The sequence below is a fragment of the Agrococcus sp. TF02-05 genome, from assembly GCF_017565345.1.
Taxonomy (GTDB): Bacteria; Actinomycetota; Actinomycetes; order Actinomycetales; family Microbacteriaceae; genus Agrococcus; species Agrococcus pavilionensis.
On the sequence record NZ_JAGEKO010000008.1, the window covers coordinates 1 to 57454 of the forward strand.

Annotated in this window: 48 protein-coding genes, 2 tRNA genes, 1 other RNA gene and 1 pseudogene (1 of these 52 cut by a window edge); 16 read left to right on the forward strand and 36 right to left on the reverse strand. The window is 72.3% G+C overall.

What is annotated here, in order from left to right:
* Window positions 1–243: 243 nt before the first annotated feature.
* From JQT67_RS08935 to JQT67_RS08945, 3 genes are read right to left on the reverse strand one after another with little or no spacing between them, the layout of a single operon-like run.
* The gene (locus JQT67_RS08935) at window positions 244–852 is read right to left on the reverse strand and encodes a thymidine kinase (protein ID WP_208064374.1); all 609 of its coding nucleotides are present in this window, start codon (window positions 850–852) and stop codon (window positions 244–246) included.
* A gap of 2 nt (window positions 853–854) precedes the next feature.
* A complete protein-coding gene (locus JQT67_RS08940; protein WP_051222417.1) occupies window positions 855–1475 on the reverse strand; it encodes a helix-turn-helix transcriptional regulator in 621 nt (206 codons plus the stop codon).
* A gap of 10 nt (window positions 1476–1485) precedes the next feature.
* Window positions 1486–3006: a malate:quinone oxidoreductase gene (locus JQT67_RS08945; protein ID WP_208064375.1), complete on the reverse strand. Its 1521-nt coding sequence runs from the start codon at window positions 3004–3006 to the stop codon at window positions 1486–1488.
* A gap of 103 nt (window positions 3007–3109) precedes the next feature.
* On the opposite strand from JQT67_RS08945, the gene JQT67_RS08950 reads away from it, so the two are divergent.
* Complete coding sequence (locus JQT67_RS08950; RefSeq protein ID WP_026372605.1) at window positions 3110–3478, forward strand: hypothetical protein; 369 nt, start codon at window positions 3110–3112, stop codon at window positions 3476–3478.
* A gap of 32 nt (window positions 3479–3510) precedes the next feature.
* Here the strand turns inward: JQT67_RS08950 and JQT67_RS08955 are convergent, their stop codons facing one another.
* From JQT67_RS08955 to ffs, 5 genes are all read right to left on the reverse strand, one after another.
* Complete coding sequence (locus tag JQT67_RS08955; RefSeq protein WP_208064376.1) at window positions 3511–4587, reverse strand: aspartate-semialdehyde dehydrogenase; 1077 nt, start codon at window positions 4585–4587, stop codon at window positions 3511–3513.
* The gene (locus JQT67_RS08960; RefSeq protein ID WP_021009820.1) at window positions 4584–5858 is read right to left on the reverse strand and encodes an aspartate kinase; all 1275 of its coding nucleotides are present in this window, start codon (window positions 5856–5858) and stop codon (window positions 4584–4586) included. Before JQT67_RS08960 ends, JQT67_RS08955 begins: the two co-directional genes overlap by 4 nt.
* A gap of 67 nt (window positions 5859–5925) precedes the next feature.
* Complete coding sequence (recR, locus tag JQT67_RS08965; protein WP_021009819.1) at window positions 5926–6525, reverse strand: recombination mediator RecR; 600 nt, start codon at window positions 6523–6525, stop codon at window positions 5926–5928.
* 3 nt (window positions 6526–6528) lie between these two features.
* The gene (locus JQT67_RS08970; protein ID WP_208064377.1) at window positions 6529–8769 is read right to left on the reverse strand and encodes a DNA polymerase III subunit gamma and tau; all 2241 of its coding nucleotides are present in this window, start codon (window positions 8767–8769) and stop codon (window positions 6529–6531) included.
* 63 nt (window positions 8770–8832) lie between these two features.
* An RNA gene (gene ffs, locus JQT67_RS08975) (signal recognition particle sRNA small type) lies at window positions 8833–8929 on the reverse strand.
* A gap of 71 nt (window positions 8930–9000) precedes the next feature.
* Between ffs and JQT67_RS08980 the strand changes: the two genes are divergently transcribed.
* Complete coding sequence (locus tag JQT67_RS08980; RefSeq protein ID WP_208064378.1) at window positions 9001–9783, forward strand: cytochrome b5-like heme/steroid binding domain-containing protein; 783 nt, start codon at window positions 9001–9003, stop codon at window positions 9781–9783.
* A 162-nt stretch (window positions 9784–9945) separates the two neighbouring features.
* Here the strand turns inward: JQT67_RS08980 and JQT67_RS08985 are convergent, their stop codons facing one another.
* Complete coding sequence (locus JQT67_RS08985; protein WP_208064379.1) at window positions 9946–11136, reverse strand: acetate/propionate family kinase; 1191 nt, start codon at window positions 11134–11136, stop codon at window positions 9946–9948.
* Window positions 11133–13253, reverse strand: a complete 2121-nt coding sequence (pta, locus tag JQT67_RS08990) for a phosphate acetyltransferase (RefSeq protein WP_208064380.1) — start codon at window positions 13251–13253, stop codon at window positions 11133–11135. The genes JQT67_RS08985 and pta overlap by 4 nt, the downstream gene beginning before the upstream one ends.
* Window positions 13254–13420: 167 nt before the next feature.
* On the opposite strand from pta, the gene JQT67_RS08995 reads away from it, so the two are divergent.
* The 5 genes from JQT67_RS08995 (at window position 13421) to JQT67_RS09015 (ending at window position 20476) form a co-directional block, all read left to right on the forward strand.
* Window positions 13421–17350, forward strand: coding sequence for a cell wall-binding repeat-containing protein (locus tag JQT67_RS08995; protein ID WP_374222127.1), 3930 nt, complete (start codon window positions 13421–13423; stop codon window positions 17348–17350).
* A 91-nt stretch (window positions 17351–17441) separates the two neighbouring features.
* Window positions 17442–17526 (forward strand) — tRNA-Ser (locus JQT67_RS09000).
* Between the two features lie 156 nt (window positions 17527–17682).
* Complete coding sequence (locus tag JQT67_RS09005; RefSeq protein ID WP_307864283.1) at window positions 17683–18042, forward strand: response regulator; 360 nt, start codon at window positions 17683–17685, stop codon at window positions 18040–18042.
* Window positions 18039–19004 (forward strand): HEAT repeat domain-containing protein, encoded by a 966-nt coding sequence (locus JQT67_RS09010; protein WP_208064383.1) that lies wholly within the window; start codon window positions 18039–18041, stop codon window positions 19002–19004. The genes JQT67_RS09005 and JQT67_RS09010 overlap by 4 nt, the downstream gene beginning before the upstream one ends.
* Window positions 19001–20476, forward strand: a complete 1476-nt coding sequence (locus JQT67_RS09015; protein ID WP_208064384.1) for a glycosyltransferase — start codon at window positions 19001–19003, stop codon at window positions 20474–20476. Before JQT67_RS09010 ends, JQT67_RS09015 begins: the two co-directional genes overlap by 4 nt.
* Here the strand turns inward: JQT67_RS09015 and JQT67_RS13765 are convergent.
* The 5 genes from JQT67_RS13765 to JQT67_RS09040 form a co-directional block, all read right to left on the reverse strand.
* Complete coding sequence (locus JQT67_RS13765) at window positions 20441–22078, reverse strand: ATP-binding protein (protein ID WP_208064385.1); 1638 nt, start codon at window positions 22076–22078, stop codon at window positions 20441–20443. The genes JQT67_RS09015 and JQT67_RS13765 overlap by 36 nt on opposite strands.
* Entirely contained in the window at window positions 22075–23754 is a 1680-nt protein-coding gene (locus JQT67_RS09025; protein ID WP_243755867.1) for a helicase HerA-like domain-containing protein, read from the reverse strand. Before JQT67_RS09025 ends, JQT67_RS13765 begins: the two co-directional genes overlap by 4 nt.
* A gap of 55 nt (window positions 23755–23809) precedes the next feature.
* Entirely contained in the window at window positions 23810–25006 is a 1197-nt protein-coding gene (locus JQT67_RS09030) for a multidrug effflux MFS transporter (protein ID WP_031223327.1), read from the reverse strand.
* A 20-nt stretch (window positions 25007–25026) separates the two neighbouring features.
* A complete protein-coding gene (locus tag JQT67_RS09035) occupies window positions 25027–26244 on the reverse strand; it encodes an amidohydrolase (RefSeq protein ID WP_208064387.1) in 1218 nt (405 codons plus the stop codon).
* Between the two features lie 173 nt (window positions 26245–26417).
* Entirely contained in the window at window positions 26418–26861 is a 444-nt protein-coding gene (locus JQT67_RS09040; RefSeq protein WP_208064388.1) for an SRPBCC domain-containing protein, read from the reverse strand.
* An 85-nt stretch (window positions 26862–26946) separates the two neighbouring features.
* Between JQT67_RS09040 and JQT67_RS09045 the strand changes: the two genes are divergently transcribed.
* A complete protein-coding gene (locus JQT67_RS09045) occupies window positions 26947–28314 on the forward strand; it encodes an MFS transporter (protein WP_307864284.1) in 1368 nt (455 codons plus the stop codon).
* Window positions 28315–28416: 102 nt separating this feature from the next.
* Here the strand turns inward: JQT67_RS09045 and JQT67_RS09050 are convergent, their stop codons facing one another.
* From JQT67_RS09050 to JQT67_RS09075, 6 genes are all read right to left on the reverse strand, one after another.
* Window positions 28417–29583, reverse strand: a complete 1167-nt coding sequence (locus JQT67_RS09050; protein WP_208064389.1) for a cystathionine gamma-synthase — start codon at window positions 29581–29583, stop codon at window positions 28417–28419.
* Between the two features lies 1 nt (window position 29584).
* Window positions 29585–30955: a cystathionine beta-synthase gene (locus JQT67_RS09055; RefSeq protein ID WP_208064390.1), complete on the reverse strand. Its 1371-nt coding sequence runs from the start codon at window positions 30953–30955 to the stop codon at window positions 29585–29587.
* Between the two features lie 113 nt (window positions 30956–31068).
* Window positions 31069–32178, reverse strand: a complete 1110-nt coding sequence (locus tag JQT67_RS09060; RefSeq protein ID WP_031223326.1) for a sugar-binding protein — start codon at window positions 32176–32178, stop codon at window positions 31069–31071.
* Window positions 32179–32211: 33 nt separating this feature from the next.
* On the reverse strand, window positions 32212–33447 hold the full coding sequence (gene mmsB / locus JQT67_RS09065) for a multiple monosaccharide ABC transporter permease (protein ID WP_374222128.1): 1236 nt from the start codon (window positions 33445–33447) through the stop codon (window positions 32212–32214).
* Between the two features lie 36 nt (window positions 33448–33483).
* Window positions 33484–34995 carry a multiple monosaccharide ABC transporter ATP-binding protein gene (gene mmsA, locus JQT67_RS09070; protein ID WP_208064526.1) on the reverse strand — a complete coding sequence of 504 codons (1512 nt, stop codon included), beginning with the start codon at window positions 34993–34995 and terminating at the stop codon, window positions 33484–33486.
* A 75-nt stretch (window positions 34996–35070) separates the two neighbouring features.
* The gene (locus JQT67_RS09075) at window positions 35071–36297 is read right to left on the reverse strand and encodes an ROK family transcriptional regulator (RefSeq protein ID WP_208064391.1); all 1227 of its coding nucleotides are present in this window, start codon (window positions 36295–36297) and stop codon (window positions 35071–35073) included.
* An 81-nt stretch (window positions 36298–36378) separates the two neighbouring features.
* Here JQT67_RS09075 and JQT67_RS09080 point away from each other — a divergent pair, with 81 nt between their 5' ends.
* Complete coding sequence (locus tag JQT67_RS09080) at window positions 36379–36756, forward strand: MGMT family protein (RefSeq protein ID WP_208064392.1); 378 nt, start codon at window positions 36379–36381, stop codon at window positions 36754–36756.
* Between the two features lie 120 nt (window positions 36757–36876).
* Here JQT67_RS09080 and JQT67_RS09085 read toward each other — a convergent pair whose 3' ends face one another.
* The 6 genes from JQT67_RS09085 to JQT67_RS09110 form a co-directional block, all read right to left on the reverse strand.
* Complete coding sequence (locus JQT67_RS09085) at window positions 36877–38721, reverse strand: ABC transporter ATP-binding protein (protein ID WP_374222129.1); 1845 nt, start codon at window positions 38719–38721, stop codon at window positions 36877–36879.
* Between the two features lie 157 nt (window positions 38722–38878).
* The gene (gene rplL / locus JQT67_RS09090; protein ID WP_021009794.1) at window positions 38879–39268 is read right to left on the reverse strand and encodes a 50S ribosomal protein L7/L12; all 390 of its coding nucleotides are present in this window, start codon (window positions 39266–39268) and stop codon (window positions 38879–38881) included.
* Window positions 39269–39301: 33 nt separating this feature from the next.
* Window positions 39302–39820, reverse strand: a complete 519-nt coding sequence (rplJ, locus tag JQT67_RS09095) for a 50S ribosomal protein L10 (protein WP_021009793.1) — start codon at window positions 39818–39820, stop codon at window positions 39302–39304.
* 190 nt (window positions 39821–40010) lie between these two features.
* Complete coding sequence (locus JQT67_RS09100) at window positions 40011–41498, reverse strand: cell wall metabolism sensor histidine kinase WalK (protein ID WP_208064394.1); 1488 nt, start codon at window positions 41496–41498, stop codon at window positions 40011–40013.
* Window positions 41499–41538: 40 nt separating this feature from the next.
* On the reverse strand, window positions 41539–42282 hold the full coding sequence (locus JQT67_RS09105) for a response regulator transcription factor (protein WP_026372621.1): 744 nt from the start codon (window positions 42280–42282) through the stop codon (window positions 41539–41541).
* Window positions 42283–42374: 92 nt separating this feature from the next.
* Window positions 42375–43049 carry a phosphotransferase enzyme family protein gene (locus JQT67_RS09110; protein ID WP_208064395.1) on the reverse strand — a complete coding sequence of 225 codons (675 nt, stop codon included), beginning with the start codon at window positions 43047–43049 and terminating at the stop codon, window positions 42375–42377.
* Window positions 43050–43105: 56 nt separating this feature from the next.
* Between JQT67_RS09110 and JQT67_RS09115 the strand changes: the two genes are divergently transcribed.
* Both JQT67_RS09115 and JQT67_RS09120 read left to right on the forward strand, forming a co-directional pair.
* Window positions 43106–43702 carry a YqaJ viral recombinase family protein gene (locus JQT67_RS09115; RefSeq protein ID WP_021009789.1) on the forward strand — a complete coding sequence of 199 codons (597 nt, stop codon included), beginning with the start codon at window positions 43106–43108 and terminating at the stop codon, window positions 43700–43702.
* Between the two features lie 16 nt (window positions 43703–43718).
* The gene (locus tag JQT67_RS09120) at window positions 43719–44462 is read left to right on the forward strand and encodes an alpha/beta fold hydrolase (protein ID WP_208064396.1); all 744 of its coding nucleotides are present in this window, start codon (window positions 43719–43721) and stop codon (window positions 44460–44462) included.
* A gap of 4 nt (window positions 44463–44466) precedes the next feature.
* On the opposite strand, the gene JQT67_RS09125 is transcribed toward JQT67_RS09120, so the two are convergent.
* Entirely contained in the window at window positions 44467–45183 is a 717-nt protein-coding gene (locus tag JQT67_RS09125; protein ID WP_208064397.1) for a DUF998 domain-containing protein, read from the reverse strand.
* Window positions 45184–45275: 92 nt separating this feature from the next.
* Here JQT67_RS09125 and JQT67_RS09130 point away from each other — a divergent pair, with 92 nt between their 5' ends.
* Complete coding sequence (locus JQT67_RS09130) at window positions 45276–46229, forward strand: NADP-dependent oxidoreductase (RefSeq protein WP_208064398.1); 954 nt, start codon at window positions 45276–45278, stop codon at window positions 46227–46229.
* Window positions 46230–46266: 37 nt separating this feature from the next.
* Window positions 46267–47913: an ABC transporter ATP-binding protein gene (locus JQT67_RS09135; protein ID WP_208064399.1), complete on the forward strand. Its 1647-nt coding sequence runs from the start codon at window positions 46267–46269 to the stop codon at window positions 47911–47913.
* Window positions 47914–48142: 229 nt separating this feature from the next.
* Here JQT67_RS09135 and JQT67_RS09140 read toward each other — a convergent pair whose 3' ends face one another.
* From JQT67_RS09140 to JQT67_RS09175, 8 genes and pseudogenes are all read right to left on the reverse strand, one after another.
* Window positions 48143–49063 carry an ABC transporter permease gene (locus tag JQT67_RS09140; RefSeq protein ID WP_307864295.1) on the reverse strand — a complete coding sequence of 307 codons (921 nt, stop codon included), beginning with the start codon at window positions 49061–49063 and terminating at the stop codon, window positions 48143–48145.
* A gap of 14 nt (window positions 49064–49077) precedes the next feature.
* On the reverse strand, window positions 49078–50082 hold the full coding sequence (locus JQT67_RS09145; protein WP_208064401.1) for an ABC transporter permease: 1005 nt from the start codon (window positions 50080–50082) through the stop codon (window positions 49078–49080).
* A gap of 109 nt (window positions 50083–50191) precedes the next feature.
* Window positions 50192–51808, reverse strand: a complete 1617-nt coding sequence (locus JQT67_RS09150) for an ABC transporter substrate-binding protein (RefSeq protein WP_208064527.1) — start codon at window positions 51806–51808, stop codon at window positions 50192–50194.
* Window positions 51809–52179: 371 nt separating this feature from the next.
* The gene (rplA, locus tag JQT67_RS09155) at window positions 52180–52869 is read right to left on the reverse strand and encodes a 50S ribosomal protein L1 (protein WP_208064402.1); all 690 of its coding nucleotides are present in this window, start codon (window positions 52867–52869) and stop codon (window positions 52180–52182) included.
* Window positions 52870–52949: 80 nt separating this feature from the next.
* Window positions 52950–53381 carry a 50S ribosomal protein L11 gene (gene rplK / locus JQT67_RS09160; protein WP_021009780.1) on the reverse strand — a complete coding sequence of 144 codons (432 nt, stop codon included), beginning with the start codon at window positions 53379–53381 and terminating at the stop codon, window positions 52950–52952.
* Window positions 53382–53459: 78 nt separating this feature from the next.
* Window positions 53460–54065 (reverse strand): annotated as a pseudogene (gene nusG / locus JQT67_RS09165) (transcription termination/antitermination protein NusG); the annotation flags it as partial.
* Between the two features lie 120 nt (window positions 54066–54185).
* Window positions 54186–54452 carry a preprotein translocase subunit SecE gene (gene secE / locus JQT67_RS09170; protein ID WP_021064900.1) on the reverse strand — a complete coding sequence of 89 codons (267 nt, stop codon included), beginning with the start codon at window positions 54450–54452 and terminating at the stop codon, window positions 54186–54188.
* A gap of 68 nt (window positions 54453–54520) precedes the next feature.
* A tRNA-Trp gene (locus tag JQT67_RS09175) sits at window positions 54521–54593 on the reverse strand.
* 295 nt (window positions 54594–54888) lie between these two features.
* On the opposite strand from JQT67_RS09175, the gene JQT67_RS09180 reads away from it, so the two are divergent.
* The 3 genes in view from JQT67_RS09180 to JQT67_RS09190 are tightly spaced (at most 60 nt apart) and all read left to right on the forward strand, a layout consistent with a single transcriptional unit that may run on beyond the window.
* Window positions 54889–56082, forward strand: coding sequence for a pyridoxal phosphate-dependent aminotransferase (locus JQT67_RS09180; RefSeq protein WP_374222125.1), 1194 nt, complete (start codon window positions 54889–54891; stop codon window positions 56080–56082).
* Window positions 56083–56100: 18 nt separating this feature from the next.
* A complete protein-coding gene (locus JQT67_RS09185) occupies window positions 56101–57000 on the forward strand; it encodes an alpha/beta hydrolase (protein WP_208064403.1) in 900 nt (299 codons plus the stop codon).
* 60 nt (window positions 57001–57060) lie between these two features.
* A protein-coding gene (locus JQT67_RS09190; RefSeq protein WP_208064404.1) for an ABC transporter ATP-binding protein crosses the window boundary here: on the forward strand, window positions 57061–57454 show its start. It continues 470 nt past the right edge of the window; only the first 394 of its 864 coding nucleotides appear in the window; it begins with the start codon at window positions 57061–57063; the stop codon falls past the right edge of the window.

Genomic DNA, 57454 nt, shown 5'->3' on the forward strand with positions numbered 1-57454 from the left:
AGGCCCTTCGTCGTCTGTCGGGCTTTCGTGTCGGGATTTGAACCGTAGGTTCATACGAGATCTGCCGGTTCGAGCGATCGCGAAGCGATCGCGAGCCGCGCAGATCTCGCTGTCACCCGTGACGTGCCTCCCGGCGGAGCACCGCTCCGCCGGACCCGACCACGGACTCGCTGTCGCCGCGACGACGTCTCGATACGCCGCCTCCGGCGGCTACTCGACGAGCGGGTGAGGCTGGACGGCCGCTCAACGAGCGGCAGCAGCCCCCAGCCGCCCGCCCGACTCCTCGAGGTAGCACGAGGCGCACAGCGACTCGTACGTGACCGTCTCGCCGTCGATCGCGACCTGGTCGCCGTCGAAGACGAACCGCTCCCCCACCTTGCGGCCGTTGAACAGCGCCTTGCGGCCGCAGCGGCAGATGGTCTTCAGCTCCTCGAGCGAGTGCGCGAGCTCGAGCAGCCGCGCCGAGCCGGGGAACGCGCGCGTGAGGAAGTCGGTGCGGATGCCGTAGGCGAGCACCGGCACGCCGCGCTCGACGGCGATGCGGAGCAGCTCGTCGACCTGCTCCGGTCGGAAGAACTGCGCCTCGTCGACGAGCAGGCACGCGACGCGGGCGTCGTCCCGCGCGGCCGCGGCGTCGAACGCATCCATCACCGACTCGTCGTGGGCGACGAGGAAGTCGACCTCGCGCGTGACGCCGAGCCGCGAGACGATCTCGCGCGCGCCCTTCGTGTCAGTCGCGGGCTTCGCGAGCAGCACGCGCTGGCCGCGCTCCTCGTAGTTGAACGCGGCCTGCAGCAGGCCGGTGGACTTGCCGGAGTTCATCGCCCCGTACCGGAAGTAGAGCTTCGCCACCCCTACAGGATGCCGTCCTCTTCGGCGCGGGAGATGAGCTCGGCGCGCTTGCCCGCAGGGCGGTCCATCGCGGCGTACTTCGCGCGCACCCGGCGGAGGAACGTCTTCGCCGTCTCGTAGCCGACGCCCATCTCCGCCGCGACCTGCACGGTCGAGTGGCCCTGCACGTAGTGCGCGAGCGCGCGGCGCTCGCTGTGCGAGAGGCGCGGACGGCGATCGGCCGGGTCGACGGCGCGCGGGCGGCGCCTGCGGCTCGTGCGGTCGAGCTCGGCGCACGAGCGCACGGCCTCGGCAGGGGACGGGTCCTCCCCCAGCACGACAGCGCCGGCGGCCTCGAGCGACTCGCGGAGTGCCGGGTCCGCCTCGCCGTGGACGACGACGGCGGCCCCGGCGGTGATCGCCGTGCGCGCGTGGGCGAGCACGGGGGCACCGGCGGGCTCGACCAGGAGCACGACGTCGCCGGGGAACTCCTTCGCGCGCACGAGGTCGACGAAGCGCTCGGCGGTGGCGACGAGCTCGAGCCGGGGTTCGGCCGCGATCGCGGCGCGCAGCGCCGCAGCGGTCGTCGGCGGGGCGACGACGCTGACCTTGCGCCGCTGGGGAGGCGCGACGGTGCTGGTCATGGTGGTCCTGTCAGGCGATGGCGTTGGATGCGCCGGCGGCCTCGAGCTCGGAGCTCGGCGTGTCGACGAGCCGCAGCACGCGCGCGGTGCGCTCCAGCGCCTCGCGCGCGGCCTCGGGGTCGTCGTTGAGCTTGGTCCCGTAGCTCGGGATGAGCTGCTGGATCTTGGGGCGCCACTCGGGCAGGCGCTCGGGGAAGCAGCGCTCGAAGATCGTCAGCATGATGTGCACGGCGGTGGAGGCGCCGGGCGAGGCGCCGAGGAGGCCGGCGATCGTGCCCTCGGCGCCCGTGACGACCTCGGTGCCGAACTGCAGCACGCCGCCCTTCTCCGGGTCCTTCTTCATGACCTGCACCCGCTGGCCGGCCGTGATGAGGCGCCAGTCCTCATCCTTCGCGTTGGGCATGAACTCGCGCAGCGCCTCGAGGCGCTGCGAGCGGCTCGCGAACACCTCGCCCATGAGGTAGCCGACGAGGTCGAGGTTCGCGAGACCGGCGCGCACCATCGGGTAGAGGTTGTGGCCCTTGATGGTCTCGAACATGTCGGTGTAGGAGCCGGTCTTGAGGTACTTCGGGCTCCAGCCGGCGTAGGGGCCGAACAGCAGGCTCGCCTCGCCGTCGACGACGCGGGTGTCGAGGTGCGGCACCGACATCGGCGGAGCGCCGACGCTCGCCTTGCCGTAGACCTTCGCGTTGTGGCGCGCGACGACCTCGGGGTTGTCGGTGCGCAGGAACGCGCCGGTGATCGGGAAGCCCGCGAAGCCCTTCGCCTCCGGGATGCGCGACTTCTGCAGCAGCTTGAGCGCACCGCCGCCTCCGCCGACGAAGACGAAGCGCGCGTGGATCTCGGTGCTGTTCTGCCCCACCTCGTGGCGCAGCTTGAGGCGCCACAGCCCGTCGGAGCGGCGCTTGAGCCCCGTGACGGTCGTGTCGGTGTAGACCTTCGCGCCGTCCGCGACGAGGCCCGCGAACAGCATCCGCGTGAGCGCACCGAAGTCGACGTCGGTGCCGTCGGTCGAGCGCGTCGCGGCGATGCGCTGCGACTTCTTGCGGCCGGGGATGAGCGTGGGCGCCCACTCCCGGATGACCTCCGGGTCCTCGGAGTACTCGATGCCGCGGAAGAGCGGCTCGTCCTTCAGCAGCTCCCAGCGGCGGCGCAGGTAGTCGACGTTCGCGTCGCCCCACACGAAGGTCATGTGCGGCGTGGGCGAGATGAAGCCCTTGGGGTCGGGCAGCGTGCCGTCCTCGACGAACGACGCCCACAGCTGGCGGGAGAGCTGGAACTGCTCGTTGATGTCGATCGCCTTCGCGGCGGTCATCGAGCCGTCGGGGCCCTCGGGCATGTAGTTGAGCTCGCAGAGCGCCGCGTGACCGGTGCCGGCGTTGTTCCACGGGTCGGAGGACTCCATGCCGACCTTGGGCAGCCGCTCGTACACCTCGATCCTCCAGGAGGGCTCGAGGCGGTGGAGGAGGGCACCGAGCGTGGCGCTCATGATGCCTCCGCCGATGAGGGCGACGTCGATGGTCTTGGTCACACCGAGATTCTAGGACGTTCGCCCATGAAGCACGCCCCACGCCGTGCTGGCGTCCAGCATCCTGGGTCTAGCCTGAGCCATCCGACGACGAGAGGGGCCCGACATGGGGATCCTGGATGAGGCGAAGGGGCGGCTCGGCGAGGCGGCCGAGTGGGTCAAGGGCACGGCATCGCAGCTGGGCGAGTCGACGCAGGGCGCGGGCCGCGCGCTCGGCGAGAAGGCGGCGGAGGCGCGGCACCGCGTCACGGGCGCGAAGGGCGGCGACGGCGCCGACTTCGGCTCCGCACACACCGAGCCCGCCCGCGACGAGCCGGCGCACGGGAGCACGGCGGACGCCGCGTCGCACTCGGGCGGCGGCGGCGACTTCGCGAGCGAGTGGGTCGACGTGTCGACCGACCCGCACGCGGGCGGGCCGCAGGCCGACGGCGAGTCCGGCGACGAGCCGGTCGACGGCCCGCAGAACCCGCTCTGACGAGCGGGGCGCGGACTCCGGCCCGCGCCCCGTCAGTCGAGCAGCCGCGCGACGAGCCCGGCGAGCTGCACCGCGTTGAGCGCGGCGCCCTTGCGCAGGTTGTCGTTCGCGACGAACAGCACGAGGCCCTTGCCGGGCTCGGCCGACTGGTCGGCGCGGATGCGTCCCACGAGCGAGGCGTCGGCGCCGGCGGCCCGGAGCGGGGTCGGGATCTCGACGAGCTCGACGCCGGGTGCGCCCTCGAGCAGCGCCGCGGCCTGCTCGGGTGACAGGTCGCGCTCGAACTCCGCGTGGATCGCGAGCGAGTGGCCCGTGAAGACGGGCACGCGCACGCACGTGCCGGCGACGCGCAGCTCAGGCCGCTCGAGGATCTTCCGCGACTCGTTGCGCAGCTTCTGCTCCTCGTCGGTCTCGGCGGAGCCGTCGTCGACGAGGTTGCCCGCGAAGGGCAGCACGTTGTGGGCGATCGGCTCGCGGTAGACGCCCGGCTCACCGAGGTCGACGGCGCCGCCGTCGTGCGTGAGCCGCTCGGGCGCCTGCGACGCCGCTCGCTCGAGCTGGCCGCGCAGCTCGTCGACGCCCGCGAGGCCGGAGCCCGAGACCGCCTGGTAGGTCGCCACGACGAGTCGCACGAGGCCGGCCTCGCGGTCGAGCGGCTTGAGCACCGGCATCGCCGCCATGGTCGTGCAGTTGGGGTTGGCGATGATGCCCTTGACCGCGCCGGTGATCGCGTGCGGGTTGACCTCCGAGACGACGAGCGGCACCTCGGGGTCCATCCGCCAGGCCGACGAGTTGTCGACGACGATGACGCCCGCTTCGGCGAACCGGGGGGCGAGCCGCTTCGAGGTGCTGCCGCCCGCCGAGAAGATCGCGACGTCGAGGCCCGACGGGTCGGCCGCATCCGCGTCCTCGACGACGATCGACTGCCCGCGGAACTCGATCGTCGAGCCGGCGGAGCGCGCGGAGGCGAACAGCCGCAGCTCGGCGAGCTCGAGCGAGCCCTGCTCGAGCAGCCGCAGCACGACGCCGCCGACCTGGCCGGTCGCGCCGACCACGCCGAGGCGGATGGGGCGAGCCTCGCCGGGCTCGTCGGCCAGCCGGCGGATCATCGGCCCGTCCCAGCGTGCACGACCGCGTCCTGGTCGGCGTCGAGCTCGAACGCCGAGTGCACGACGCGCACGGCGTCGACCACCTGGTCGGCGCGCGTCACGACCGAGATGCGGATCTCCGACGTCGAGATCATCTCGATGTTGATGCCCGCCTCCGAGAGGGCGCGGAACAGTCGCGCTGAGACGCCGGTGTTGGTGCGCATCCCCGCCCCGACGAGGGCGAGCTTGCCGATCTGGTCGTCGTGCTGGATCGACTCGAAGCCGACCTCGGCCCGCTCGGCCTCGAGCGCCGCCATCGCGGGGCCTGCCTCGGCCTTGGGGAGCGTGAAGGAGATGTCGGTGCGGCCGGTCGCCGCCTCGGAGACGTTCTGCACGATCATGTCGACGTTCGCGCCGGTCTCGGCGACGATCGTGAAGATGCGTGCGGCGGTGCCCGGCACGTCGGGCACGCCGACGACCGTGACCTTCGCCTCGGAGAGGTCGTGGGCGACCCCGACGATCATCGGCTCTTCCATGGTGGAACCAGCTCTCTTCGAGTCGTAGACGATGGTGCCCTCGTCGTTCGTGAACGACGAGCGCACGTGGAGGGTGACGCCGTGGCGGCGCGCGTACTCGACGCTGCGGATGTGCAGCACCTTGGCGCCGGCGGCGGCGAGCTCGAGCATCTCCTCGCTCGTGACGCGCGGGATGCGTCGGGCGCGGGGGACGACGCGGGGGTCGGCGGTGAAGACCCCGTCGACATCGGTGTAGATCTCGCAGACGTCGGCGCCGAGCGCCGCGGCGAGGGCGACGGCGGACGTGTCGGAGCCGCCGCGCCCGAGGGTCGTGATGTCGCCGGTGACCTTGTTGAACCCGGCGAAGCCCTGCACGATCGCGATCTGGCCGCGGTCGAGCGCCTGCCGCACGCGGCCGGGCGTGACCGAGATGATGCGGGCGGAGCCATGACGGTCGTCGGTGAGCATGCCCGCCTGGCTGCCGGTGAACGAGACGGCCTCCGCCCCCTGCGACTTGATCGCCATCGCGAGCAGCGCCATCGAGATGCGCTCGCCCGCGGTCAGCAGCATGTCGAGCTCGCGGCCGCCGGTCGGCAGGTTCGGCACGACGGCGTTCGCGAGGTCGAGGAGCTCGTCGGTCGTGTCGCCCATCGCCGAGACGACCACGACGATGTCGTCGCCGCGCTTGCGCGACTCGACGATGCGCTTCGCGACGCGCTTGATCCCCTCGGCGTCGCCCACGCTGGACCCGCCGAACTTCTGCACGATGAGGCTCACGCCGCTCCTTACCCGTCCCGGACTGATCAAGTCTAGGCTTCGGCGGCATGCCCTGAGGGCCTCGGCGTCAGCGCTCGACGGTGCGGCGCCCCTCGAAGGCGCGGCCGAGCGTCATCTCGTCGGCGAACTCGAGGTCGCCGCCGACCGGCAGCCCGCTCGCGAGCCGCGACACCCGCACGCCGAGCGGCAGGAGGGTGCGGATGAGGTAGGTCGCGGTGGCCTCGCCCTCGACGTTGGGGTCGGTGGCGATGATGACCTCCTCGACCGAGGCGTCCTGCAGCCGGGTCATGAGCGAGGCGACACGCAGCTGGTCGGGACCGACGCCCTGCATGGGGTTCAGCGCGCCGCCGAGCACGTGGTAGAGCCCGCGGTACTCGCGGGTGCGCTCGATCGCGACGACGTCCTTCGGCTCCTCGACGACGCAGATCGTCGTGGGCACGCGGCGCGGGTCGCGGCAGATCGCGCACCGCTCCTCCTCGCCGATGTTGCCGCACACGACGCAGAAGCGCACGCGCTGCCGCACGGTCTGCAGGATCGTCGCGAGCCGGTCGACGTCGAACGACTCGGTCTGGATGATGTGGAACGCGATGCGCTGCGCCGACTTCGGGCCGACGCCCGGGAGCCGGCCGAGCTCGTCGATGAGGTCCTGGACGATGCCGTCGTACACGCGCTAGCGCTCCCCTCGCACCCGCGGGCGCTCCTCGATGAGCTCGGCTCCGAGCTCCTCCCGCACCACAGCCTCCCCGTAGCGCGCGACCTGCGATGCGCTGAGCGCCGGCTCGGGCGCGGGCGCCGAGCGGGCGAGCTCGGCGAGCGACGGGCCGGTCGGCGCGGGCCGCTCCTCGGCGACCGGCGCCGGCATCGCGGGCGCCGGGGCCTCGGGTGCCGACACGAACGAGAACGGGTCGGGCTCGGGCTCGTCGGGCAGCGGCTGCTCGGGCAGGTCCTCCGGCGGCGCCTCGGCATCGCTCGGGATCGCCGCGACCGCCCAGCCGGTCACCGGGCCGGGGGCTGCCGTCGCGGTCGGTGCGGGGGCGGATGCCCTGGCCCGCTCGGGCGCCGCGGCGCGCGCGGGCGGGGCGGCGGGCGGCGCGCCTCGGTGCACGTCGTCGCCGGCGTCGGCGGGCCGCTCCTTCGCGGCGCGCGGGCTGGCCTCCGCGCGGGCGATGTACTTCACCTCGATGCCGAGCAGCGACTTGATCGCCGCGCGGAGCAGGTCGGCGACGCTCGGCTTGCCGGGCTGCGACTCGCGGAAGTGCTGGATGTCTGCCTCGGACTGGAACCCGAGCACGAGGACGTCGCCGGGCCGCAGCTCCTTCGGGGTGATCGCGGTCGCGACCATCCACGCGGAGCGTTGCTGGTCGGCGAGCTTCTGCAGCACCTCGTCCCACGAGTCGCGCAGCTGCTGGAAGGTGATCGGCTCGGCTGGCGCCGCCACGGGCGGCGTCGCCGGTGCTGGAGCCTCGTCGGCCTTCGCGGACCCCGTTCCGGCAGCAGGACCCGAGATCCGGGGTCCGCTCGCCGGGACCGGGTCCGCATCGGCTCGCGTGGCCGACTCCCGGGCCGGAGCTGGCGCAGGAGCGGCGGCTGCTGTCGGAGCGGACTCCGCAGACGGCGCCGAGGCGGGAGCCGACTTCACCGGAGCGGGCGCGGACGTCAAGGGAGCAGCAGCCGGGGTCGCAGGTGCGGTCGCGACTGATGCGGGCGCGGGTGGCGCGGAGGCAGTCGGCGCCGACGCGGCGGGCGCGGGCGCCGCGCCGTCGAGGCGCTGCTCGATGCGCTCGACGCGCGCGATCGTCCCGACCTCCGGGTCGCCCGACTCGGGCACGAGCAGCCGCGCGGCCATGAGCTCGAGGTGGAGCCTGGGGCTCGTGGCGCCGGCCATGTCGGTGAGCGACTTCGCGACGATGTCGGCCGCGCGCGAGAGCTCCGCGCCGCCGAAGCCGCGCGCTTGCGCGACGAGCGTCTCGAGCTCCTCGGCCGGCACGCCGTGCAGGATCGCCGCCGGGTCCTTCGCGGCGCGCGCGACGATGAGGTCGCGGAGCCGCTCGAGGAGGTCCTCGACGAAGCGGCGGGGGTCCTGGCCCGACTGCACGACGCGATCGATCGACGCGAACAGGCTCGCCGCATCCGTCGCCGAGAGCGCCGCGACGATCTCGTCGAGCAGCTCGCCGTGCGTGAAGCCGAGCAGGCCGACCGCGTGCGCGTAGGTGACGGGCCCGTCGGAGCCGGCGATGAGCTGGTCGAGCAGGCTGAGGGTGTCGCGCGCGGAGCCGCCGCCGGCGCGCACGACGAGCGGCAGCACGCCGGGGTCGGCCTCGACGCCCTCCTCGGCGCACAGCTGCTGCACGTACTCGAGCATGGGCGCGGGCGCGATGAGGCGGAACGGGTAGTGGTGCGTGCGCGAGCGGATCGTGCCGATGACCTTCTCGGGCTCGGTCGTCGCGAAGATGAACTTGATGTGCTCGGGCGGCTCCTCGACGATCTTCAGCAGCGCGTTGAAGCCGCCGGAGGTCACCATGTGGGCCTCGTCGATGATGAAGACCTTGTAGCGGTCGCGGCTCGGGGCGAAGGTCGCGCGCTCGCGCAGGTCGCGGGCGTCGTCGACGCCGCCGTGGCTCGCCGCGTCGATCTCGACGACGTCGAGCGAGCCGCCGCCGTCACGGCCGAGCTCGATGCACGAGTCGCACTTGCCGCACGGCTCGGGGGTCGGCCCCTCGGCGCAGTTGAGGCAGCGCGCGAGGATGCGGGCGCTCGTCGTCTTGCCGCAGCCGCGCGGGCCCGAGAAGAGGTAGGCGTGGTTGACGCGGTCCGCGCGCAGCGCGGTGCGGAGCGGATCGGTCACGTGCGCCTGCCCGATGAGCTCGGAGAACGACTCCGGCCGATAGCGGCGGTAGAGGGCGGCGACCATGGGATCCAGGCTACTTCCCGCCGGTGACTCGCCGAGCCGGAGCGGCCGGCACCGGGTGCAGACATGGAGGACTCCCCGCGCACCCGCCAGAGCCCGGTTGCCCTTGCTTCGTCTCCGACCTGGGGGAGTTGGCCTGGATGGCGCCACGCGGGGAGCCGCCTCCATCGTAGCGCGATCGGGAGCGTGGCGATGGAGGGGGCGAGGCCCACGGGCGGCTGTAGCGTGTGCCGCATGCATCCGCTCCCCGCATCGGGCAGCCCCCTCGACCTGTTCGCCGGCCTGCCGCTGCATCCGCTCGCGGTGCACGTGCCCGTCGTGCTCCTCCCGCTCGGCGCCCTCGGGCTGCTCGTGCTCATCGCGGTGCCGCGCTGGCGCGCCCCGCTCGCCTGGCCGGTCGTCGGCATCCTCGGCGTCGCGACCGTCGGCGCGCTCGTCGCGAAGCTCTCGGGCGAGGCGCTCGCCGCGCGCGTCGGCTCCCCCGGCCAGCACGAGCAGCTCGGCAACTGGCTGCTCGCGACCTCCGCGATCCTCTTCGTCGCGGCCCTCGCGTGGTGGCTGTGGCAGCGCCGGAGCGCTCGCGCCCGCCGCTCGACCGGCGTGATGGGCGTGCTCGCGGGCATGCTGCTCGGCGCGCTCGCGCTCGGCGCGGTCATCATCGCGGTGCTCACCGGCCACTCCGGCGCCACCGCCGTGTGGGGCGACCGGGTCACCGCTCCTCCGGCCGAGCCGTCCTCCTCGGCATCCCCCGACGCATCCGACGATGACGACGGCGACGACGACATCTCGATCGCGGAGGTCGCCAGCCACGACGACTCGGCGTCGTGCTGGGTCGCGATCGAGGGCACCGTCTACGACGTCACGTCATGGGTGACGCGGCACCCCGGCGGGCCCGACCGCATCCTCGCGATCTGCGGCACGGATGCGTCGGAGGACTTCGGCGAGCAGCACGGCGGGCAGGCGCTCCCGACCGAGCGGCTGAGCGAGTTCGCGATCGGGGAGCTCGCCGAGCGCTGAGCGGCCCCGAGCGCCAGCGCACCTCTACGCAGAGTTCCGACACTCTGCGGTCTTCGCGCCCCCGAAGCGCAGAGTTCCGGCACTCTGCGGTCTTCCCGCCCCAGGCGCGCAGAGTTCCGACACTCTGCGCTCGAGCGGCGCGGCGCGGGGCGGGACCGGCGGCTACGGCTCGACGAGCGCGGCCACCTGCCTCGCGATCTCGAGCTCCTCGTTCGTCGGCACGACCCACACCTCGATCGGCGAGCCGTCGGCCGAGATGCGCCGCTCGCCGCGGCCGGCGTTCCGCTCGGGGTCGAGCACGATGCCGAGCCCCTCGAGGCCCTCGAGCGCCACTTCGCGCACCCGCGCGGCGTTCTCGCCGATGCCGGCGGTGAAGGCGATCGCGTCGGTGCGGCCGAGGTGCGCGAGGTAGGCGCCGACGGTGCCGCGCAGCCGGTGGCCGACGATCTCGAGCGCCTCGACCGCGCGCGGGATGCCGGCCTCGGCCGCCTGCAGCACGTCGCGCATGTCGCCGGTGCCGGTGAGGCCCAGCAGTCCCGAGCGCTTGTTCAGCAGGGTGTCGATCTCGTCGACCGAGAGCCCCGCGACGCGGTGCAGGTGGAAGACGACGCCCGGGTCGATGTCGCCCGAGCGCGTGCCCATCACGAGCCCCGCAAGCGGCGTCATGCCCATCGACGTCTCGACGCTGCGGCCGCCCCGCACCGCGGTCGCCGAGGCCCCGTTGCCGAGGTGGAGCACGATCGAGTTGACGTCCGCGAGCGGCCGCTCGAGCAGCTCGGCCAGGCGGCGCGAGACGAACTGGTGGCTCGTGCCGTGGAAGCCGTACTTCCGCACCCGGTGCTCGGCCGCGATGCGCGCCTCGATCGCGTAGCGGTGCGCGGCGGGCGGGATCGTGAGGTGGAAGGCGGTGTCGAAGACGGCGACGTGCGGGTAGCCCGCGAACGTCGCGCGGGCCGAGCGGATGCCCTGCAGGTTCGCGGGGTTGTGGAGCGGCGCGAGCGGGGCGAGGTCGTCGATCTGCTGCGCGACGTCGTCGTCGATGCGCACCGCGCGGTCGAAGCGCGCGCCGCCCTGCACGACGCGGTGGCCGATGCCGAGCAGCCGCGCGGCATCGAGGTCGGGCCCGTGCTCCGTGAACTGGTGCAGCACCCATCCGAAGGCCTTCTCGTGGTCGGGGATCATGCGCCGCTCGACCACGGCCTCGCGACCCGGCACCTCGTGCTTCGCGTCGCTCGAGGTCTCGCCGATGCGCTCGATGAGCCCGCTCGCGAGCGCCGCCCCCGAGTCGACGTCGACGAGCTGGTACTTGAGGCTCGACGAGCCGGCGTTGATGACGAAGACCGAGCGGGTCACGAGCGCTCCTCTCCCGCCCCGCCTGGCGCATCCGCCCCCTGAGCCTGGATCGCGGTGATCGCGATCGTGTTGACGATGTCGCTCACGAGCGCGCCGCGCGAGAGGTCGTTCACCGGCTTGTTGAGCCCTTGCAGCACCGGCCCGATCGCGAGCGCGCCCGCCGATCGCTGCACCGCCTTGTAGGTGTTGTTGCCGGTGTTGAGGTCGGGGAAGACGAACACCGTCGCGCGCCCGGCGACCTCGGAGCCGGGCATCTTCTTGCTCGCGACGGCCGCATCCGCCGCTGCGTCGTACTGGATCGGGCCCTCGACGAGCAGCTCGGGCGCGCGCTCGCGCACGAGCGCCGTCGCCTGCCGCACGCGGTCGACCTCGGCACCCGTGCCCGACTCACCCGTCGAGTACGAGAGCATCGCGACGCGCGGCTCGATGCCGAAGTCGCGCGCCGTCTGCGCCGACGAGATCGCGATGTCGGCGAGCTCCTCGACGGTCGGCTCGGGGATGACGGCGCAGTCGCCGTAGACGAGCACGCGGTCGGCGAGCGCCATGAGGAAGACGCTCGAGACCACCGAGACGCCCGGCTTCGTCTTGATCGTCTCGAAGGACGGCTTGATCGTGTGCGCGGTCGTGTGCGCGGCGCCCGACACCATGCCGTCGGCGTCACCCGTGTGGACCATGAGCGTGCCGAAGTAGCTCACGTCGAGCAGCCGCTCCATCGCCTGCTCGATCGTGACGCCCTTGTGCGCGCGCAGCCGCTGGTACTCCGCCGCGTACTTCGGCCGCAGCTCGGCGTCGTCGGTCGCGACGATGCGCGCGTCGGTGAGGTCGAGCCCGAGCCGCGCCGCCCGCTGTCGGATCGACGACTCGTCGCCCAGGATCGTGAGCCGCGCGATGCCGCGCGCGAGCACGGTCGACGCGGCCTGCAGGATGCGGTCGTCGTCACCCTCGGGCAGCACGATGTGGCGCAGGTCGGCGCGCGCCCGCTCGACGAGGCTGTGCTCGAAGATGAGCGGCGTGACGACGTCGGTCGTCGCGACCTCGAGCCGCTCGAGGAGCGCCTCGGCGTCGACGTGCTGCTCGAAGAGCGCGAGCGCAGAGTCGCGCTTGCGCTGCGTGCCGTCGATGAGCGAGCCGCGCGTGACGGCGATGCGCCGGGCGGTCTCGTAGGTGCCGTGCGGGCTGCGGCCGATCGGCACGTCGAGGTCGAGCCCGTCGAGCAGCCGCTGCACCGCGGGGTGCAGGTCGAAGCCGCCGTTGAGCACGATGCCGGCGATCGAGGGGAACGTGCCCGACTGCTGCGCGAGCAGCGTGCCGACGAGCACGTCGGAGCGGTCGCCGGGCGTGACGAGGATGCCGCCCTCGATGAGCCGGTCGAGCACGTTCTCCATCGACATGCCGGCCACGACCGTGCCGAGCGACTCGCGGGCGAGCAGGTCGGCGTCGCCCCGCATGAGCTCGGCCTCGGTCGCGCGGAAGAGCGTGCCGACGCTCGGCGCGCTCAGCAGCGCATCCTCGGGGATCGACCACACGGGCACGCCCGTCGGCACGGCGTCGGCGATCGCGGCGGGGATGCCGTCGATCGCGGATGCGTCGGCACGGTTGACGATGACGCCCGCGAGGGATGCGTGGGAGGCGGCGAGCTCCGCCGTCGTGACCTCCGCGAGCTGGCGCAGGTCGTCGGCGGAGCGGGGCGCGTCGGTCTCGGGGTGGTGGCCGCCGAGCACGAGCAGCACCGAGGCGCCGAGATTCGCGGCGACGCGCGCGTTGAAGCCGAGCTCGGTGGGGCTGCCGACGTCGGTGTAGTCGGAGCCGACGATCACGATCGCGTCGAAGCGCTCGTCGATGCGGTGGAAGCGGTCGACGATGGTCGCGAGCGCCGCGTCGGCGTCATCGTGCACTGCCGCGTACGTCGTGCCGATCGCCTCCTCGTAGGAGAGGTCGACGGCATCGTGCGCGAGCAGCAGCTCGAGCACGGCATCGCGCTCGGCGGAGGACCTGGCGATGGGGCGGAACACGCCGACGCGCTCGACACGCCGGCTCAGGGCTTCGACGAGCCCGAGGGCGACGATCGACTTGCCTGCGTGGCCTTCGGGCGAAGCGATGACGATGCGGGTCGGCACCGGCCCAGGCTAGCGCCAGGCACCTGAAGGTCACGAAACGGTAACGCTTGTGCCCCACCCTGTTGTGAACCTTTGCGGCGGCTTAGGTTTGACCGCATCCGCCCCCAACGTCGGGGGCTTCGTCCTGAACGAAGGATCACTCTGTGAGCACACTCAACTCGAAGCGTGTGCGCCTTCGCCGTGGCATCGCACTCACCACCGCCCTCGCGCTCAGCGCGGGGGCGTCGGTGCTTGGTGCAGCCGCGGCGGGTGCCGCGCCTCAACCACCATCGATCGACACGAGCGGCTTCGAGAGCGGCCGCTACATCGTCGTCCTGAAGGACGATTCGATGGCCACGTACCGCGGCGGCCTGCAGGGCCTCGCGCGCACGGCGCCCGTCGGCACCCGAAGCATCGACGTCGACTCCCCCGCCGCGAACGCCTACGCCGCGCACCTCGAGTCGACCCAGCAGCAGGTCGCGAGCGCGATCGGCGCCGACATCGACGCGAGCCTGACGGTCACCATGAACGGCTTCATCGCCGACCTGAGTGCCGACCAGGCCCTTGAGCTCGCCCGCGACGGCCGCGTCTCGCAGATCTTCCCCGACGAGATCCTCCAGGTCACGCAGAGCCCCGCGAACGACTACCTGCAGCTCGAGGACCTCTGGAACCAGGCCGAGGTCGGCGGCGAGGAGGGAGCGGGCGCCGGTGTCGTCGTCGGCATCCTCGACACGGGCATCGCGCCCGAGAACCCGCTCTTCGCGGGCGATCCGCTCGGCACGACTCCCGGTGCCGAGCCGTACCGCGACGGCGACACGATCGTCTTCGAGAAGGGTGACGGCTCGACCTTCACCGGCTACTGCCAGGAGGGCGAGCAGTTCTCGGCTGACGACTGCTCGACGAAGATCGTCTCGGCTCGCTACTACGTCGAGGGCTTCGGCCAGGCAGACCTCGGCGACGCGTCGACCGGCGAGTACGTGTCGCCGCGCGACGGCGACGGGCACGGCTCGCACACCGCCTCCACGGCGGCCGGCAACGCCCATGTCGCGATCAGCTCGGCCGGTGGCGCCGACCTCGGCACGATGAGTGGCGTCGCTCCCCAGGCGCGCATCGCCGCGTACAAGGTCTGCTGGAGCGGCCCTGACCCCTCGGTGACGACCGACGACGGCTGCGCGACGAGCGACTCGCTCCAGGCGATCGAGCAGGCGACGATCGACGGCGTCGACGTCATCAACTACTCGATCGGCGGCGGGGCCGCCACGTCGGTGGCGACGCCGACGGACATCGCGTTCCTCGGCGCGGCTGCGGCCGGTGTGTTCGTCTCGGCCTCGGCGGGCAACGCCGGACCGGGCGCTTCGACGCTCGACCACGCCTCGCCCTGGTACACGACCGTGGCGGCCACGACCGTCCCGAACTACGAGGCGACCATCATCCTGCCCGGCGACGAGCGCATCCCCGGTGCGTCGATCACCGTGCCGATGGGCGAGGACGCCGAGCCGGTGACGGGCGAGTTCATCTACGCGGGTGACATCCCCGCCGCTGGCAGCACCCAAGCGCAGGCCGCGCTGTGCCTGCCGGGTTCGCTCGACGCCACGCGCATCCCGGAGGGCACCGACACGATCGTGCTCTGCGACCGCGGTGAGAACGCTCGCGCCGAGAAGTCGCAGGTCGTCGCCGACGCCGGCGGCATCGGCGCCGTGCTCGTCAACGTGACGCCGGGCTCGATCGACCTCGACGACCACGCGGTGCCGACCGTGCACGCCGACGCGCAGTACCGCGATGAGCTGCTTGCCGCCGCGCAGACGCCCGACACGGTCATCTCGCTCGTGGACGGCAACAGCTCGGGCATCGAGACGCCGGCTCCGGTCATTGCAGGGTTCTCCTCGCGCGGCCCGGCAGTGGCCGACGGCAGCGACGTCCTGAAGCCCGACATCTCGGCGCCGGGCGTCGGCATCATCGCCGCGACCGCGAACCCGGAGGACGGCGAGCCGACGTTCTCGTTCCTCTCGGGCACGTCGATGGCGGCTCCGCACGTCGCGGGCCTCGCGGCGATCTACCTCGGCGCGAAGCCGGAGGCGACGCCCGCTGAGATCAAGTCGGCGCTCATGACGACGGCGACCGACGTGGTCACCGCCGAGGGCGCCGTCTCGACCGACCCGTGGGCGCAGGGCGCCGGCTTCGTGAACACGCAGTCGATGCTCGACCCGGGCCTCATCTACCAGAACGGCACCGCCGACTGGTTCGGGTACCTGCGCGGCCTCGGCTACGTGCTCCCGGACGAGTGGGTGGGCAGCCCGATCGACCCGAGCGACGTCAACATCGCGTCGATCGCGATCGGCTCGCTCGCGGCCTCGCAGACGGTCACCCGCACGGTGACCGCGCTGGAGCCCGGCGAGTACGAGGCGTCGATCGCCGACGTCCCCGGAGTCGAGGTGACGGTCACGCCGTCGACGCTCTCGTTCACCGAGGCGGGCCAGACGGCGACGTTCCAGGTCTCGTTCGAGGTCACGACGGCACCTGTCGCCCAGTGGTCGACCGGTTTCCTGACCTGGGCGAGCTCGGAGCACACGGTCCGGTCGCCCATCGCGGTGCAGCCGGTCGCCGTGGCGGCCCCCGAGTGGGTCGAGGGCACCGGCACGGTCGGCGAGACGCCCGTCACGGTCGTCTCCGGCGTCGACGGGTCGATCCCCCTCGCGGCCAACGGCCTCGCGCCGTTCTCGCAGCTGGCGTCCGACACCTACGAGCAGGGCGACGGGGAGTTCTACCCCTTCTCGATCCCTGCCGGCGAGCTCGTGCACTACTTCTCGCTCGACGTCGCGGATGACACGGCCGACTTCGACCTGTATGTGCTGCGCCTCAACGCAGCCGGGCAGTTCGTCGAGCAGTTCACGGCTGGGACCGGCTCGGCGGACGAGGAGCTCCTCCTCGAGTCGCCGACGCCCGGGAACTACGTGGCACTCGTCGACGCGTACGCGACCGGTGAGCAGGGTGCGACTGCGTTCTCGCTCGACCACGTCGGCGTCAGCGCGGGACAGCAGCAGGGCTCGTTCCGCACGGAGCCGGCGGCGATCGCGGGCGAGCGCGGCGAGTCGGCGACCTACACCGCCAAGTGGAACGGCCTCGCGGTCGACTCCCAGTACCTCGGCGTCGTCGGCTACGGCGGCACCGACGTGCGCACGATCGTCCGCGTGACGACCGGTGATGTGACCATGCCGACGCCCGACCGCCTCGACGGTGCAGACCGCTACGAGGTCGCGATCACCGTCGCGCAGGAGGGCTACCCCGAGGGAGCCGAGGTCGTGTACGTCGCGAGCGGCGAGAAGTTCCCGGACGGGCTCGCTGCCGGTCCGGCGGCCGCGCGCGAGGGTGGACCGCTGCTCCTGACGCAGGGCGCATCGCTGCGCTCGGACGTCGTCGATGAGATCGAGCGCCTGGCGCCCGAGCGCATCGTCGTCGTCGGCGGCGAGCAGTCGGTCTCGGCCGCCGTGCTCGACACGCTCCAGGGCCTCGCGGGAACCGTCGACCGGGTCGGCGGCGCGGACCGCTACGAGGTGAGCCGCAACCTGGCCGCGTACGCGTTCGCGGACGGTGCCGAGTCGGCCTTCGTGGCGACCGGCCGGGTGTTCTCGGACGCGCTCTCGGCAGGCCCTGCTGCGGCGAGCGTCGACGCCCCGATGATCCTCGTGGACGGCGTTGCGCCGACGGCTGACGCCGCGACGCTCACCGCGCTCGAGGGCCTCGGTGCCGGGAACGTGTACCTCATGGGCGGCACGGCATCGATGTCGAACGGCATCGAGCTCGCCTTCGACAACGCGGGCCTGTGGGTGCAGCGCTTCTCGGGCGCCGACCGCTATCAGGCCGCGGTGCAGGTGAACCGCGCGATGTTCGACGGCCCCGTGCCGCGCATGTTCATCGCCAGCGGCGTGAAGTTCCCGGATGCCCTGAGCGCCTCGGCGCTCGCGGCCGCCGAGGGCTCGCCGCTCTACCTGGCCCACGCCACGTGCATCGACTCGTCCGTCGTGACGGAGAGCCTGCGGCTGGGTCAGCCGCCGGTGACCCTGCTCGGCGGCGAGGCGACGCTCTCGGCCGAGGTCGCGGAGTACGCCATCTGCCCGTAGCGGGTCGATGAACGGAGGGGGCGGGGACCGAGGTCCTCGCCCCCTTCGCCGTCTCGGGTAGGATCGCAGGGTTGACCGTTCGCGGTCGCCGGGAGGATTCGCCTAGTGGCCTATGGCGCACGCTTGGAAAGCGTGTTGGGTGCAAGCCCTCAGGGGTTCGAATCCCCTATCCTCCGCCGGTCGATGGGGCGGGCTGCGCGCCCGCCCCATCCTCGTTCCAACTTGCGTTCCGTGTAGGTTTGAGGCATCGGCCCCGGCCACCTCGACTTGTCACGATGGAGCACCATGAGCGAGAGCTGTCAGCCGCGAGCACTCCGCGGGAGGGCGGCCCGGTGAGCGGCCGCATCCTCGTGGTCGACGACGATCGCGACATCCGCGACCTCGTCGCGATCAAGCTGGAGTCCGCCGGCCACGACGTCGTCACTCGGGCGGACGGTGCGCAAGCGCTCGAAGCCGGCATGGAGGGCGGCTGGGACGTCATCGTCCTCGACGTCATGATGCCCGGCATGTCGGGGATCGACGTGCTCCGCACGCTGCGCGACCGGGGCGTCGAGACGCCCGTCATCCTGCTCACCGCGCGCGGGCAGGAGAAGGACATCGAAGCCGGCTTCGCGGCCGGTGCCGACCACTACGTCACGAAGCCGTTCAGCCCGCGGGCCCTGCTCGCGCGCGTCACCGCCGCGCTGGGATGAGCGAGCTGCTGCCGCCGGAGCTGCTGCGGCTGCTGCTGCTGGCCGCCGCGCTCGCGACGCTCGCGATGCTCGTCACCCTGCTCGCGCAGCGCACGACCCGCCGCCGGCGCGAGCGCCGGCGCGCCGAGCTCGACGCCATCCACCGCCGGCTCGTGCTCGAGTCGACGATCGCCGAGGACGACGAGCTCCCGGCCCTGCTCGATCGCGTGCGCGGCCTCGACGACGCCGACCGTGCCCACATCGGCCGCTCCGTCTTCATGATGCTCCGGGATGTGACGGGCGAGGCCGCGGACCGCTTGCGCCAGGTCGCGGCAGCCTCGGGGCTCGCGCCCCGCGTCACGGCCGCCGCGCGCCACCGGAGCGCGGTCCGCCGCGCCGACGCCGCGGAGGCGCTGGGACGGCTCGCGCCGGAGGGCGCCCTCGAGCTGCTGCTCGCGCTCGCGGAGGACCGGGACCCGGAGGTGCGGACCGTGGCGGTGCGCGCGCTCGGCGAGTTCGAGCACGAGGCTGCCGTCGCGCGCGTCGTCCGCGCTCTCGCGGAGGACAGCGGCGTGCCCTCGACCGTCGCCGCCACGGCACTGCTGCAGCAGGGCGGGGCCGCAAGCGACCGCGTACGCCTCGCGCTGCGCGACCCGGACGCCGGCATCCGCCGCGGGGCCGCGCGCATCGCCGGGCTGCTGCAGGTGCCGGGGTCGGCCGACGAGCTCGTCGCGCTGCTGCAGGATGACCACGAGTCGGTGCGGCTCGCCGCGATGCGCTCGCTCGAGCGGATGCCCGTGCGCGAGGCGCTCGAGCCGCTCGTCGGAATCGCGCTCGCGGGCGGCACGACCGGTGAGGCGGCGGCGCGCACGATCGCCTCGATGCCGCCCGCGTGGAGCGCGTCGGCCCTCGACGTGCTCGACGGCGCAGAGCCCGGCGTGCGCCGAGCCGCAGGACTGCGGCGACGGGAGGCCGCGGCATGAGCTGGCTCCACGACGCGCTCGAGGCCATCTTCGCGGTGCTCGCGTGGCCGTCGGCGATCTACTTCATCGTCGCGAACACCTCGATGCTCGTGCTCATCCTCGTGGCTTCTCGCCACTTCGCGCGCTACTTGCGCCGCAGCGAGCACCGCGGCGAGGACGCGATGGCCGGGTCGCCCGTCAGCCTCGGCGTCACCGTCATCGTGCCGGCCTACAACGAGGGCGCCGTCATCCTCACGAGCGTGCGCTCGATGCTCGACCTGCGCTACCCCGACCACGAGGTGATCGTCGTCAACGACGGGAGCGCCGATGAGACGATGCAGCTGCTCAAGGAGGAGTTCGCACTCGTCGAGGACGACCGCGACCTGCCCGGCCGGATCCCGGTGCGCGGGCGGCTGCGCGGCGTCTGGCGCGCGCCGGAGGGAGCCGTGCCGCTCGTCGTCGTCGACAAGGAGAACTCGGGCCGCTCCGACTCCGTGAACGCGGCCCTCGACCTCGCGAGCAAGGAGCTCGTCGTCATGGTCGACGCCGACTCGATCCTCGAGCCCGACGCGCTGCTGTCGGTCTCGAAGCCGTTCGCCGACGACCCCGACCGCGTCGTCGCGACGGGCGGCGTCGTGCGCATCGTCAACAACTCGCGCGTGCTCGGCGGTCGCATCGTCGAGCTCCGGATGCCGAAGCAGCTCATCACGCGCATCCAGGTGGTGGAGTACCTGCGCGCGTTCCTGCTCGGCCGCACCGCGTGGTCGGACCTGAACGCGCTCATCCTCATCTCGGGCGCGTTCGGCATGTTCCGCCGCGACGTGCTCGTCGAGCTCGGCGGCCTCGACCCCGATTCGATCGGCGAGGACTTCGAGCTCGTCATGCGCATCCAGCGCTGGATCCGCGACGGCCACCGCGACGCGCGCGTGCGGTTCGTCGCCGAGCCGGTGAGCTGGACCGAGGCGCCGTCCACCCTCAGGGTGCTCGCGCGCCAGCGCCGCCGGTGGCACCGCGGGCTGTGGGAGGTGCTGTGGAAGTTCCGCGGCATGCTGCTCAACCCGCGCTACGGCCGCGTGGGCATGCTGGCACTCCCCTACTATTGGCTCTTCGAGCTGCTCGCGCCGCTCATCGAGCTCGTCGGCATCGTCATCGTCGTGCTCGGCCTGCTCGTCGGCGCGGTCGACCCGGTCGCCGCGCTGCTCCTGCTGCTCGTCTCGTACGGCTACGGGACGATCGTGACGCTCGCCGCGGTCGTCGTCGAGGAGGCGAGCTTCCACCGCTACGAGCGCTGGCGCGACCTGGCCGCCGTGCTCTGGGCGGTGCTCGCCGAGAGCATCGGCTACCGCCAGCTGACCGCGATCTGGCGCATCCAGGGCTGGTGGGCCGCGCTCACCGGCCGCAAGCAGGTGTGGGGCGAGATGACCCGCACCGGCTTCGCCGGCGCGACGGCGAGCGGCTCAAGCACCCCGGGGCAAGCGGAACGAGGCGACTGAGCCGACGCCGAGCTCGCTCGAGAAGTCGATCGAGCCGCCGTGGGCGTGCACGATCATGCGGCAGATCCAGAGCCCGAGCCCCGCGCCGGGCAGCTGCGACTCCCGGGCCGAGCTCGATCGGTAGAAGCGCTCGAAGACGCGCGCGACCTCATCCGGCCGCACGCCCGGACCGTCGTCGCGCACCGAGACCACGGCATCCAACCCATCGATCTCCACCCGCACCTCGACGTCCCCGTCGTCGTGCGTGTACTTGATGCCGTTGGAGACCAGGTTCTCGATCACCTGGCTGAGCCGTCGTGTGTCCCCCTCGACCACGACGGCGGGCCCGTCGACGAGCCGCAGCGAGACCCGCTTCCGCCGCGCGCGGTGCTCGAGGAGGGCGACGGCGTCGATGGCGAGCGCACGCAGGTCGACCTCCGTCGACTGGAGCTGCACCTCGCCGCGGCTCATCTCGCCGACGACGAGCAGGTCCTCGACGAGCGCGCGCAGCCGGTTGGAGTTGCGCTGCGCGGTCTCGAGCCACGAGCGGAGGTCGTCGGGCAGCTCCTCGTCGAGCGCGATCTCGAGGTAGCCGGCGATCGACGTGAGCGGCGTGCGCAGCTCGTGCGAGACGAGCGCGACGAAGTCGTCGCGATCCTCGAGCATGCGCATGTAGGCGGTGACGTCGTCGATCGAGGCGATCGAGCCACGGAACTCGCCGTCGATCGTGATGGGTCGAGACGACAGCCGGATCGCGACCAGGTCGTGGCCCGGCCGGCTGATCCAGCAGTCGACGTTGTCGAAGGCCTCGCCCCGCGCGGCGCGCACGAAGGGCGTCCGCGAGTGGCGGATGCGTCGGCGGGTGTCGATCTCGAGGAAGCGGACGCCGTCGAGCATCGTTGCGACCGACTCCCCGGCGATCGCGGGATGCTCGCGCAGCGTCGGGTTGACGCGCTCGATGCGACCCTCGGGGTCGAGCAGCATGAGGCCGATGCGCGCGGTCTCGAAGACGGCGTCGATGAGCGTCGCGTCGGCTGCCGCCTTCCGAGCGATCTCGGTGCGCTCGCGCTCGCGCTCGAGCAGCGCGCGCTGCTGCCGCCCGAGGAGGCGCGAGTAGTAGTGGGCCGACCAGGCGGCGGCGAGGAGGGACGCGGGGATGAGCACGGTGCCGACCGCGTTGGCCGTCAGGAGCGTGCCCGTCGTACCGGCCAGGTGCACGCCGAGGATCGCCGCGATCACCGCGCTCACGCCCGCGACGATCGCGATGCCGCGCCTGCCCGCCACGATGCCGATCCAGAACGCCGGGAGCACCGCGAGCAGCGCGAGGGTGCGAGGCGCGCTCGCGTCGACGAGCAGCACCGCGCTCGCGACGAGATCGAGCATCGGTACGACGAATCGCGGCCAACCGGGCTGGCCGGGCAGCCGTGTCGCGATCAGCGCGATGATCGTCGCGATCGTGAGGATGCCGACGGCCGTCCACGCCCACGGGCTCGACCACACCCTGGGGTCGGCGATCCCCATGACGAGCAGGACCGTCGCGGCGAGCAGGGCGTAGTGGGCCTGCAGCCTGCTGGTCTGCGGAGCGTCGAAGTCCGGCTCCGCGGCGGCCCGCGGCGCGCTCACCGGCGCCGGTTGCCCAGGACGCCGCGCACGATCTCGCGGAGGATGGTCTGACCGGTGCGCGAACCGATGAAGTCGGTGATCGGGCTGCCCCCGCGATCGCTCGAGCGACCGCGGTGCGATGCCGCCTCGCGCTCGAGGCGCGCGGCCTCCTCCTCGGCCTCGGCGCGCTCGCGCGCGCGCCGCTCGGCCTCCTCGGCGCTCCGCAGCCGCGCCTGCAGCATCTCCCGTGCCGACTCGCGGTCGACGGCGGTGCCGTAGCGCGCGAGCAGGCTCGACGACGCGACCGCTTCCCGCATCACCGACTCCGGCGTCGGGTCCATCGATCCCTGCGGCGCGCGCATCCGCGTCCAGGCGACGGGCGTCGGCGCGCCGCGCTCGCCCATCACGGTGACGACGGCCTCCCCGGTGCCGAGGCTCGTGAGCACCTGCTCGAGGTCGTAGCCGCTCGTCGGGTAGGTGCGCACCGCGGCGCGCAGCGCCTTCGCGTCGTCGGGCGTGTGCGCGCGCAGCTGGTGCTGCACGCGCGAGCCGAGCTGCGCGAGCACGTCGGCGGGCAGGTCTTTCGGCGACTGCGTGACGAAGACGATGCCCACGCCCTTCGAGCGGATGAGCCGCACGGTCTGGGTGATGGCGGCGAGGAAGTCCTTCGACGCATCCCGGAACAGCAGGTGCGCCTCGTCGAAGAAGAAGACGAGCTTCGGCTTGTCGAGGTCGCCCACTTCCGGCAGCTCCTCGAACAGGTCGGCGAGCAGCCACATGAGGAAGGTCGAGAACAGCGCCGGCTGGCTCGCGACGCTCGGCAGCTCGAGCAGGCTGATGATGCCGCGACCGTCGGCGCTCGTGCGCAGCAGGTCCTGCGGGTCGAACTCCGGCTCGCCGAAGAACACGTCGGCGCCCTGCTCGCTGAAGGCGGTGACCTCCCGCAGGATGACGCCCGCCGTCTGGGTCGAGACGCCCCCGAGCCTCCGCAGCTCGGGCTTGCCGTCGCCCGTGAGCCACAGCAGCAGCTCGCGCAGGTCCTCGAGGTCGAGCAGCGGCAGCTGCTGCTCGTCGGCGTACGCGAACACGATCGCGAGGCTCGACTCCTGCGTCGCGTTGAGGCCCAGCACCTTCGCGAGCAGCGTGGGCCCGAACGACAGCACGGTCGCGCGGATGGGCACGCCGACGCCTCGCCCGCCGAGGGCGAAGTACTCGACCGGGAACGCGGTCGGCTCCCAGGCCTGGCCGATGCCCGCGGTGCGCGCGAGCAGTGCGCTGTCCGACTCCCCGGGCTGCGCGACTCCCGAGAGGTCGCCCTTGATGTCGGCGGCGAACACCGGCACGCCCGCGGCCGAGAGCTGCTCGGCGAGCACCTGCAGCGTCTTCGTCTTCCCCGTGCCCGTCGCGCCGGCGATGAGCCCGTGGCGGTTGAGCATCGAGAGGGGGATGCGCACCTTGGCTTCCGGGTCCGGGTCGCCGTTGACGAGCGCGCCGAGCTCGAGCGCGGGGCCGTCGAACGCGTAGCCGGCGCGAACCGCCTCGACCGCGGCCTCGTCGAGCGGACGCTCGCGAGCCGGGTCGTCGTCGCTCGCGCGCTGGCGCGCCGCCTCGAGCGCGGCGATGCGCGCCTCGGCCTCGGCCTGCGCCTTGCGCGCTGCCTCGAGTGCCGCTTGCGCTTGCGCCAGCTCGTCGCTCATGCGGCCCATCCTTGCACGCAGGCCGCCGCGATCCCTGTCCCGGTACGGCGACGCGTCACTCGACGGGCGGCACCTGCCGCGGCCGCACGACGAGCCACAGCGACAGGGTCGCGAGCACGCCGCACGCGAGCATGATGACCCCCATCGGCACCGCGCTCTCGACGCGGAAGAGCCCGACGACGGGGCTCACGAGTCCCGCGATCGACATGTTGAGCGCACCGAGCAGCGATGCAGCGGTGCCCGCCTCGCGACCGTGGTTCGCGAGCGCGAGCGTCTGCACGCACGGCATCGAGAGCCCGAAGGCGAGCGCGAACAGCGCGAGCGGCGGCACGAGGCCCGGCACTCCGGCGCCGGCGAGATCGAGCACGACGATGAGCGTTGCGCCGACGATGAGCAGCGCCGTCGACACGGCGAGCACCCACTGGGCGCCCCAGCGGTTCGCGGCCGCCGCCGCGGACTGCGTGCCGCACAGCACCGCGACCGAGCAGATGGCGAACACGAGGCCGAACTCGCCCGGCGTGAACCCGTAGACCTCCTGCAGCAGGAGCGACGAGGTCGAGAGGTAGGCGAACATGCCGCCGAAGATGCTCGCGCCGATGATCGCGACACCGACGAAGACGCGGTCGGTCAGCACGGCGCGGTACTGCGCTCGCAGCGGCACCCGGCCGCTCGGCTGCCGCAAGTGGGCGGGCAGCGTCTCGCGCAACACGAGCAGCTGGAGCCCGATGACGACGACCGCGTACGCCGCGAGCACCCAGAACAGCCCTCGCCACTCCAGCACCCCCATGAGCCACGAGCCGATGACGGGCGCCGCGATCGGCGCGATGCCGATGACGAGCGCGAGCCGCGACAGGGCGGTCGTGAGCCGTCGGCCGCCGAAGAGATCGCGCACCATCGCGATCGCGACCGCGGTGCCCGCCGCGGCCCCGAACCCCTGCACGACGCGCAGCGCGAGCAGCGTGGCGATGTCGGGTGCGATCGCGACGCCGACGCTCGCGACGGCGTGCACGCTCGTCGCGGCGAGCAGCGGCACCCGGCGCCCGATGCGATCGGAGAGCGGCCCCATCACGAGCTGCCCGAGCGCGAAGCCGAGCGTCGTGGCCGACAGCGTGAGCTGCACCACCGCATCCGTCGTCGCGAACGTGTCCTTCACGGCCGGGAACGCCGGCAGGTAGAGGTCGATCGTGAAGGGCCCGAGCCCGGCGAGCAGCCCGAGCACGAGCAGCACCCGGAAGCGCCGGCCCGGGCTCATGGGCTCCCCGGGCGCGCCCGTCACGCGGCGGGCAGCGCCAGCGGCACCTCGTCGCGCGGGGCGACGCGCTCCTCGCCGGTCGCGGCGTCGTGCTCGAAGACGACGCGGCCGTCGATGAGCACGGTCCGCGGGCGGGCCATCGGGTCCATCCAGTCGCCGCCCCACACGACGAGGTCGGCGCGCTTGCCGACCTCGATCGAGCCGACCTCGTGCGCGACGCCGAGCGCCTTCGCGGGGTTGATCGTGATCGCGCGCAGCGCGGTCTCGCGGTCGAGGCCCTCACGGACGGCGAGGGATGCCTGGTGGACGAGGAATGAGATCGGGATGACCGGGTGGTCGGTGATGATCGAGAGCTCGACGCCCGCCTTCGCGAGCTTGCCGGGGTTCGCGATCGAGCGCTTGCGCAGCTCCATCTTCGACTTCGTCGTGAAGAGCGGCCCGATGAGCACGGGCACACCGCGCTCGGCGAGCAGATCGGCGACCACGTGCGCCTCGGTGCCGTGGTCGATGATGAGGTCGTAGCCGAACTCGGCCTGCAGGCGCAGCGCCGTGACGATGTCGTCGGCGCGGTGCGCGTGCTGGCGCCACGGGATCTCGCGGCGCAGCACCTTGCCGAGCGCCTCCATCGTGAGGTCGACCTCGGCGGTCGCGCCGGCGTCGACGTCGTTGTGCTTGCGCTGGTAGTTCTGCGCGGCGACGAATGCGTCGCGGATGATCTTCGCGGTGCCGAGCCTGGTCGAGGGCGTCTGCTTCTTGTCGCCGTACACGCGCTTGGGGTTCTCGCCGAGCGCGCTCTTGAGGCCCGCCGGCTCGCGCAGCACCATGTGGTCGACGATGCGGCCGTGCGTGTGGAGCGTCGTGGCCTGGCCGCCGATGGGGTTGCCGGAGCCCGGGTTGACGTTCACGGTCGTCACACCGCCCGCGAGCGCGAGGTCGAAGCCCTCGTCGAAGGGGTCGATCGCGTCGATCGTGCGCACGCCCGCGGTGTTCGGGTTCGTCATCTCGTTCGTGTCGCTCCCCGTCGGCCCGTCGCCCTCGGGATGCACGCCGAGGTGCACGTGCGCGTCGATGAGACCGGGCGTCACCTGCGCGCCGTCCGCGTCGATGACGGTCGCTCCCTCGGGCACCGCGACGTCGGCGCCGAGCTCAGCGATCCGACCGTCGCGCACGAGCACCGTGCCCGCGAATTCCTGGCCCTCGACGGGCACGACCTGGGCGTTGACGATGGCGAGCAGCATGCGGTTCCTCTTCAGATCGGGATCGTTCCCCAGCCTACGCCTGATTAGCCGAACGAACGACCTGCGCTCATGGCCACCCTCGGAGCGCTGCTCCCGGCCGCCCTCGTCGCGATCCGCGCGAGCCATGCCGTCGCGGCGGCGCGAGCCCGCCGCGCGTCCCGACGTGGCGCGGCTCAGTCGTCGACGAGCTCCTCGAGCCGCGTCAGGCAGTCCTGCCATCCCTGCTGGAAGTCCTCGACCTCATCGATCGGCGCGGTCTGCCGCACGACGATCCGCACGCCGCCCTCGACCTCGGTGAAGTCGATCGTGACGAGCTCCTCCCGCGCGCCCTGGTCGTCGCCCGAGAGCCAGATCCACGACTGCGCGATGCGCTCGCCCTCGTCGAGCTGCAGGAAGCGCCCCTGCACGCCGAAGCCGCCCTCGCCCGTCTGGATCCGGTACGAGCCGCCCTCGCGGCCGTCGACCTCGTAGCGCGTGTCGTCGAACATCGGCCACCACCAGCGCTCGAGGCCGGCGGCCGTCGTCCAGAGCGGCCACAGCGCATCCGTCGTCATCTCGACGAAGCCGATGACCTCGGCGTGCTCGACGTCGTCGGGGATCCGCAGCTGCTCGCTCATGCCGCCACGCTAGCCGCGCGAGCCGCGCGCTCGCACTATCGTGGTGCCGACCGGCGACCGTGCGCCGCAGACGAGAGCGATCGCCGTGACCCTCCCGACCGCCGAAGGCCTCAGCCGCTCCGAGCGGCTCGACCGCCTGCCGTTCTCGCGCGCCCACGGCCGGCTGCTCGGCACGAGCGGCATCGGCTGGGCGCTCGACGCGATGGACGTCGGCCTCATCTCGTTCGTCATCGCGGCGCTCGCGCAGCAGTGGAGCCTCACGGCGACCGAGTCGAGCTGGATCGCCTCGATCGGGTTCGTCGGCATGGCGATCGGCGCGACGGTCGGCGGCCTGCTCGCCGACCGCATCGGCCGCCGCAGCGTCTTCGCGCTCACGCTCCTCGTCTACGGGCTCGCGACCGGCGCCTCGGCGCTCGTCGGCTCGCTCGCGGCCCTTCTCGCGCTGCGCTTCGTCGTCGGGCTCGGCCTCGGCGCCGAGCTGCCGGTCGCCTCGACGCTCATCAGCGAGTTCGCGCCCAAGCGCATCCGCGGTCGCGTCGTCGTCTGGCTCGAGGCGTTCTGGGCGCTCGGCTGGATCGCCGCCGCGGTCATCGGCACGTTCGTCGTCGGCGCCGCCGACGACGGCTGGCGCTGGGGGCTCGCGATCGGCATGGCGCCGGCCGTCTTCTCGATCGTCGTGCGCTGGGGCATGCCCGAGTCGGTGCGCTACCTCGAGGCCCGCGGGCGCATCCCCGAGGCCGAGCGCACGGTGCGGCGCTTCGAGCGATCGGCGGGTGTCGCCGCGCCGGTCGAGGACGAGACGACGGATGCGTCGGCACGGTCCGAGCCGACGGCTCCGGATCCCCGGGGCACGGTCGCCGACGCCGATCGCGTCTCGATCTGGTCGCCCGCGCTCCGCCGCCGCACGATCGCGCTGTGGGCGGTGTGGTTCTGCATCAACTTCTCGTACTACGGCGCGTTCATCTGGATCCCGTCGCTGCTCGTCGAGCAGGGCTTCCCGCTCGTGCGCTCGTTCGGGTTCACGCTCATCATCACGCTCGCGCAGCTGCCCGGCTACGCGACGGCGGCGTTCCTCATCGAGCGCTGGGGCCGGCGGCCGACGCTCACCGCGTTCCTCGCGGGCTCGGCGCTCGCCGCGGCGTGGTTCGGCACCGCGTCGACGGAGGGCGCGATCATCGCCGCCGGCTGCGCGCTGTCGTTCTGCAACCTCGGCGCGTGGGGCGCGCTCTACGCGATCGGACCCGAGCTCTACCCCACGAACGTGCGCGGCACCGGCACGGGGGCCGCGGCGGGCTTCGGCCGCATCGCCTCGATCATCGCGCCGCTCGCGGTGCCGCCGCTGCTCGGCCTCGGCGGCCCGCTGCTGCTGTTCGCGGTGTTCGCGGCGGCGTTCGCGCTCGCCGCGATCGCCGCGTGGACGCTGCCCGAGCGGCGCGGCACCGCGCTCGAGTAGCGCGCTGGAGCTAATGCGGAGGCCCTTTCGGGCCTCCGCGCGACGCCAGCGCCGGGGCCCGTCCCGGGCCCCGGTCACCGTGTACGGAGCGCGCGCCTCCCGCTACGCCAGCTTCGCGAGCGCCTGCTGCAGGTCGGCGACGAGGTCGTCCGCGTCCTCGAGCCCGACCGAGAGCCGCAGCAGGTCCTCCGGCACGGCGAGCTCGGTGCCCTTGACGGATGCGTGGGTCATCTCCGAGGGGTAGCAGACGAGCGACTCGATGCCGCCGAGCGACTCCGCGAGCTGGAACACCTCGGTGTGCCGCACGAGCTCGAGCGCCGCGGCCTTCCCGCCCGCGAGCTGCAGCGACACCATGCCGCCGAAGCCGCGCATCTGCCGGCTGGCGAGCTCGTGCTGCGGGTGGTCGACGAGGCCCGGGTAGTGCACCGCGGTGACGCCCTTGTGCCCGACGAGCGACTCGGCGACGGCCTGCGCGTTCTGGCAGTGCCGCTCGACCCGGACGGCGAGCGTCTTGAGCGAGCGGCTCGTGAGCCACGCGTCGAACGGGCTGTTGACGGCCCCGACCGCGAACTGCTGGAAGCCGATGCGCTCGGCGAGCGACGCATCCGCCGTGATGACCGCGCCGCCGACGAGGTCGGAGTGGCCGCCGATGTACTTGGTCGTCGAGTGCACGACGACGTCGGCGCCGAGCGCGAGCGGCTGCTGCAGGTAGGGCGTCGCGAAGGTGTTGTCGGCGACGACGATCGCCCCGGCCGCGTGGCCGAGCTCGGCGAGCCCCGCGATGTCGGCGACCTTCATGAGCGGGTTCGAGGGCGTCTCGACCCACAGGATCTTCGTGTTCGGCCGCAGGCCCGCCCGCACGGCGTCGAGGTCGGATGCGTCGGCGGTCGAGATCTCGACGCCCCAGCGGGAGTGGATCTGCGAGACGAGGCGGTGCGTGCCGCCGTAGACGTCGTTGCCCATGAGCACGTGGTCGCCCGGCTGGAGCACCGCGCGGAGCACCGCGTCCTCGGCGGCGAGGCCCGAGCCGAACGCGAACGCGTGGCTGCCGCGCTCGAGGCTCGCGAGCTGCTGCTGCAGCGCGTCGCGGCTCGGGTTGCCGCCGCGCGAGTACTCGTAGCCGTCGCGGAACCCGCCGACGCCGTCCTGCACGAACGTCGAGGTCATGAAGATGGGCGGGATGACCGCGCCCGTGCGGGGGTCGAAGGACTGCCCCTCGTGGATGGCCCGGGTCGAGAAGCCGTGGGATGCGAGTCGGTCGTCGGTCATGTCAGGCGTCCTTCGCGAGGTGGGCGAGCAGGTCGGAGCGGGTGACGACGCCGGCGGGCTTCGCGGCGTCGAGCACGAGGAGGGCGTCGGCGTCGCGCAGGGCGGCGCGGAGCGCCTCCACCGACTCGGCGATGCCGATCTGCGGCAGCCGCGGGCCGAGGTGCTGCGCGACGGGGTCGGCGAGGCTCGCCCGCTCGGCGACGACCGCGTCGAGGAGCGCGCGCTCGTCGACTGCGCCGGCCACCTCGCCGAGCACGACGGGCGGCTCGGCGCGGAGCACGGGCAGCTGGTGCACGCCGAGCGCGCGCATCCGCTCGATCGCGTCGCGCACCGTGTCGTCCGGGCGCACGTGCGGGATGGTCGCGGGCTCGGCGCCGCTGCTCGCGAGCACGTCGCGCACCGTCGGCCCGCCCTCCGCGTCCGCGAAGCCGTGGGACCGCATCCACGAGTCGGAGTAGAGCTTCTGCAGGTAGCCCCGGCCCGAGTCGGGCAGCAGCACGACGACGACCGCGTCGGCGGGCAGCCCGCGCGCGACCCGCAGGGCCGCCGCGACCGCCATGCCGCTCGAGCCGCCGGCGAGCAGGCCCTCCTCGCGCGCGAGGCGGCGCGTCATCGCGAACGCCTCGGCATCGCCGATCGCGATCACCTCGTCGACGACGCTCGGGTCGTAGTTGCCGGGCCACATGTCCTCGCCGACGCCCTCGACGAGGTACGGCCGGCCCGTGCCGCCGGAGTAGATGGAGCCCTCGGGGTCGGCGCCGACGATGCGGACGGCGCCGTCGGAGGCGCGCTTGAGGAACCGGGCCGAGCCGGTGATCGTGCCGCCCGTGCCGACGCCCGCGACGAAGTGCGTGACGCGGCCGTCGGTGTCGCGCCAGATCTCGGGGCCGGTGGACGCCTCGTGCGCGGCCGGCGCCGCGGGGTTGAAGAACTGGTTGGGCTGGAACGCGCCCTCGATCTCGTCGGTGAGGCGGTTGGCGACGCCGTAGTACGACTCGGGGCTCTCGGGCGCGACCGAGGTGGGCGTCACGACGACCTCGGCGCCGTACGCGCGCAGCGTCGCCCGCTTGTCCTCGGCGACCTTGTCGGGGCACACGAAGACGCAGCGGTAGCCCTTCTGCTGCGCGACGAGCGCGAGGCCGACGCCGGTGTTGCCGCTCGTCGGCTCGACGATCGTGCCGCCGGGGCGCAGCAGGCCCTTCGCCTCGGCGTCCTCGATCATCGCCTGCGCGATGCGGTCCTTGACCGAGCCGCCGGGGTTGAGGAACTCGACCTTCGCGAGCACGGTCGCGGCGATGCCCTCGGTGACCCTCGAGAGGCGCACGAGCGGGGTGTTCCCGATCGTCTCGAGGACGGACTCGGCGTAGTGCATGTGCTCCTCCAGGTCGGCGCTCCAGCCTAGCGAGCGCGGCCACGGCGGCATGCGGGCGGCCCCGAGCGCAGCGCGGCGGGCGGCCCCTCGAGGGAGCCGCCCGCCGCGGTCGCTCAGCCCTCGGTGAGGGGCGCGAGATCCGGGTTGTCGGCGTACGCCTCGGCCGCGTTCGCCTGCGTGACGATCACCGGCTCGAGCAGGTTCGAGGGCACCTCGATCGCGCCGTTGTCCGACGTCGCGGTCGTCTCCGGCTCCTCGCCGGCCTGCAGCGCCTGCACCATCTCGATGGTCGCGGCGACGAGCGCGCGCGTGTCCTTGTAGATGGTGGAGTACTGCGTGCCCGCGACGATCGCGCGCACCGACTCGACCTCCGAGTCCTGGCCCGTCACGACCGGCACCTCGCGGCCGTCGTTCTGCACCGAGGTGAGGATCGCGCGCGCGAGGTTGTCGTTCGGAGAGAGCACGCCGTGCAGCTCCTGCCCCTGGTAGGAGCTCTGCAGGATCGTGTCCATGCGGTTCTGCGCGTTCTCCGCCGCCCAGTCCTCGGTCGAGGTCTGCTGCACCGTCGTCTGGCCCGAGACGACCGTGAGCGTGCCGTCGTCGATGCGCGGCTGCAGCACGCTCATCGCGCCGTCGAAGAACACCGCCGAGTTGGAGTCGTCGGGCGAGCCCGAGAACAGCTCGATGTTCCAGGCCTCCTGGTCGCCGTAGCGCTCCTCGAGGCCCTGCAGCAGCGACTCGGCCTGCAGCTCGCCGACGTGGAAGTTGTCGAACGCGACGTAGTAGTCGACGAGCTCGCTGTTCTGGATGAGCCGGTCGTAGGCGATGACGGTGATGCCGGCGGCGTCGGCCGCCTGCAGCTGCGTCGCGAGCTGGTTCGTGTCGGCCGCGCCGATCACGATCACCTCGGCGCCGCCGTCGATCATCGTCTGGATCTGCTGCTGCTGGTCGCCGACCGAGTTCGACGAGCCCGCGTACTGCACGTTGCCGTCGAAGCCCGCCTCGTCGAGGCCGTTCGTGAACAGGTCGCCCGCGAGCACCCAGTTCTCGCTCGTGCGGTCGGGCAGGGCGACGCCGATCGTCGCGTCGGCGGCGAAGCCCTCAGCCGCCGCCCCCTCGCTCGGGTCGGCGCTGCTGCTCCCGGTGTCGCCGCGGCCGCAGCCGGTCAGTGCGACGCTGACGGCGACGATGCCGACCAGCGCCACCGTGGTGGTCTTCCTCATGGTTGCTCCTTCAGTGCGGATGGGTCGGTTCGGTCAAGCGGGATCGGCCGCGCGGCTGCCGCGCATCCCGCGCTGCAGCAGGCCGATGATGGAGAAGCGCCCCTGGCGCTTGTTGAGCACGTCGATCGCGACCGCGATGAGCAGCACGAGGCCCTTGATGACCTGGATCCAGTCGGATCCCGTGCCGATCGCGAAGAGGCCGTTCGAGAGCACCGCCATCACGAGGCCGCCGATGATGCTGCCCGCGACGGTGCCGATGCCGCCCGCGACCGCGGCGCCGCCGATGAAGACGGCCGCGATCGCGTCGAGCTCCCAGCCCGTGCCGTCGGCGGGGCCGGCCGCTTGCGAGCGCGCGATCCACAGCATCCCCGCGACCGCCGCGAGCACCGACATGTTCGCCATCACGAAGAAGTCGACCCACCGCGTGCGCACGCCCGAGAGCTCGGCCGCCCGGCGGTTGCCGCCGACCGCGTAGATGTGGCGGCCGAGGGTCGTGCGCTGCGTGAGGAAGCCGTAGGCGAGCACGAAGATCGCGAGCAGGATGCCCGAGTGCGGGAAGCTCGTGCCGGGGCGCCCGCTCGCGAACAGCAACGTCGCCGCGACGATGACGCCGGCGACGAGCACGAGCCGGGTGACGAGCACCCACATGGGTGCGACCTCGGCGCCCACGCTCTGCCGCCGGGCGCGGCGGCGCAGCTCGAGCACGACGACCGCGACGATCGCGATGAGGCCCAGCAGCAGCGTGGGGTTGTTGTAGCCGGTGTCCGGGCCGATCTCGGGCAGGTAGCCCGCGAGCAGCGCGACGAACTCGGAGTCGACGCCGATGCCGCGCGACTGGCCGACGAGCTGGTTGAGCCCGCGGAACATGAGCATGCCCGCGAGCGTGACGATGAAGGCGGGCACGCCTACGAACGCGACCCAGAAGCCCTGCCACGCGCCGATCGCGATCCCGAGCCCGAGGCCCAGCAGGATGCTCGACCACCACGGGATGCCCCAATCGGTCATCGAGATGGCGACGACGACGCTCACGAACGCGGCGACCGAGCCGACCGAGAGGTCGATGTGGCCGGCGATGATGACCATCACCATCCCGATCGCGAGGATGAGGATGTACGACTGCGACTGGACGAGGTTGATGACGTTGCCCGACGAGAGCGTCGTGCCGTTCGTCGCGAGCTGGAACGCGAGCACGATCACGATGAGCGCGCCCAGGATGCCGAACTCCTTCAGCGATCCCTTCTTGCCGAACAGCATGCTCGCCTCGGCCAGGAACCCGCGCCGCGGCGTCGCCCCATCGCTCATCCGTCAGTCACCCTTCGTCGGCGCCATGCGGCGCATGAGCATCTCCTGGTCGGCCTCCGCTGCGGGCAGCTCGCCCGTGATCCGGCCCTCGAAGATGGTGTAGATCCGGTCGGCGAGCCCGAGCAGCTCGGGCAGCTCGGAGGAGATGAGGATGACGCCCTTCCCCTGATCGGCGAGCTGCCGGATGATCTGGTAGATCTCGCTCTTCGCCCCCACGTCGATGCCGCGCGTCGGCTCGTCGAGGATGAGCAGGTCGGGGTCGGTGAACATCCACTTCGACAGCACGACCTTCTGCTGGTTGCCGCCCGAGAGCGTGTCGACGCCCTGCTCGACGTCGGGGGCCTTGATGCGCAGCGCCTTGAGGTACTCCTCCGCCGCGTGCAGCTCGCGGATCGGGTCGACGACGCCGGCGGTCGAGACCTTGCCGAGCTTCGCCGAGACGACCGAGCGCTTGATGGTGTCGAGCAGGTTGAGCCCGAGCGCCTTCCGGTCCTCGCTCACGTACGCGATGCCGTGCTCGATCGCCTCCGGCACCGAGCGCACGCGGATCTCCTGCCCGTCCTTCACGATCGCGCCGCCGAGCCACGTGCCGTACTGGCGGCCGAAGAGGCTCATCGCGAGCTCGGTGCGGCCGGCGCCCATCAGGCCGGCGAAGCCCACGATCTCGCCGCGCCGCACGGTGAAGCTCGAGCCCTTCGCGACGAGCCGCTCGGCGGAGAGCGGATGCTGCACCGTCCAGTCGCGCACCTCGAAGAAGACGTCGCCGGCCGCGCCCGAGCGCTCGGGGAAGCGGTGCCCGAGCGTGCGCCCTACCATGCCGCGGATGATGCGGTCCTCGTCGACCGCGCCGTGCTCGATGTCGAGCGTCTCGACGACCCGGCCGTCGCGGATGATCGTGATGGCGTCGGCGACCTGCTCGATCTCGCCCAGCTTGTGGGAGATCATGATCGACGTCACGCCCTTGCCCTTGAGCCCGACGATGAGGTCGAGCAAGTGCTGCGAGTCGGCCTCGTTGAGCGCGGCGGTCGGCTCGTCGAGGATGAGCAGCCTGACGTCCTTCTCGAGCGCCTTCGCGATCTCGACGAGCTGCTGCTTGCCCACGCCGATGTGCTTGATGGGCGTCTCGGGATCCTCGTCGAGGCCGACGCGGGCGAGCAGCTCGGTCGCGCGCACGTGCACGGCGTCCCAGTCGATCGCGACGCCTTTCCGCGGCTCGTTGCCGAGGAAGATGTTCTCGGCGATCGACAGCTCCGGCACGAGCGCGAGCTCCTGGTGGATGATGACGATGCCCGCGCGCTCGGAGTCGTTGATCCTGCCGAAGGCGACCGGCTCGCCCTGGTAGACGATCTCGCCGTCGAAGGTGCCGTGCGGGTAGACGCCCGAGAGCACCTTCATGAGCGTGGACTTGCCTGCGCCGTTCTCGCCGCAGATGGCGTGGATGCGACCCTTGCGCACCTCGAGGCTCACGTCCTCGAGCGCGCGGACGCCGGGGAACTCCTTCGTGATGCCCCGCATCTCCAGGATCACCGGGTCCGCCACCGTCGGCTCCTTCCCCCGATCCCGCCGCCCTCGGCGGGATCGCCGATCAACCTACGCGCGCACCTCGTTGACGTCAACCATTGAACGCATCCGCCCATCCCGCGATCCACCGATGAACGCATCGTCGACCGCGCTGCGCCCCGCGAGGGTCACCGCGCCGAGCGCTTCCGCACGACGCCCGAGCGACGTGCGCTCGATGCGCGTCGTGGTGGTGAGCGGGTGGAGCGCGAAGCGCCGGAAGCTCTCGCGCACGGGACCCAGCAGCAGGTCGCCGACTTCGGCGATCGGGCCGCCGACCACGACGAGGGACGGCGCGAGCAGGCTCGCCGCCGTCGCGACCGCCCGGCCGATCGCGACCCCGGCGTCGTCGATGACGCGGCGAGTGGCGGGGTCGCCGTCGATCGCCCGCCGCACGATGTCGGCGGTCGTGATGGGCGTGCCGAGCGCGGTCGAGAGCGATTGCGCCATCGCGCGCGCCGAGGCGAGCGTCTCGAGGCAGCCGCGGTTGCCGCACACGCACAGCGCGCCGTTCGGCTCGACCTGCACGTGGCCGAGCTCGCCCGCGATGCCGATCGCGCTGCGATGCAGCCGCCCGCCGAGCACGAGTCCCGCGCCGATGCCGGTGCCGACCTTCACGAACACGAGGTCGTCGACCTGCCCGTGCGGGCCGAACGCGCGCTCTGCGATCGCGCCGAGATCCGCGTCGTTCACGAGCTCGACCGGCATCCCGAAGGCCTCGGCGACGTCGCTCGCGGCGACGCCCTCCCACTCCGGCAGGATCGTCTGGCCGAGCACGGTGCCCGTGCGGGAGTCGATCGGACCGGGCACCCCCGCGCAGATCGCCGCGATGTCGCCGCGCCCGAGGCTCGCGGCAGCCAGCAGCTCGTCGAGCCGGCCGACCGCGGCCGCGATGCTCTCCTCCGCGCGATGGCCGGGCGGGAGCGGGATCTCGTCCTCGACGAGCTCGCCCGCCCCGTCGACCGCGATCGCGATGCGCACGTGCTGCCGGCCGAAGTCGACGCCGACGACCGTCGGCCCGCCGGTCTGCTCGAGCGTCACGAGGCTCGCGCGCCGCCCGAGCCGCACCGTCGGCGAGGTCGACACGGCGCCGCGCTCGCGGAGGTCGCGGACGATGTTCGAGACCGTGGCGTTGGCGAGCCCCGTCCGCTCGGCGAGCTCGGACTGCGTCGCGGGCGCGCCGCGGAGCGCTTGCACGAGCCGCGCCTCGTTCGCGGCCCGGAGCGCCCCCTGGGACCCGGGGCGGGCTCGCTTCGCCATGCGGCCATCGTGTCCAGCCGCCCGGTTGCTGTCAAGGAATGAAGACAAGAGGGGCGGGTCAGGGTGCGGCAGGATGGCCGCATGGACGCCCGCCGCGAGCTCATCATCGAGCGAGTGCTGCGCTGCGTCGAGCTCGTGCCGCCTGGTCGCGTCGCCTCCTACGGCGCGATCGCCGCCATCTGCGGCATCGGCCCGCGGCAGGTCGGCTCGATCATGCGACACTACGGCTCCGGCGTGCCGTGGTGGCGGATCACGTCCCACGCGGGCGACATCGGCGGCGACCACCATGATGCGGCGCGGTCGATCTGGGCGGAGGAGGGCATCGAGCTCAAGCCCAACGGCCTCGGCTGTCGCTACGCGGACTACGCCGCCGACATGGCCGAGCTCGAGCGGCGGTGGCGGGAGGCGATCGCCGACCTGCCGGACCCAGACGGGGTCGACCTCGACGCATCCGCCTGACCCCTCCGCCAGACGCGCCCGGCCCCGCACCAGCGGGTGCGCCCCCGCCGCGGGGGTGCTGGAATGCCGCCACCCCGCGCGCGGATGCGCACCCGTCGCGCGCGGCGTCACCGACGCCGGCTACGCGTGCGTCGACTGCTGCGCGAAGAGCGTCGCGTAGGTGCCGCCCGCCTCGAGCAGCGCCTCGTGCGTGCCCCGCTCGACGATCCGCCCGCGGTCGATGACGAAGATGACGTCGGCGTGCCGGATGGTCGAGAGCCGGTGCGCGATCGCGAGCGTCGTGCGGCCGCGCGCGGCCTCGTCGAGCGCGGCCTGCACGACCCGCTCCGAGACGGTGTCGAGCGCGCTCGTCGCCTCGTCGAGCACGAGCACCGCCGGGTCCTTCAGCAGCACGCGCGCGATCGCGATGCGCTGCTTCTCGCCGCCCGAGAGCCGGTAGCCGCGCTCGCCGACGATCGTGTCGTAGCCGTCGGGGAAGCGGTGGATCGTGTCGTAGATGCTCGCGGCGCGCGTCGCGGCGTCGAGCTCCTCCTCGGTCGCGTCGGGCTTGGCGTAGCGGAGGTTCTCGGCGATGGATGCGTGGAAGAGGTAGGGCTCCTGGCTCACGATACCGATGTTGTCGGTGAGCACCGCCGGGTCGATCTCGCGCACGTCGGTGCCGGCGAAGCGCACCGCTCCCCCGGTGACCTCGTGCAGGCGCGGCAGCAGGTAGCCGATCGTCGTCTTGCCGGCGCCGGAGGGGCCGACGAACGCGGCGAAGGTGCCGGGCTCGAGCGAGAACGAGATGCCGTCGAGCGTGTTCGGCTCGTCGGCCTTCGCGTCCGGGTAGCGGAAGCGCACGTCGTCGAACTCGACCTCGCCGAGCCGCGCGGGCTCGATCGGCTTCGGCGTCGCGGGCGGCGTGATCGCCGGCTGCAGGTCGAGGTACTCGAAGATGCGGGCGAAGAGCGCGCCGGAGGTCTGCAGGTCGAGGCCGACGCGCAGGAGCCCCATGAGCGGCATGAGGAGCCGCGACTGCACCGTGGTGAAGGCGACGAGCGTGCCGGCGGTGATGCCGGTGTCGCCGCCGACGATGAGGTAGCCGGCGAGCACGTAGACGACCGCGGGCAGCACCGAGATGAAGATCGAGACGAGCGCGAAGAACGTCTGGCCGCTCATGGTGAGGCGCACCTGCAGGCCCACCTGGCGGTCGTTCTCATCCTGGTAGCGCCGCGACTCGTCGCGCTGCCGGCCGAACGCCTTCGCGAGCAGGATCCCCGAGACCGAGAGCGCCTCCTGCGTGATGGCGGTCATCTCGCTCAGCGACTCCTGCGTCTGGGTCGCGATGCGCGCGCGCACCTGCCCGACGCGGCGCTGCAGCAGCACGAGCACCGGGGTGAGCAGCACCGCCATGACCGTCAGCTGCCACGACAGGATGAGCATCGTCACGAGGCTCGCGATGACGGTGACGGTGTTGCCGACGACCGACGAGACCGTGTTCGAGAGCACGCTCGCGACGCCCCCGACGTCGTTCTGCAGGCGCGACTGGATGACGCCCGTCTTCGTGCGCGTGAAGAACGCGAGCTCCATGCTCTGCAGCTTGTCGAACAGCGACACGCGCAGCTGCCCCATCACCCGGTTGCCGACCTTCGAGGTGATGAGCGTCTGCCAGATGCCGAGCAGGCTCGACGAGACCCACAGCGCGACCATGACGCCGACGAGCACCCAGAGCAGCTGCAGGTCGGGTCCCGAGCCGTCGACGGGGAAGAGCGCCTCGTCGAAGACCCGCTGCGTCAGCAGCGGCGGGAAGACGGCGATCGCCGCGACGATGAGCACGAGCGCGATCGTGAGCGCGATCTGCGCGCGATGGGGTGCGAAGAGGGCGAGGATGCGTCGGCCCAGGTTCGGCACGCGGGGCGCGCTCGCGTTCGCGGCTCGCTGGGCGGCCTCGTCGCGCATCGCCACGCGGCCGCCGCCGCCCCGCATCATGGTCATGGAGCCAACGCTATCGGCGCTCGCTGACGGCCCGCGGGTCCGGCCGGGCAGGTGGGAGCCGGAGCCGCCGATCGCCCGGCGAGCATCCCGCGCACGACGAAGGGCCGCACCCTCGCGGATGCGGCCCTTCGTGCTGGAGCGGGGAACGCTACTTGAGCGTCACCGTCGCGCCGGCCTCCTCGAGGTCGGCCTTCGCCTTCTCGGCGTCCTCCTTCTTCGCGCCCTCGAGCACGTTCGAGGGAGCACCGTCGACGAGCGCCTTGGCCTCGCCGAGGCCGAGCGACGTCAGCGCACGGACGACCTTGATGACCTGGATCTTCGCCGAGCCGGCAGCCTCGAGGACGACGTCGAACGAGTCCTTCTCCTCGGCCTCCTCCTCGGCGCCCGCGCCACCGGCGGCCGGGGCCGCGGCGACCGCGACGGGAGCCGCAGCGGTGACCTCGAAGGTCTCCTCGAATGCCTTCACGAACTCGCTGAGCTCGATGAGGGTGAGCTCCTTGAACTGCTCGAGCAGCTCTTCAGTCGACAGCTTTGCCATCGTCTTCTCCTTGTTTCTGGAACTGACCGGGCCTTACTCGGCCGCGGACTCCTGCTTGACCCGCAGCGCGTCGACCGCGCGAGCGGCCTGGGCGAGCGGGGCGTTGAACATGTACGCAGCGCCGAACAGCGAGGCCTTGAAGGCACCGGCCAGCTTGGCCAGCAGCACCTCCCGCGACTCGAGGTCGGCGAGCTTGTTGACGTCGTCGGTCGAGAGCGGGTTCCCGTCGAAGAATCCGTTCTTGACCACGAGCGCCGGGTTCGCCTTGGCGAAGGCACGCAGCTCCTTCGCGACGGCGACCGGGTCGCCGTGCACGAATGCGATCGCCGACGGGCCGACGAGCGAGTCGTCGAACGCGTCGATGCCAGCCTTGTTGGCAGCGATCTTGGTGAGCGTGTTCTTCACCACGGCGTACGTCGCGTGCTCACTGATCGATCGGCGCAGCGTCTTCAGCTGGCCGACGGTGAGACCGCGGTACTCGGTCAGCAGAACGGCGTTCGAGGTCTCGAAGAGGTTCGAGAGCTCGGCGACCGCAGCTTCCTTGTTCGCCATGGTGCTCCTTGCGTCATTGCTGGCTGCCCTGGCCCGAACATGCAAATGAGCTCCGGCGCACGCGCACGGAGCTCGGTCCTCGACGGGACTTCACACCTGCGCGGGACGACGCTCCTCGAGCGAGCCTTCGGTTGCCGCACGCCCTTGCGGGCACGCGCCAACGACCAGCGGTCTTTGGTATGGGATCAGACTACGGCACGACGGATGCGTCGCGCAAGCCCGCCGCATCGGCCGGCTCCATGCGCGGCAGCCGCACCGTGAACGCCGTGCGGCCAGGGCGGCTCTCGAGCGCGATCGTGCCCTGGTGCGCGTCGACGAGCGCCTGCACGATCGCGAGCCCGAGCCCCGACGACCCGGTCTCCCGTGAGCGGGAGCGGTCGCCGCGCGCGAAGCGCTCGAAGACGGTGCGCTGCTGCTGCTCCGGGATGCCCGGGCCGGCGTCGACGACCTCGAGCACCGCCTCCCCCGGCTCGGCGCGGAGCGTGACGTCGATCGCCGTGCCCTCGGGCGTGTGCACGCGGGCGTTCGCGAGCAGGTTCGCCACGACCTGCTGCAGCCGCAGCGCGTCGCCGGGCACGGCGACCGGCTCCTCGGGGAGCATGAGGGAGATCGGATGCGCGGGGCCGGCGGCCTGCGCGTCGGCGACGGCCTCGACGACGAGGAGGGAGAGGTCGACCTCGGCGCGGACGAGCTCGCGGCCCTCGTCGAGCCGCGCGAGCAGCAGCAGGTCGTCGACGAGCGCCTGCATGCGGCGCGCCGCGGCCTCGATGCGCTCGAGGGATTCGCGGCTGTCGGGCCGCAGCTCGCCGTCGTGCTTGCGCGTGATCTCGGCGTAGCCCCGCACGGCCGCGAGCGGCGTGCGCAGCTCGTGCGACGCATCCGCGACGAACTGCCGCACGCGCCGCTCGCTCATCGCCCGCGCGTCGAACGCCTCCTGGATGTGCGCGAGCATGCGGTTCATCGACTCCTGCACCCGGTCGACCTCCGAGGCCGGGTCCTCGATGTGCACGCGGTTCGTCAGCTGCGCGTCGCCCGACGCGAGCGGCAGCTGCGAGATGCGCTCGGCGGTCGAGATGACGGCGGTGAGGGGACGCAGGGCGCGGCGGATGATCGAGTCGGCGAGCACGAGCACGAGCGCGAGCGCCGCCGCGGCCGCGACCGCGATGACGAACGCGAGCGCGGCGAGCGTCTGGTTCGCCTCGGCCATCGACAGCCCGACGATCACCCGCACCTGCCCCACCTGGGTCGCGACCGTGCGGTAGGAGCCGTAGCTCGGCAGGGTCGCGCTCGTCACGACGTCGGTCTCAGCCTCGAGCACCATCCGCTGATCGCGCTCCGAGAGCGCGAAGCGCTGCCCGAGCCGGTTCATGATGAAGTTGTCGCCGAGCTGGCCCGACTGCTCCTCGATCGCGAGCAGGGCACCCGTGGGCGTCGCGCTCGGGTCGACGGTCGGCCGCTCGCCGGTCGACAGCGCTCTCGCGACCGAGACGCTCGTGCGCTCCGAGAACTCGCGCAGCTGCTCGTCGATGCGCGTCTCGAGCACGACGCGCATCGTCATGACGCTCGCGATCGCGACCGCCGCGGTGAGCAGCGCGAAGAGCGCGACGACCACGACGAGCAGCCGCCGTCGCAGCGACCACGACGACGGGTTCTGGATGCGTCTGCCCAGCTGAGCCACGGACGCGGGCGCCGACTGGCTCACCTCGAGCAGGCCTCCGTCACTCGGCGGCGCGCAGCTGGTAGCCGACGCCGCGCACCGTGTGGATCATGGGCGGGCCGAGGGTGTCGATCTTCTTGCGGAGGTAGGAGATGTAGAGCTCGACGACGCTCGCGCGGCCGCCGAAGTCGTACGACCAGACGCGGTCGAGGATCTGCGCCTTCGAGAGCACTCGGCGCGGGTTGCGCATGAGGTAGCGCAGCAGCTCGAACTCGGTCGCCGTGAGGTCGATCTGCTTGCCGCCGCGGCGCACCTCGTAGGAGTCCTCGTCCATCATGAGGTCGCCGACCCAGAGCACGCTCGACTCCTCGGCGGCCGTCGCCGTGCGGCGGATGAGGCCGCGGAGGCGCGCGACGACCTCCTCGAGGCCGAACGGCTTCGTGACGTAGTCGTCGCCGCCGGCGGTGAGCCCTGCGACGCGGTCGTCGAGCGAGTCCTTCGCGGTGAGGAACAGCACGGGCACGTCGAAGCCGGCCGAGCGGAGCCGCTGGAGCACGGTGAGCCCGTCGATGTCGGGGAGCATGATGTCGAGCACGACGGCGTCGGGGCGGAACTCGCGCACCGCCTGCAGGGCCTGCTGGCCGTTCGCGGCGGTCTTGACGTCCCAGCCCTCGTACTTGAGGCCCATCGCGACGAGGTCGGCGAGGCTCTGCTCGTCGTCGACCACCACGATGCGGATGGGCGAGCCGTCCTGGCGGGTGAGGCGGGGCTGCGCCCGCAGCTTCTGCTGAGCGGTGTCGGTCATGCCACCCATTGCGCCACATCCCCCTGTGCATCGGTGCCCCATAGTCTATGCGCTCCCTGTGCGTCTCCTTTCCCGGCTCGACGCATCCGTCGTCACGGCACGACGCGCGAGAACGCGCCCGTGCGGAGCCAGTGCTCGAGGCGGCCGATCGACGTGCGCACGTAGCCCAGGGACTGGGCGCGGAGGCTCGCGGTCGACGAGCTGAGCAGCGCGTTCGCGAGCAGCAGCTGCCGCGCGGCGACGAGCGCCTCGAAGTCGGCGGCCGATGCCTCCGGGAGCGCCGCGCGCTCCGCGTAGCCGGCCAGCAGCGCGCGCTCGGGCGCGGGGTCGCCGCCGCGGAGGTAGAAGGTCGAGATGGCGAGGTCGAGCACCGGCAGCCCGAAGCCGCAGTCGTCGAAGTCGAAGACCGCGAGCCGACCGCCGTGCCACTTGAGGTTGCCGCCGTGGAGATCGGCGTGGATGGCGCGGAGCTCGGCGCCGCGGTGCAGCCGCTCGAACGCGTCGGCCGCGCGTTCGGCCGCCTCCGCGAGCACGGATCGCTCGCGGGGCTCGAGCCCCGGCGCATTCGAGAGCAGGTCGGCGTCGCCGAAGAGCGGCGCGTCGAGCCGCGGCAGGCTCGAGCCCTCGGGCGGGCGCCAGCGCTCGGCGTGCTCGTGCAGCCTGGCCATCGTGCGCCCGAGCGCTCGAGCCGGCTCCTCGTCGAGCTCGCGCGCATCCTGCCTCGACCTGCATCGCCTCGTCGAGGTCGTGGTAGCCCATGCCGACATCCCACCACGGCGGCGCGCTGGTCGGCCGGCGGGGCGCGGAGTGGGAGGATGGAGGGGTGGACCTGCAGCTCGACATCTTCGGCGACGAGGCCCGCCTCGCGTCGCACACGAGCCGCATCCTCGCCTACTCGAGCGACCGCATCGCGTGGCTCCGCGCCCGCTCGGGCGGCGTGACCGCGACCGACGCCGCGCGGCTCAGCACCCAGCGCTCGATCACGGCCGTCGCGCGCGAGAAGACGAGCCTGCGCGGCTTCAGCGGCAACGCGTTCACCGACCACGGCCGGGCTCGCGAGCCGCACATCGCGCGCTGGGTGCACGACCACTTCTCGCTCCTGCCCTCGGATGCGCTCTTCCACGCCGCGCCGGACCGCCGCCACCTCGCGACCCCCGATTGCGTGAGCGACGACGGCTCGGTGCTCGCCGAGATCAAGACGACCTCGCGGCCGTTCGAGAAGATCCCGAAGAGCTACCTGCGGCAGATCTGGTGGCAGCAGTACGTGCTCGGCGCCGAGCGCACGCTCTTCGTGTGGGAGCAGCACGTCGACTTCGTGCCCGTCGGGCCACCGCGCCACCAGTGGGTCGAGCGCGACGAGGACGAGATCGCGATGCTCGTCGACCGCGCCGACCAGCTGCTGCAGCTGCTGGCGCGCTGATGCTGCTCGCGCGCTGATGCTCCTCGCGATCCACGGGCTCGGGTCGGACTCGAGCGCGATGCGCGACTACCTCGCGGGCGCCGTGCCGCCCGGCGTGCGCGTGCTGGCGCCCGACCTGCGGGCGCACGGGGCGAACCCGCGCATCGGCGAGCCGGGCGACTTCGCGCTCGAGGCGCTCGCCGCCGAGGTGGGCGACGAGCTCGCGCGCGTCGGCGACGGCTCGCCCGTGTCGATCGTCGGCGTCTCGCTCGGCGCGGCGCTCGCCGCGAGCATCGCGCGCTCCGGCCGCTTCCCGCTCGACCGGGTCGCGCTCGTGCGGCCCGCGTTCACGCACGAGCCGCTGCCCGCCAACCTCGCGGTCTTCCCCGTCATCGGCCGACTGCTCGAGTCGCATCGGCCCAGGCGGGCGCTCGCGGAGCTGCACCGCTCCGGCGCGTGGCGCGCGATCGCGCACGAGTCCCTCGCCCACGCGCGCGGCCTCGAGGCGCAGCTCACCCAGCCGCTCGCCGCCGAGCGGCGCATCCGCCTGCTCGAGATCCCGCGGAACGCCGCCTACCGCCCGGGTGAGCTGCGCATCCCGGCCCCGACGGTCGTGCTCGCGAGCGAGCGCGATCCCGTGCATCCGCTGCACGTCGCCGAGGCCTGGCGTGACGAGCTCGGCGCGCGCATGCTCGTCTCGCCCGCGCGCGACGACGGCGAGGCCGCGATGTTCGCGTGGTTCCGCGAGCAGCTCGGGAGCTTCCTCGTCGGCATCCGGTGACGGCTCAGTCGCGCGCGAGCTCGCCGAGGCGCAGCGCCGCCCTTGCCTGCCCGGCGCCGACGGGCGTCCGCGCGGGCGAGCCCGACGCATCCGCCCGCCTGGCGGGCAGGGAGTGCACGACCGCCACCGCGATGAGCCACAGCACGCCGATGCCCGCCGCGACGAACTCGAGCGTCGAGCCGACATCGGTGTTGCCGCCCGCGAGCGAGATGAGGCCGCCGGTCGCGGCGATGATGCCGACGGCGAGCCCGCCGACGATCGAGAGGCGCGCGACCCAGCGGTCGTCGGCGGTCGCGAACTGCAGCATCGCGGTGCAGCCGGCCGCGAAGGCGAGCACGGCGGCGACGATGTGCGCCCAGTCGCGCAGCTCCGCATCTGGCCCGAGCAGCGTCGGGCAGCCCGGCGAGCACGGCACGGCCGCCGCGAAGCCGAACAGCGCGCCCGCGACGACGAGCGAGGCGGCCGGCGCCCAGCGCCGCAGCACCGGGAGCCGCGTGCGCACGTCGCGCACCACGACCGCGACGAGCAGGATCCCGGCGACCACGAGCCCGAAGCCGATCTGGAACTGCCCCGCCGAGTGCATGTACTGCGCGCCGAGCTCGGAGATGTAGAGGAAGCGCTCGTACATCGCGCGCGCGTCGCCGATCACGGCGGCGCCCGCGACGAGGCTCGCGACGGCGAGCGTCGCGACGACGGCGTCCAGGCGGCGGTGCGGCGGCACGGTCCCGACTGTAGCGCCGTCACCCGACGTCATCCGGACATCCGCTCGTCATACGGGTGGAGTACCGTCGAGGCGACCTGGAGGGGGCAGTCATGCGAGCAGTGCTGGTGCGGGAGTTCGGCCCGACCGACGGCGTGGAGATCGGCGAGGTGGATGCGCCGCTCAAGCTGGGCACCGAGGTGATCGTCGACGTGCACGCCGCGGGCATGAACCCGATCGACTTCAAGACCGTGCTCGGCAAGGGCGCGGCGAAGGCGGTCGAGCCGCTGCTGCCGTGGGTGCCGGGCGGCGACGTCGCCGGCACCGTCGCCGAGGCGCCCTACGAGGCGCACGACCTGCAGCCGGGCGACGCGGTCTACGGCATCGCGAACCACTGGCGCACGCGCGGCACCTACGCCGAGCAGGTCGTCGTGCCGAGCCTCGCGCTCGCGCCGAAGCCTGAGTCGCTCAGCTTCGAGGAGGCCGCGGCGGTGCCGTGCGCGGCGCTCACCGCGTGGGACGCGGTCGTGCGCATCGCGAAGGCGCGCGCGGGGCAGCGCATCCTCATCCACGCGGGGGCGGGCGGCGTCGGCCACTTCGCCGTGCAGTTCGCGAAGTACTTCGGCGCGACGGTCGCGACGACCGTCTCGACCCGCAACGTCGACTTCGCGCGCTGCCTCGGCGCCGACGAGGTCGTCGACTACACGCAGGCCCGGTTCGAGGACGCGCTGCAGAAGGTCGACGTCGTCGTCGACCTCATCGGCAACGTCGCCGACGACACCGGCACCCGCTCGCTCGACGTGCTCAAGCACGGCGGGCTCTACCTCAACGTGCCGACCGGCTCGTGGCCCGAGTACGCCGCGGCCGCGGCCGAGCGGGGCCTGCGCGCCTCGTCGGTCAAGGTCGAGTCGGACGGCTCCAACCTCGGCATCATCGGGCGCCTGATCGACGCCGGCGACGTGCGCGTCGAGGTGCAGCACGCCTACCCGCTCGAGCGCGTGCACGAGGCGCTCGCCGAGCTGCAGGGCGGGCACGTGCGCGGCAAGCTCGTGCTCAAGGTGCGCTGATCCGCCGAACCGGCCCTCGACGGTGCAAGATGGTCGGATGAGCGACGCGAAGAAGCCGCTGCTGGAGGTCTCGGGCCTCAAGGTGGAGTTCACGACCCAGGACGGCACGGTCACGGCCGTGCATGAGGCGAGCCTGTCGCTCGCGGCGGGCGAGACGCTCGCGATCGTCGGCGAGTCGGGCTCCGGCAAGTCGACGACCGCGATGGCGATCATCGGCCTGCTGCAGGGCAACGGCCGCGTGAGCGCCGGCAGCATCAAGCTCGACGGCGAGGAGCTCGTGGGCGCGAGCGAGTCGACGATGCGCAGCATCCGCGGCCGTCGCATCGGCCTCGTGCCGCAGGATCCGATGTCGAACCTCAACCCGGTCGCCCGCATCGGCTCGCAGGTCGCCGAGACGCTACTCGCGCACGGCCTCGCCGATCGCAAGGACGTCGACCGGAAGGTCGTCGAGACGCTCGAGGCCGCGGGGCTCCCCGATGCCGCCGAGCGCGCGAAGTCCTACCCGCACGAGTTCTCGGGCGGCATGCGCCAGCGCGCGCTCATCGCGATCGGCCTCGCGTGCCGGCCGGCGCTGCTCATCGCCGACGAGCCCACGAGCGCCCTCGACGTCACGGTGCAGCGCACGATCCTCGACCAGATCGGCCAGTTGACGCAGGAGCTCGGCACCGCCGTGCTGCTCATCACGCACGACCTCGGCCTCGCGGCGGAGCGCGCGCAGCGCGTCGTCGTCATGCACCGCGGACGCGTCGTCGAGCAGGGCCCCGCGCGGCAGATCCTCGAGTCGCCCCAGCACCCCTACACGCAGTCCCTCGTCAAGGCGGCGCCGTCGGTCGCGATGGCACGCCTGCGCCCCGAGGACCTGATCGCGCACGGCGGGGCGGATGCGTCGGGCACGCCCGACGTCATCGTCGAGTTCGAGAACGTGACGAAGGAGTTCCACGTGCGCGGCCGGCGCGAGCCGTTCAAGGCCGTCGACGACGTGTCGCTCTCGGTGCCGCGCGGCAAGACCGTCTCGATCGTCGGCGAGTCCGGCTCGGGGAAGACGACGACCGCGCGGATGCTGCTGAAGGCCTTCGAGCCGACGAGCGGCACGATCCGCTTCGAGGGCAAGGACGTCTTCGCGCTCTCGCGCGAGGAGCAGAAGCAGTTCCGGCAGCGCGTGCAGCCGGTCTTCCAGGACCCGTACTCGTCGCTCAACCCGATGTTCACGATCGAGCGGATCATCGAGGAGCCGCTGTCGTTCTACGGCAAGGGCTCGAAGCGCGAGCGGGAGCAGCGCGTGCGGGAGCTGCTCGACCAGGTGTCGCTGCCGACCGACATGGCGCGCCGCTACCCCTCGGAGCTCTCGGGCGGCCAGCGGCAGCGCGTCGCGATCGCGCGAGCCCTCGCCCTCTCCCCCGACGTGATCGTCTGCGACGAGCCGGTCTCGGCGCTCGACGTGCTCGTGCAGGACCAGATCCTGCGGCTGCTCGGCGACCTGCAGCGGGAGCTCGGCCTCAGCTACCTCTTCATCTCGCACGACCTCGCCGTCGTGCGGCTCATCAGCGACTACGTCGCCGTCATGCAGAACGGCAGGCTCGTCGAGGCCGCGACGAGCGAGGAGATCTTCACGAACCCGCGCGACCCGTACACGCGGAAGCTGCTCGCCTCGATCCCGGGCAACGAGCTGAAGATCGCGAGCTGACGCCGCTCGCCCGCTCGTCGAGCAGGCCCAACCTCCGCTCATCGAGTAGGCCCGCAGGGCGGAGCGCGGTCTCGATGCGCCGGCTGCGCCCACTCCGCGCGTCGAGTAGGCCCGCAGGGCCGTATCGAGACGACGCCGCACCGGTCGGTTCCGATCCGCCGGGTAAGCGTTCCCCGCTCGTCGAGTAGGCCCGCAGGGCCGTATCGAGACGACCGACGCGTGAACGGCGCTAGCGCTTCCGCGTGCGGGGGTCCATCGCCTCGCGCAGCGCCTCGCCGAGCAGCGTGAAGCCGAGCGCGGTGATCATGATGCAGATGCCGGGCAGGAACGCGAGCTGCGGCGCGATCGCGAGCTCCGCTTGCGCGTAGGTGAGCATGCGGCCCCACTCGGCCGTCTCCGGCCGCCCGCCGCCGAGGCCGAGGAACGACAGGGCGGCGGCGTCGATGACCGCCGTCGCGAGCGTGAGCGTCGCCTGCACGATCACCGGTCCCACCGAGTTCGGCAGCAGGTGCGACATCGTGACGCGGCCCGTGCCGAGGCCGAGCGTGCGCGCGGCCAGCACGTAGTCCGACTCGCGCTGCTGCAGCATCGACGAGCGCAGCAGGCGCGCGAAGATCGGGATCTGCGCGACGCCGATGGCGATCATCACCGCGAGCGGCGTGCGGCCGAGGATCGCCGCGATCGAGACCGCGAGCAGGAGGTGCGGCACCGAGAGCAGGATGTCGACGATCCGCATGATGAGGGTGTCGACCCATCCGCCGAACGCGCCGGCGATCGCGCCGAGCACCATGCCGCCGACGAGGCCGAAGAACGTCGAGACGACGCCGATGATGAGCGACGCCTGCGCGCCCCAGATGAGCTTCGAGACGACGTCGCCGCCGAAGCGGTCGATGCCGAGGGGGAACTCCTGGATCTCGCCGATGCCCGGCAGCGACGTCGGGCGCAGGTACTCGCGCCCGGGCGTCGCGAGCTCCGGGTAGGGAGCGAGCAGCGGCGCGAGCACCGCCACGAGGATGAACGCGAGCACGACGACGGCGCCGACCCACGCGGCCGGGTTCTTGCGCACCCGGCGGAAGACGTCGCCCCAGAAGCTGCCGCTGCGGCGCGCGTGGGTCTGGTCGCCGCCCTCAGGCGTGGGGAGGGTCGGGATGGCTTCTGCGGCGCTCACTGGATCCTCACCCTCGGGTCGATGAACGAGTAGGAGATGTCGACGAGCAGGTTGATGAGCGCGTACGAGAGGGCGATGAAGAGCACGAAGCCCTGCAGCACCGGGAAGTCGCGCGCGAAGATCGCGCCGGCGAGGAAGGCGCCGATGCCGGGGAAGGCGAACACCGTCTCGGTGAGCACCGCGCCGGAGATGAGCAGGCCGGCCTGCAGGCCGATCGTCGTGACGACCGGCAGCATCGCGTTGCGCAGCACGAAGCGGTTGCGGATCGTCGACTGCGCGATGCCCTTCGCGCGGCCCGTGCGCACGTAGTCGGCGTTGACGACCTCGAGCACGGATGCGCGCGTGATGCGGACGATGATCGCGAGCGGGATGGTCGCGAGCGCGATCGCCGGCAGCAGCAGGTGCACGATGGCGTTGAGGGATGCGTCGAGCTCGCCCGTGAGGAGCCCGTCCAGCACGTAGAAGCCCGTCACGTGCGTCGCATCCACTCCCCTGTCCTGGCGCCCGGTCGACGGCAGCCAGCCGAGCTGGACGGCGAAGATCCACTTGAGGATGAACGCGAGGAAGAACACCGGGATGGTGATGCCGACGAGGCTGCCGGCGACGGAGATGTGGTCGATGAAGCGGCCGTGGTGGCGAGCGGCCCAGTAGCCGAGCGGGATGCCGATGCCGACCGCGATGACGAGCGCCATGACCGCGAGCTCGACGGTCGCGGGGAAGCGGTTCGCGAACTCCTCCAGCACCGGGCGGCGGGTCTCGATCGAGTTGCCGAAGTCGCCCTGCAGCAGGCGCCCGAGCCAGGTGATGTACTGCTCCGGCAGCGGCCGGTTGAAGCCGTAGGCCTCGTTGATGCGCTCGATCGCCTCGGGCGTCGCGCGCTCGCCGAGCAGCGCGGCCGCGGGCCCGCCGGGCAGCGCGCGCACCCAGAAGAACAGCAGCACGGTCAGGCCGAACAGGGTCGGGATCAGCAGCAGCAGTCGCTTGCCGATGGTTCTCAGCACGTGGAGGTCTCCTGGTCGTCCGTCGTGGCGGGGCGGCGCGGGTGGGCCGTTCGTGCCGGATGCCGCGGGCCGGTGACGGCCCGCGGCATCCGGGGTGGACCGATCGAGGCTACTCGCTCAGCTCGATCATGTTGAACACCTCGTCGTTGACGGGGCTGGCCGGGTAGGAGGTCACGCGCTCGGCGAACGCGAGCGACGGCGCCGGGTGCGCGAGCGGGACGCCCGGCACGAACTGGGCGATCTGCTCGTTGATCTCCTGGTACGCCTCGGTCGCGTCCTCCGGCTGCGGGATCTGCCGCGCCTCGGTCAGCGCGCCGAACAGCTCGGCGTTCTCGAAGCCCCACTCGTTGGAGTAGCCGTTGAAGAAGACGCCGACGAAGTTGTCGGTGTCGTTGTAGTCACCGGTCCAGCCGAGCAGGTGGATGCCGTGGTCGGCCGTGCCGCGCATGCGGTCGAGGTAGTCCGTCCACTCGTCGGCGACGGGCTCGACCGTGATGCCGACCGCCTCGAGCTGCGACGACAGCGCCGTGAAGATCTGCTCGGGGTTGGGCATGTACGGGCGCGAGACGTTGACCGGGTAGTTGAACTGCAGCGAGAGGCCATCGGCGAAGCCGGCCTCCGCGAGCAGCTCCTGCGCACGGGCCGGGTCGTACTCGTAGTCGGTGACGTCCTCGTTGTAGCCGTTGACGACCGGCGGGATGAACTGCGATGCGACCTCGGTGCCCTCGGGGAGCACCTGCGTCACGAGCGCCTCGCGGTCGATCGCGTGGGCGATCGCCTGGCGCACCCGGATGTCCTGCAGCTCGGGGATCTGCTGGTTGAAGCCGAGGTAGAGGATCGTGAACGGGTCGCGCTGCATGACGTTGAAGCCGGCCTCGTCGAGCGCCGCGGTGTCGGCGGGAGCGACGAGGTCGTAGCCGTCGATGTCGCCCGACTCGAGCGCCTGGCGGCGAGCGGTCGGGTCGTCGATCACGCGGAAGACGATCTCCTGCACCTGTCCCTGCTCGCCCCAGTAGTCGGGGTTCGCCTGCAGGACGACCTCGCTGCCGGGCGACCAGGACTCGAACACGAACGGGCCGGTGCCGGTCGGGTGGGCCTCGCCGTACTCGCTGTACTCGGGCGCCTCCTCCGAGCCGCCGACGTCATCGGCGCCGTACTCCTCGAGCGCCGTCGGGCTCTGCATCGCGAAGGCGGGCAGCGAGAGCGAGGCGATGAAGCCCGAGAACGGGCGGGTGAGGTTGACGGTCGCCGTCAGCTCGTCGTCGGCCGAGCACGACTCGTAGAGCGCGTTCTCGTCGCCGGCGAACCCGCCGTAGAGCGAGCCGTAGTAGTACGAGAGGCTCTCGGTCGCCGTGAGGCCGGTCCAGTTGTACCAGCGGTCGAAGTTGGCGCAGACGGCCTCGGCGTTGAACTCGGTGCCGTCGTGGAAGGTGACGCCTTCCTGCAGGTCGAACGTGTAAGAGGTGCCCTCCTCGTTCGACTCCCAGTCGGTCGCGAGCAGCGGCGCGGGGTCGGCCGTGCCGGGCTCGACACCGACGAGGCCCTCGAAGATCTGGCGGGAGATGCGGAACGTCTCGCCGTCGGAGGCGAATGCGGGGTCGAGGCCCGACGGATCGGCGGAGGCGCCGAAGATGAACGTCGAGTTGACGTCGCTGTCGGGGGCAGCGCTGTCGTCGGTGCCGGAGTCGCGCTGGGACTGCACGCAGCCGGTGAGCGCGAGCGTCATCGCCGCGCCGCCCGCGAGGCCTGCGAGGAGGCGCCGCTTTGCGGATCGATTCACGATCTTGGACCTTTCGTGGAAGGGACTGATCGCAGTGCTCGCGGCTCTGCCGTGAGCATGCGTAGGGCCAACCTAGCCGCTGGAGAGCGCGAACGATGTCACGGCGCGGTCACGATTGCGTGACGACGGTGCCGATGCAGGACGAGCCCCGGCGAAGCGCGCGCCGGGATACGACGAGAGCCCCGCCGAAGCGCGCGCTGGAGCTGGAAGCGGAGGCGCTTTCGCGCCTCCGCCGCGACGCCAGCGCCGGCGCGCGTCCCGCGCGCCGGGATACGACGAGAGCCCCGCCGAAGCGGGGCTCTCGCGCGAGACGCATCTCAGATGGACGTGACGTCCACCGGGATGCCGGGGCCGAAGGTCGTCGAGACCGTGGCCTTCTGGATGTAGCGGCCCTTGGAGGACGACGGCTTGAGGCGGACGACCTCCTCGAGCGCGGCGCTGATGTTGTCGTGCAGCTGCTCCTCCGAGAACGAGGCCTTGCCGACGATGAAGTGCACGTTGGCGTGCTTGTCGACGCGGAACTCGATGCGGCCGCCCTTGATGTCCGTCACGGCCTGCGCGACGTTCGGGGTGACCGTGCCGGTCTTCGGGTTCGGCATGAGGCCGCGGGGGCCGAGCACCTTGCCGAGTCGGCCGACCTTGCCCATGAGCTCGGGGCTCGCGACGGCGGCGTCGAACTGCGTCCAGCCGCCCGCGACCTTCTCGATGAGCTCGTCGGAGCCGACCTCGTCGGCGCCGGCGGCGATGGCGGCCTCAGCGGCCGGGCCCTGCGCGAAGACGATGACGCGAGCGGTCTTGCCGGTGCCGTGAGGAAGAGAAACGGTACCGCGGACCATCTGGTCAGCCTTGCGCGGGTCGACGCCGAGCTTGAGCGCGACCTCGACGGTCGAGTCGGTCTTCGCCGAGCCGGTCTCGCGAGCGAGCGCGACGGCCTCGGCGGGGGTGTACTGCTTGCCAGCCTCGATCTTCTCGGCTGCGGCCCGGTAGGCCTTGGACTTCTGTGCCATGTGGATCTCCTAGATCAGAGTTCGCGGTGCGCGCCTGGCCGGCGCTCCCACTGATGAGCCGAGCGGCTCGGATGCCGAGGTCAGCCCTCGACGGTGATGCCCATGGAGCGGGCAGTGCCGGCGACGATCTTCTTCGCGCCCTCGATGTCGTTCGCGTTGAGGTCGACGAGCTTCTGCTGCGCGATCTCCTCGACCTGCGCCATCGTCAGCTTGCCCACCTTCGTGGTGTGCGGGACGCCGGAGCCCTTCTTGACGCCAGCGGCCTTCTTGATGAGCTCTGCGGCCGGCGGGGTCTTGAGCACGAAGTCGAACGAGCGGTCCTCGTAGACGGTGATCTCGACCGGGATGACGTTGCCGCGCTGGTTCTCCGTCGCGGCGTTGTACGCCTTGCAGAACTCCATGATGTTGACGCCGTGCTGACCGAGCGCCGGACCGACCGGCGGGGCGGGGTTGGCGGCGCCGGCCTGGATCTGCAGCTTGATCAGACCCGTGACCTTCTTCTTGGGTGCCATGTCTCTTCCTTCTTGATGTGTCGCGGTCGCGCGGGCACGCTCGGGGCCCGGGACCGCATCCAGCCCTCTTGAGAGGGACTAGAGCTTGCTGACCTGGCCGAAGCCGAGCTCGACCGGAGTCTCGCGCTCGAACAGGCTGACGAGCACGGTGAGCTTGCGGCTCGCCGGCTGGATCTCGCTGATGGTGCCGGGGAAGCCCGCGAACGAGCCCTCGGTGATCGTGATGGTCTCGCCGACCTCGAAGTCGACCTCGACCGTGACCTGGTTGGGCTGCTGCGAGGGCGCCGCCTTCTGCTGCTCGGCGAGCTGCTCGTCGGCGATGGGCTTGAGCATCGTGAACGCCTCGTCGAAGCGCAGCGGGGCCGGGTTGTGGGCGTTGCCCACGAAGCCGGTCACGCCGGGCGTGTGGCGCACGACCGACCAGGTGTCCTCGTTCAGGTCCATGCGGCAGAGCACGTAGCCGGGCACGCGCACGCGGTTCACGCGCTTGGCCTGGCCGTTCTTCGTCTCCAGCACGTCCTCGGTCGGGACCTGGATCTCGTAGATGCCGTCGACCTGCATGTTCTCGGCGCGCGAGGCGATGTTGGCCTTGACCTTCTTCTCGTAGCCGGCGTACGAGTGGATGACGTACCACTTGCCGGGCTTGAGGCGCATCTCGCGCTTGAAGTCCTCGTAGGGGTCGGTCGCGGGCTCCTCGGGCTTGGCCTCGTCCGGGACGAGGTCGTCGAGCGCCTTGTTCAGCTCGATGTCGAGGTCGTTGACGTCAGACACAGTCCACCTTCTCCTTCACGTTCCGCGTCGGGTTCAAGCGAGGCCGAACAGCGGGATGTCGCCGAAGACCCAGCCCACGAGCGAGCCGAACAGCAGGTCGAGGCCCGACACCAGGAGCATCATGAACACCACGAACACCAGCACGACGAGCGTGTAGCGGATCAGCTCCTTGCGCGTCGGCGTGACGACCTTGCGGAGCTCGACCAGGACTTCCTTGAGGAAGGTCCACAGGCGCAGGAACGGGTTGCGAGAGCCGCCCTCGCGCGTGCGGGGTGCCTCCTCGATCGCGTTCTCAGCCACGGTGACCCTTCGATTCGTTCGGCCCGGCTGCTGCCGAGGCCAGTCAAGCGCCGTTCCGGCGCCTTCTGCAGGGCGGACAGGACTCGAACCTGCAACCTGCGGTTTTGGAGACCGCTGCGCTACCAATTGCGCCACCGCCCTGGGCGGGTGGAGAGCCATGCTGTCAGCACCGGCCGGGGCGTGCGACATCATGGCGGTTGTCAACCACCGAGGGAACAGCATACTTCGGCGCGGCACCCGCTGTCCACTTCGCCGAGTGTCGCGGACCTGCGGTGGCGCGCCGAGGTCCGGCTGCGCGCGAAGGCAGGGTAGTACGGATCGGTCGCTCGACCGCCGGCCCAGGCGACCATCCGGTGCCAGCCGCGAGGCGAGTCGCCCGTCGCGGCCGATCCGCCATGTCGTCGCGGCGGATGCGCGTCCTCGTAGGCTGGGAGCCGTGAACCGCATCGCCGCGCGCATCGCCGCCATCAACGAGTCCGCGACCCTCAAGGTCGACGCGAAGGCCAAGGCGCTCAAGGCCGCCGGCCGCGACGTCATCAGCTACGCCGCGGGCGAGCCCGACTTCGCCACGCCGCCGAACATCGTCGAGGCGGCGCAGCGCGCGCTCGCCGACCCGAAGAACTATCGCTACACGCCCGCGCCGGGCCTGCCCGAGCTGCGCGAGGCCATCGCGGCGAAGACGAAGCGCGACTCGGGCCTCGAGGTCGAGCCGAGCCAGACGCTCGTCACGAACGGCGGCAAGCAGTCGGTCTACCAGGCCTTCCAGACCATCCTCGACCCGGGCGACGAGGTGCTCGTGCCGACGCCCTACTGGACCACCTACCCCGAGGCGATCGGCCTCACGGGCGCGCGCCAGGTCGACGTCTTCGCGGGCGCCGAGCAGGGCTACCTCGTCACCGTCGATCAGCTCGAGGCCGCGCGCACCGAGCGCACGAAGGCGCTGCTCATGGTGAGCCCCTCGAACCCGACGGGCGCCGTCTACCCGGCCGAGCGCATCCGCGAGATCGCCGAGTGGGCCGACGCCAACGGCCTGTGGGTCGTGAGCGACGAGATCTACCAGAACCTCGTCTACGACGGCGAGCGCGCGGTGTCGGTCGTCGAGGCGCTGCCGGCGCTCGCCGACCGCACGATCCTCGTCAACGGCGTCGCGAAGACCTACGCGATGACCGGCTGGCGCGTGGGCTGGATGGTCGGTCCCGCCGACGTCATCAAGGCCGCCGGCAACCTGCAGTCGCACCTGACGAGCAACGTCAACAACGTCGCGCAGCGCGGCGCGCTCGAGGCGCTCACCGGCCCGCAGGACGCGGTCGCCGACATGCTCGCAGCCTTCGACCGGCGCCGCCGCACGATCGTCGAGGAGCTCTCGCGCATCCCCGGCTTCTCGGTGCCGACGCCGAAGGGTGCGTTCTACGTCTACGCGGATGTGTCGGGGCTGCTGGGCAGGGAGTGGGGCGGCGTGCGCGCCGAGACGTCGCTCGAGCTCGCCGACCTCATGCTCGAGCAGGCCGAGGTCGCCGCGGTGCCCGGCGAGGCGTTCGGCCCCTCCGGCTACCTGCGCTTCTCGTACGCGCTCGGCGACGAGGCGCTGCTCGAGGGCGTCCAGCGCCTGCAGCGCCTGTTCGCCGCGTAGCCTCCCGGAGCGACCCCCGTGGAGCTCGAGCGCGTCGATCCGGAGCTGCGCGAGGCAGTCGCGACGCTCCGCGGCGTCGACCTGCGCCGCCCGATCGGCCGCTGGCTCGGCCGCGTCGCCCCGCGCCTCATCCGCTGGCCGCGAGCGGCGGGGGTGCGCATCCGCCGGGAGCGCCTCGGCGGCGTGCGCGTGCGCACCTACGCGCCGCCGAGCATCCGCTCGGACGCGGTGCTGCTGTGGGTGCACGGCGGCGGCATGATCATCGGCGCGCCGCACATGGACGACCGCGTGTGCTCCGAGATCGCCGCGCGCGTCGGGATCGCGGTCGTGAGCGTCGACTACCGGCTCGCGCCCGAGCATCCCTTCCCCGCTCCGCTCGACGACTGCGAGCGCGTGTTCGCAGCGCTCGTCGCACAGGGGCACGAGCGCATCGCCGTCGGCGGGCAGAGCGCGGGCGCGGGCCTCGCGGCCTCGCTCGCGCAGCGCCTGCTCGACGCCGGCGGCGCGCAGCCCGTCGCGCAGCTGCTCTTCTGCCCGATGCTCGACGACCGCACCGCCGCGCGCACCGAGCTCGACGCCGAGCGGCACTTCGTCTGGGACAACCGCGCCAACCGGCTCGGCTGGCGCGCGCTGCTCGCCCGAGAGCCCGGCGCGGCGACCGTTCCCGAGCACGCCGTGCCCGCGCGCCGCGACGACCTGCGGGGGCTGCCGCCCGCGTGGATCGGCGTCGGCGACATCGACCTGTTCCACGACGAGGACGTCGACTATGCCGAGCGGCTGCGCGAGGCGGGCGTCGACGTGCAGCTCGACGTCGTGCCCGGCGCGCCCCACGGCCTCGACGCGATCGCGGGCGGCTCGCGGCTCGCGGCAGCGCACCGGCGCTCCGCGATCGACTGGCTCTCGCGCGCGCTCGGCTGACGCGCTCCGACCCACCGATCGGTGGATGCCGAGGGGCGCGGCCCGCGCGAGCCTGGTGCCATGACCACCGCACCCGCCGTACTCGCCGACGGCCTCACGAAGCGCTACGGCGCGCGCACCGTCGTCGACGACGTCTCCTTCCGCATCGAGCCCGGCGAGACCTTCGCGCTGCTCGGCCCCAACGGGGCCGGCAAGTCGACGACGGTCGAGATGCTCGAGGGCTTCCGCACGCCGACGAGCGGCGCCGCGAGCGTGCTCGGCGTCGACCCGCGGCACGCCGACCGCGCGTGGCGCAGCCGCATCGGCGTCGTCCTGCAGTCGACCGGCCAGGCCGATGCGCTGACGGTGCGCGAGATCCTCACCCACTTCGCGCGCGTCTTCCCCTCGGCGCGCGACGTCGACGAGACGATCGCCGCAGTGGGGCTCGCCGAGCACGCGAAGCGCCCGGTCGGCA

Excerpts from the sequence above, each read along its gene's own strand:
- JQT67_RS08940 (WP_051222417.1), bottom strand. The coding sequence starts at position 1,475 with ATGACCAGCACCGTCGCGCCTCCCCAGCGGCGCAAGGTCAGCGTCGTC.
- JQT67_RS08950 (WP_026372605.1), top strand. The coding sequence starts at position 3,110 with ATGGGGATCCTGGATGAGGCGAAGGGGCGGCTCGGCGAGGCGGCCGAG.
- JQT67_RS08955 (WP_208064376.1), bottom strand. The coding sequence starts at position 4,587 with ATGATCCGCCGGCTGGCCGACGAGCCCGGCGAGGCTCGCCCCATCCGC.
- JQT67_RS08970 (WP_208064377.1), bottom strand. The coding sequence starts at position 8,769 with ATGGTCGCCGCCCTCTACCGCCGCTATCGGCCGGAGTCGTTCTCCGAG.
- JQT67_RS08980 (WP_208064378.1), top strand. The coding sequence starts at position 9,001 with ATGCATCCGCTCCCCGCATCGGGCAGCCCCCTCGACCTGTTCGCCGGC.
- JQT67_RS09010 (WP_208064383.1), top strand. The coding sequence starts at position 18,039 with ATGAGCGAGCTGCTGCCGCCGGAGCTGCTGCGGCTGCTGCTGCTGGCC.
- JQT67_RS09015 (WP_208064384.1), top strand. The coding sequence starts at position 19,001 with ATGAGCTGGCTCCACGACGCGCTCGAGGCCATCTTCGCGGTGCTCGCG.
- JQT67_RS09025 (WP_243755867.1), bottom strand. The coding sequence starts at position 23,754 with ATGAGCGACGAGCTGGCGCAAGCGCAAGCGGCACTCGAGGCAGCGCGC.
- JQT67_RS09030 (WP_031223327.1), bottom strand. The coding sequence starts at position 25,006 with ATGAGCCCGGGCCGGCGCTTCCGGGTGCTGCTCGTGCTCGGGCTGCTC.
- JQT67_RS09035 (WP_208064387.1), bottom strand. The coding sequence starts at position 26,244 with ATGCTGCTCGCCATCGTCAACGCCCAGGTCGTGCCCGTCGAGGGCCAG.
- JQT67_RS09040 (WP_208064388.1), bottom strand. The coding sequence starts at position 26,861 with ATGAGCGAGCAGCTGCGGATCCCCGACGACGTCGAGCACGCCGAGGTC.
- JQT67_RS09050 (WP_208064389.1), bottom strand. The coding sequence starts at position 29,583 with ATGACCGACGACCGACTCGCATCCCACGGCTTCTCGACCCGGGCCATC.
- JQT67_RS09055 (WP_208064390.1), bottom strand. The coding sequence starts at position 30,955 with ATGCACTACGCCGAGTCCGTCCTCGAGACGATCGGGAACACCCCGCTC.
- JQT67_RS09060 (WP_031223326.1), bottom strand. The coding sequence starts at position 32,178 with ATGAGGAAGACCACCACGGTGGCGCTGGTCGGCATCGTCGCCGTCAGC.
- mmsA (WP_208064526.1), bottom strand. The coding sequence starts at position 34,995 with ATGCGGGGCATCACGAAGGAGTTCCCCGGCGTCCGCGCGCTCGAGGAC.
- JQT67_RS09075 (WP_208064391.1), bottom strand. The coding sequence starts at position 36,297 with ATGGCGAAGCGAGCCCGCCCCGGGTCCCAGGGGGCGCTCCGGGCCGCG.
- JQT67_RS09080 (WP_208064392.1), top strand. The coding sequence starts at position 36,379 with ATGGACGCCCGCCGCGAGCTCATCATCGAGCGAGTGCTGCGCTGCGTC.
- JQT67_RS09085 (WP_374222129.1), bottom strand. The coding sequence starts at position 38,721 with ATGCGGGGCGGCGGCGGCCGCGTGGCGATGCGCGACGAGGCCGCCCAG.
- rplL (WP_021009794.1), bottom strand. The coding sequence starts at position 39,268 with ATGGCAAAGCTGTCGACTGAAGAGCTGCTCGAGCAGTTCAAGGAGCTC.
- rplJ (WP_021009793.1), bottom strand. The coding sequence starts at position 39,820 with ATGGCGAACAAGGAAGCTGCGGTCGCCGAGCTCTCGAACCTCTTCGAG.
- JQT67_RS09105 (WP_026372621.1), bottom strand. The coding sequence starts at position 42,282 with ATGACCGACACCGCTCAGCAGAAGCTGCGGGCGCAGCCCCGCCTCACC.
- JQT67_RS09110 (WP_208064395.1), bottom strand. The coding sequence starts at position 43,049 with ATGTCGGCATGGGCTACCACGACCTCGACGAGGCGATGCAGGTCGAGG.
- JQT67_RS09120 (WP_208064396.1), top strand. The coding sequence starts at position 43,719 with ATGCTCCTCGCGATCCACGGGCTCGGGTCGGACTCGAGCGCGATGCGC.
- JQT67_RS09130 (WP_208064398.1), top strand. The coding sequence starts at position 45,276 with ATGCGAGCAGTGCTGGTGCGGGAGTTCGGCCCGACCGACGGCGTGGAG.
- JQT67_RS09135 (WP_208064399.1), top strand. The coding sequence starts at position 46,267 with ATGAGCGACGCGAAGAAGCCGCTGCTGGAGGTCTCGGGCCTCAAGGTG.
- JQT67_RS09150 (WP_208064527.1), bottom strand. The coding sequence starts at position 51,808 with ATGACGCTCGCGCTCACCGGCTGCGTGCAGTCCCAGCGCGACTCCGGC.
- rplA (WP_208064402.1), bottom strand. The coding sequence starts at position 52,869 with ATGGCACAGAAGTCCAAGGCCTACCGGGCCGCAGCCGAGAAGATCGAG.
- rplK (WP_021009780.1), bottom strand. The coding sequence starts at position 53,381 with ATGGCACCCAAGAAGAAGGTCACGGGTCTGATCAAGCTGCAGATCCAG.